Origin of the sequence: Acinetobacter marinus (assembly GCF_900096915.1) — a bacterium.
GTDB classification, from domain to species: domain Bacteria; phylum Pseudomonadota; class Gammaproteobacteria; order Pseudomonadales; family Moraxellaceae; genus Acinetobacter; species Acinetobacter marinus.
Genome location: NZ_FMYK01000003.1, coordinates 288,357 through 346,027, shown reverse-complemented (window position 1 = coordinate 346,027; position 57,671 = coordinate 288,357). Strand labels below are relative to the sequence as shown.

Here is a 57,671-nt window from a genome sequence, read left to right as displayed (position 1 = left end):
AGCTGTACACCCCAATAATCGTCCTGCCTCGGCACTATGTGGCGTCATAATAAAATGTGGAGGTAATGGCAAATGCAGAGGTAATGGAAAACATGGTGTGTTCCATTCTGCAAGCCACCACAACGCATCAGCATCCAAAACAATGTCTTTCAGTTTGGAGCGATTGTTCTGGGTAAAGAGTCCATCAAACATATTTTGAACATGCTGTTTCGCCCAATCATCACGTCCAAGCCCCATACCAAAACACACGGTATCGACTTGACTCAGCAATTGATGTAACTGATCTTTGGTCAACAAATCAATGTCTAATACCATGATATTGGGGCTTCGTGCCAAAATTGCCGCATGATGCTTACCATGACACAATACCGTCAACTTACCCGCACCCGTTGCCATTGCAGACTCAGCCGCCATAATCACTGCACCACCCATCGAAGCATGTCCGCCAACCACCAACACATGCCCAAAATCTCCCTTATGCGCAAAGGGACTCCGTTTGGGTAAATGCGGTGGTGCAAAGTCAATTTGTGCAACCGATTCCAATGCATGATCCCGTGGTATCAGATCGATACACTGCAACTCGCCCACATAGGCTTTGGCTTGACCGATCAACACGCCGAGCTTGAGACCGAGTAAACATAAGGTCCAATCTGCTCGTACAGCGATCGGCATCGCCTGCCCCGTATCGGGATGCAAGCCACTTGGAAGATCAACGCTGATTTTATAGCCTGATTGTGCATTAAACAGTGCTATCAAATCCTGATTGGACTGACTCAACATTCGAGTTAAACCAATGCCAAATAACGCATCAATATGTACCTGTGCCTGAACATGTTTGAGCTGTTCAATTTCATCTATCAACGGAATCTTTGCATCTAACGCCGTCTGCCGTGCTCGCACTGCATCGGGTGTAGAAGGCGCTTGCGGTGCGAAAATCATTATTCGTATTGCTGTGACATTCTTTTTATTTTCAAATAATTCAGATAAATACGTGGCGATGAGATAACCATCACCCGCATTATTGCCTCGACCACACCACAGCAAAATATTATGATGCTGATTACAATAATCCGTATTTAAGCGATTAAAAATCTTGACCGCCATCAACCACGCAGCCTGTTGCATCAAGCCATAAGACGAGTTGCCTTGTGCAAACCATCGCTGTTCCCATGCTTGAATCGTTTGGGCAGTATAAATCGGTTGGGCAAGACGAGGATTCATAGTAGATGTCATTTTTAAATCAATCGCATCCATTGTAAGCGTAAAAAATCATGATTGAAATGCACTGTCTTGGCACTGCTGAAAGCATGCAATGGGGTTATGAAACACTTCCTTTAGCCCAAAATATAGCTCAAAAAACAATCAATATTTTTGTGACGAACTTCAAGTTATTTTATATTAATCATTTTAATTCAATGGTTTATAATTTTTAGCAAGGTGGTTGAATTTTTACAAAAGAAGCGTATAGTGCGCACTATCTGTTTCAAAAGAATCCATTTGTATGAGTTTATTGCATCGTTTTGTATTGTCTAATCAACATCAAAATACGCAGCGCAACCATATCGCATGCATCGAAAATGACTATGCTGGCAAATCTTGCGAGCAACTTTTTCAAATCCTTGGCAATACCACTGATCAAGAATTAATTTCTGGCTTAAAGAAGTTGCTATTGTCACGTGGCTATACCCGCAGAGAGATTCAACAAGTGATTCAACCTGCGATCAACTGATCGACCACAGGCAAAAAAATGACGCTTGATGCGTCATTTTTTTATTCAAAATAATCTGTCGTTGGCGGTGCAATCCCCTGCAAACCTTGTTTTAAAATATCCGACCATTCCTTGCGAACACCTTGGAAATAGGCATCATTTTCGGTCACCCGTTTGCCTTTAGGTAAAGTCAAACTATTGGCAGGATAAACCATCACATCTAAAGGCATGCCGACAGAAACATTGGAACGAATGGTGGAATCAAATGAAATCAAGGAACAGCGCAATGCCTGATCGAGTGGTGTATAAAAGCTCAGTGCACGATCCATAATCGGCTTGCCATATTTGATTTCACCAATTTGGAAATACGGCGTATCCATGCCCGCACGAATAAAGTTCCCTTGCGGATAAATGTTATACAGCTCCATCTCCTGCCCAGCGATTTGCCCACCAAGCAAAATACTACAGCCATACATATTTTCTTGCTCAGGGCTTTCCGAGACATTTTTCATGACACGGCGCAAACTGGCACCGATCATCTCCGCCGCCTCAAACATACTGCCTACGGTATTCAAATTTGGTTCGATCTGTGCAGCAATCTGATGCTGTAATCGTGTCACCACCGACTGTGTCGTGGCGAGATTACCTGCGGTTTGCACCACCATAAAGCGTTCACCTTCAATACCAAAACGAAATAATTTGGTAAATGAAGAAATGTGATCAACCCCTGCATTGGTACGGGTATCGCTGATAAAAACCATGCCTTCTTTGAGAAGCAGTGCAACGCAATAGGTCATTTCCCATCAATTCCTAGATCAAAGTATCCTAAACCAGCATCATAATTCATTCTTGTGTTGAAACATGATAATTTTTCGCCTCATTGGTCACACTTTTTGCAATGAATGAGGTTTTTGATCATATTGATTCAACGCACCTCACTTCAGAAAACACGAGGTGAGGTGCAACAGATTTCAACTTAACATGCGAGTTCTTAGCATGCCAAGACTTAACAAACCAAGACTAACATGCAAGCACTTGGACAAAGGTTTCCATATGTTCTTCAGCGCCTTGCTCACGTACACCACGGATCGGCGCCACATCGGCATAATCCCGTCCAACAGCGAGCTGAACATGACATTGTGGGGTAAATAACTGATTACTGACATCATAGCTGTGCCAATGTCCGTCAATATACACTTCCGCCCATGCATGGCTGGCAAGATGTTGACCTTGTTCGACAAACAAATAACCTGACACATAGCGAGCAGGATAGCCTAGGTAACGTGCCATCGCCACGAAGACTTGAGCATGATCTTGACAGACGCCACGCCCCTGTTCAAAGGCTTCGGCTGCGGTGGTTTCTACCGAGGTCTGACCAGGCACATACGGAATCTGTTCCAACAAGGCCTCAGCCAAATCAATCAAATGCTCATTTTTGGTATCCACACTATGCATATGTGCAAACTGAATCATCTCAGGACTACACTGCGTCTGCTTGGTTTGTTGCAAATAAATCAGTGGATTAATGCGGTCATCTTTGGCGTATTTGGCATTAGGATCAATCTCAACCATTCCCTGCGCCATGATCATCAACTGTTGATATTCAAAGCGCTGTGAGCAGGTCAACCATTGATTACCAAAACCATCAAGCTGTTGAATTTTTTCACCCGGCGCACTAATGCCCCAATGTAGGATTTTTTGATTATCCGTATCTTGTGGCAACATCCGTAAATATTGCATGGCATTTTTCACAGGTGTTTCATAGCTATAGAGCGTTTGATGGTTAATTAACAGTTTCATTCGCACACCTCAAAATTCGCCGCAATATCATCATTGATCCCGTACAAACTGCTGACCGACTGATCTTCTAAAAAAGTCGCCCACGAACGCTCACAAGATCCCCAACCATTGGCATCGAGCATCGATAAAATGGTGGCGACTTTCTCAGTTTGTGCATCCGTGACCTTTTCCAAGCGACATTGCTGATCCAAAATTTCCATTTCATGCCCAAGGCTATAAAATAAAAATACTTGTTGCTGTTCGCCTTCTAAAATTTCGGCACAGCGTCCAATCACACTACAAATCGACTCAGCTTTTTCATCTTTCAGCTTGGTGATTTGATTGAGCTCTGAATAGGTATGTGGCAATAACACTGCACGTAACTGCTGAATATTATTTTGAATTTGATGAAATTGAGTGGCGACTGAAAACGCCTGCTGCGGATCCATATAGATCGCATTCAAGCTATTGGCATCCCATGCTGGCAAACAAAACGCATTGGCAAACTGCACCGCAGTCTGATCGTTTTCAAAAGGGAGTACCTGACAGGCAAACTGGATGCGAGACAAATAACGTCCCAGCCAATAAATACTTTGTGCCGCTGAACTGAGTAATAACATGTTATTTCTCCTTATTCTTTATAATGCAAATGATCGCTTCATCGAAATACATTAGAAATTTTTAAAAATTGACCGAATCATCAAAATATCTGTAAACCTTCGCTTCACGCATCGTAGCGATTTGAACGATACATGCCTTGTAACGCTCAAATACGCATTCGATGTGATATCGATCAGGTATCTACCACCCATGTATCTTTGATACCACCGCCTTGCGATGAATTGACCACCAAAGAGCCCTCTTGCAGTGCCACACGAGTCAAACCACCAGGGACGATACGCATTTCCTGTGGTGAACTAAGAACAAATGGACGTAAATCGATATGACGATCAACAAAGCCTTGCTCACTTAAAATCGGCGATACCGATAACTTTAAGGTCGGCTGTGCAATATAAAGATGTGGGCGGAACTTCAACTTTTGGCGGAATTCTTCGATTTGCTCCGCTTCGGCTTGTGGACCGATGAGCATGCCGTAACCACCCGAGCCTTGCGCTTCTTTGACCACCAATTTTTCCAGATTCGCCAAGACATAATCTAGCTCTTCTGGCTTACGACATTGGTAAGTCGGCACATTTTTTAGAATCGGTTGTTCGTTGAGATAGTAGCGAATCATGTCATCGACATAAGGATAAATCGATTTATCATCCGCAACCCCTGTACCTGGTGCATTGGCGATGACCACCGTGCGATTACGATAGGCAGACATCAGCCCCGCAACACCCAAAATACTGTCGGCACGAAATGCCAGTGGATCAAGGAAATCATCATCCAAACGACGATAAATCACATCGACTTGCATGCGCCCTTTGACCGATTTCAGATAAACCTTGCCATTTTCGACAAACAAATCCTGAGCGCTGACCAAAGGTATATCCATTTCACGTGCTAAAAACGCATGCTCATAAAACGCACTATTAAAATGTCCCGGTGTCAAAATCACGATCAGCGGATTGTCCACATCGGTGCTTTCCAGCAAGGTCTGTTTCAATAATTGTGGATAATGCTCTACACCTTGCAGTCGATATTGACTACAAATTTCAGGCATCAGTTTTTCACTGATTTTGCGACTTTCTAGCATGTATGACACACCTGATGGCGTACGCAAATTATCTTCTAGCACGAAGAAATCACCGACTTCATCTCGGATCAGATCGACACCGCTAATGTGCGAATAAATTTTGCCTTTGACATCAAAATTCAGCATCCACGGTTGATAGGCTTCATGTTGTAGCACTTGTTCCGCAGGGATAATGCCCTCTTTTAAAATTTCCTGTCCGTGGTAAATGTCATTGAGAAAGGCATTGAGCGCTTTGACACGCTGTTTACAGCCCTCCGAGACGATATCCCATTGTTTTTTTGCAATGATTCGTGGCACGAGATCGAGCGGAATAGTACGCTCTGTGCCTTCTGCATCGTTATAAACAGTAAAGGTAATACCTTGATAAACAAAATGTTGTTTGGCTTGATGGTTGAGAGATTCAATTTCTGCCAATGATTTATTGGCAAGCCATTGTTGGATTTGCGCAAACTCTTCACGAATGGTGCCATCACTATGGCGCATCTCATTGAAAAATTGGCAATTGTCGAGATCTGCTACTGTACTTTCTTTGTCAGCTTTGGGTGATGCTGTGTCCATTGATTGGTCAATCGTATCGAGCATATTCACCCCCCTTGTGGTTAATGATTGTTGCAAAATACTCAAAGCAATTTAAATGCCATGTTATTTTTAAGTCTTTTCAAAATAGCACAACTGGCGCACATTTTTGAGGATATAAGACGAATTGATTATATTTTTTACATGAAGTTTCAATGAGATAAATTGTTACATTGACGCTGCTGATTTTTTTATGCACAATCAATTTTGCTCGACAATTTTAGCCCTTAATTTTTGCAATGATATGAAGCAGTTATCAGCTACGCTTCATTGATTCACTCAAAAACAGCAGATTTAGAATAGTAGATTTAGTACATTATGGCGAAAAGCAGACTCGATCCCAAAGCCGAAACAAAAGCGGAAAAGGAAACAGGCAATAGCCTACATCGCCAATGGCAGATTTTGTCTCGTCTGCCCAATGGCAAATGGATTGGCACACGTGACTTACAAGAGCAATTACAACGTGAAGGCATCGACATTAGCCTGCGCACGATTCAACGTGATCTCAATCAAATTGCCGAGCGCTTCCCGATTGAAAATAATGGCGCAACACCGCAAGGCTGGCGCTGGAAATCCGATGCACCAATACAGAGCATTCCGCACATGAATAGCTCGCAAGCAGTGACCTTTATGATGGTTGAGGAGCATCTCAAACATTTATTACCACCAAGTCTCTTGGCTGAAATCAATCCGTGGTTTGATCTCGCTCGAAAAAGTCTGTCATCACACCAAAATAATGTACGGCAATGGATTAATCGTGTGCGCATCATTCCTGCGACACAGCCCCTCATTCCACCTGTGGTCGATCGCAAAGCGCAAACTGCCATTTATGAAGCACTACTACAAGATCGCCAGCTCGAATGTATCTATGTAAAGCGCAATGCGCAAAAAGAGGAAAAAACTTATGTACTGAATCCGCTGGCATTGGTACAACGTGGTGCGATTATTTATCTGGTGTGTACCCGTCAGGACAAATCTGAGGTACAAACCTTTGCCCTGCACCGTTTTAAATCGGCAACGGTTTTGGACAGTCGAGCATTGCATCCTGTTGGTTTTGATATCGACCAATATATCGATACAGGCACATTAGGCTTCCGTGTTGATCTTGAGCAAGCTACTGAAGACGTGCAATTGGTACTACATATGCATCAAAATGACGCAATGACCTTTATCGAATCCAAATTGTCTAAAGATCAGCAGATCACCGATCTTGAAGATGATATGAAACGTATTAGCGCAACCGTGCCATTTAATCTCCAATTGGTCTGGTGGCTACGAGGCTTTGGAAAAAAAATCACCCACATCGAACCAGCACAAGTCGCTGAATTAGTTTGGGAAAATTCACAATAAATTAAAAGCGTGATATGTAACATGCGGTGCAACCCGCAAGAAAACTTTAAATTGAATGATTTCAGCGAATGATGACTTTGCTTAAATAAAATACAAATCATCACTGACTATTAAAAAAATAGATGCTCCCCCTTGTATTTTTTCAAAAATGCTTCACTAATGGTGTATGACAAAATTATTTGTCACTCATTAGGAGTGCATATGACTGATATCGTTAAAGACCAAGTGATCGTTGAGGAACAAGAGATTCCTGCAACTTTACCCTTACTCGCATTGCGTGATGTTGTGGTTTATCCACACATGCAGATTGCGCTATTTGTTGGTCGTGAAAAATCAATTAATGCGGTTGAAATCGCTCGCAATAGTGACAATTTGGTGTTTGTAGTTGCGCAAAAAGACTCACTCACCGAAGACATCGACCACAGTAATCTGTATCAATACGGTACGGTGGCGCGTATCGTACAAGTGGTCAATCATGAAAATGATGACAATTGCATCAAAGTGTTGATCGAAGGCTTGCACCGCTCAAAATTGGCAACCATCATCGAAGGTGATGAGTATCTCCAAGCTGAACATACGATTAGCCCGATGCATAATCCGCTCAATGAAGAAACCCAAGCAACACGTTTGCAAGAGTTGAATGCACTATTTGCACAATATGCAGAAGCAAAATTGCGTAATGCCCGTGAATTGATCACTGCGGCTGAGAAAATCACTGATCTTGCGCAGCTGATGTTCTTCGTGGCGACTCGTGTCCCGCTGAGCATTGAAGTGAAACAAAAATTCTTGGAAATTGATGACTTTGAAGCACATCTACAAGAGTTGATGACGTATCTATTGCAACAGTCTGAAGAGCAAGAGATCGAACAAGGTCTACACGACAGCGTAAAACGTCAGATGGAAAAAAATCAACGTGAATACTTCCTCAATGAAAAGATGAAAGTCATTCAACGTGAGCTATCTGATATGAACGGTGGCGGCGAAGATGATGTTGCCGAGATCGAAAAACGTCTTGCCGAAGCCGACTTACCTGAGCATGTGCGTAAAAAAGCTGAAAGCGAATTCCGTAAACTCAAAGGCATGCAACCAGCATCTTCTGAATCTGCGGTGGTGCGCAACTATCTGGAAGTGATCCTTGATACACCGTGGAACACAGCCAGTAAAGTCAGCATCAACTTGAATAAAGCACAGCAAATTCTCGATGAAGATCATTATGGCTTGGATGATGTCAAAGACCGTATCGTGGAATATCTTGCAGTGCAGTCACGTGTGAAAAAATTACGTGGTCCGATCCTCTGCTTAGTCGGTCCTCCAGGTGTCGGTAAAACGTCGCTGGGTGAATCGATCGCCAAAGCGACTGGACGTGAGTTCATCCGTATGGCGCTCGGTGGTGTACGTGATGAAGCGGAAATCCGTGGTCATCGTCGTACCTATATTGGTGCGATGCCGGGTAAAATCGTGCAGTCTTTAAATAAAGTCGGCGTGAAGAATCCATTATTCTTACTCGATGAAATCGACAAGATGGCACAGGACTATCGTGGCGACCCTGCGTCTGCATTGCTTGAAGTACTCGATCCATCACAGAACAACAAATTTAATGACCATTATCTTGATTTGGACTTAGATTTGTCAGAAGTGATGTTCATCTGTACAGCCAATAGCATGAACATTCCTGAAGCACTACTCGACCGTATGGAAGTGATCCGCTTACCAGGTTATACCGAGGAAGAGAAAGTCAATATTGCTGATCGCTATCTTGTACCAAAAGCGATCAAAGACAATGGCTTGCGTGCAAAAGAGCTGTCTGTGCATGAAGAAGCGATTCGTGACATCGTGCGCCACTATACTCGTGAAGCAGGTGTGCGTAGTCTAGAACGTGAAGTCTCGAAGATCGCCCGTAAAGTCGTGAAGCAAGCGGTGGCGAACAAAACCAAAAACTTGCAGATCGACGTGACTCAAGAGAACTTGCCTGAGTACTTAGGCGTACATAAGTTCGACTACGGTATCGCAGAAACTGAAGCGCAAATCGGTCGTGTCAATGGATTAGCGTGGACATCAGTCGGTGGTGAGCTATTGACCATCGAAGTGGCTGCAGTGAAAGGTAAAGGCAAATTCATCACCACAGGTTCACTCGGTGATGTGATGAAAGAGTCGATCACTGCGGCAATGACTGTGGTACGTACTCGTGCTGATGAGCTGGGTATCGAGTCTTCTCGCTTTGAGGAAACCGATGTGCATGTGCATTTGCCTGAAGGTGCGACACCGAAAGATGGGCCTTCAGCAGGTCTAGCTTTAACAACAGCGTTGGTATCAGCATTTACTGGGATTCCAATCCGTGCTGACATTGCAATGACAGGTGAAACGTCACTACGTGGTCATGCCCTACGCATCGGTGGTCTGAAAGAGAAACTCCTTGCGGCACATCGTGGTGGCATCAAACAAGTCTTTATCCCTGAGGATAATGTCCGTGACTTAAAAGAAGTCCCTGACAATGTTAAAGCAGGTATAGACATCAAAGCGGTGAAAAGCATTGATGACATCTTGCCACTGGCATTGACTGAGAAGCCAAAGCCACTACCGAAAACACCGATCGTCAAAGCGGTGGATGAAGGTAAAGCCGCACGTCATTAAGCTGCTGATGTCAAAACAGATAAACCCTGCGCTACGGCGTGGGGTTTATTTTGTATTTATTACTATGAAAAATTTAAACTTACAGTCAATTCGCTTTGAGTGGAATGGAAATGTGGTTCGCCATGACTTAATTAATTGGCATATAGGTTTCGAGATAATCATTGATTTTATCACCCAGCTTATTTGCCACCTTTCTATCACGGTTCAGCGCATGTCCAGAATTTGGAAAAATGATTACATCGTGGATGATGCCTTGAGTTTTCAACGCCTCAATTAATGCTGCGCTTGCAGCAAAAGGCGCAACTTTATCTAAAGCACCATAAGCCACTAAAGTCGGCGGTGCTTGAGGTGTGAGCAGTGCCGAAGGCGTAATGGGCTTGAGTATATGTTGAAATTGTCCAGTACGCATCATCTGTGCAGAAACATGCTCTCCTGTCATGATTGATACAAAATTTGCACCCACAATTGCTGTCTCATCTGAAACATAATGATTATCCAGACCAAACCATTTACTCGGATCAAATGATGCTGGACCGACCATTGATATCACCATTTTTACTGGAATTGGTGCTTGCTCAGCATCCCGATAAGCATAAATCATTGCTAAAGTTCCACCTGCAGAACCACCCGCAACAGCCATTCCATCAAGGTTGAAACCTCTTTGCTCAGCCTCTAGAACGATCGCCGAAATGCCCTGTTTGATTTCTTCAGACATCTGTAGCACATTGACGTTATTATTTTCTTTGCGCAGTGAATAATTTATGGTTGCTGTCACATAGCCTTTGGAACTAAAGTATTTTGCAATATGCTCATCATCAGCCTTATCTCCTCCAGTAAAACCGCCTGCATGAATATAGACAACCAGTTTTGTCGCTTTGTGTTGATCTCTAGGCAAATAAAGATCAAATTTATTCAATGCTCCTCGTGAATATGGAATGTCTTTAACAATAGTGCCCATCGAGTCATCCCAATTGACTTGTTCGATACCTGCAAAACTTGGCGAAAGGAATGGTGTTAAAAAGATGCCAAGAGCGAATGAGAAGATAAATGTAAGGAGGTATATCATTCCCCATGTTTTTTTTATCATCAAAACAACCTACCGCCTAGTATGAAATCAAGGAATAAATTAAGGCTTAACCACCCTGAAAAAAATCCAAATACCACGAGAATACTGACTATCAGCACTCGCTTTTGCCATGTTTTCATATCAATCCTTTACGACACATCACAGTGAGTCAATCAATTGCCTTTTATACGAACATCTTGCCAATTCGTGTTCTGCTTTATTTCAGGTTGCCTTCCTGCAAAAACCTGTTTTGCTTGGTTGTCGCCATTTAACGTGTATAAAAACCAAGCTGTCATATAGCCATTGCTGATGTATAGCATTGCTCCATGATCTTGCCCTTTTCGTTGGGCTACAACGCTTAGCGTGCTCTTGCTGGTTTTAGCCTGATTTTCTATCATTGATGCGATGGGTGCAATTTTTTGGTCGAAAGCCCCATCTCCCGTAACGGCAAAGTAGGGTTGGCGGACTTTCCACGGCGAGAATTCAAACAAATTTGCTTCGCCTTCTCTTCTAGTTGAACTGGCAGTATAAAGTGAGCGCACCCTATTGCTATTAGGCTGATTGGTAGCGAGATTAATCGCACCTGCACCGCCTTGCGAGTGTCCTGCCACGCCTATCTTGTTGATATTGATTTTTTGAAATATCGGGCTTTTTTTATCTTGGTTTAGTTTCAGTGCAAAGTCCAAAGATGTTGAAGCCCCTTTTCCGCTCCACGAAGAGAGCTCTTCAGAGCCTATCACGATGAAGCCCCAGCTAGCCAAATGTTTAAACACGGGTAAATATTTGGAAGAAGGCGTACCACTACCATTAACCATCACAACTAACGGGAATTTTTCTCCTGATGGTGCATTTTGGGGGTAATAGACGGTAAATTCTTTGAGCTCATTGTCGTTAACTGGATATTTGACGGAATTCACCGCATATTTTCCAAATGCACTATACTGTTTTTCGAGCGGGGAGGATGTTTGCACACTGGTGATTTTTTCTTCTGTCAGCGTAAGGGCTTGTTCAAGCGCCGCACAGCCTGTCAGACCAAAAAGTAAGGCGCAAGATGTAATTAAGATTTTTTTCATTTAAATTTCCTTTGAATGTAAAACCTGACCATATACAGCAGACCATTCATGATTGTGCAATATGCGTCTGGACTCAAGTATTTAGACCATCACTATGAACTAGCCCACTCCTCAAAAACATTACCCATACTTTTTGAGGAGTCGTTAACCATCAAATCATTTCGATGTATCTAAAAGTTTTAATCCAGCAAAGATTTCTTCAATGGTTAAAAACCCATCCTGATCTGTGTCAAATGCTGTAAATTTCTTGGCAACATCGGGATTTGCCTTTTCAATTTCAGACTTAGATAATTTACCGTCGTGGTTTACATCTGCCGCTGAGAAGGATTTTTTGATTGCCTCAATCTGCAAAGTAATGATCCGTTGCATAAAACTTTCTTTATCAGATTGCGTAAGATTTTTTTGTGGCGCTTCGCCAACATATGCTGTTTCAGCTGATGACATAGTAGATACAAAAACAAGAGATACCAAAAGTGGTGTGATCAGTTGCTTTTTCATAATTGACTCCTTTGGCGTTGATGCCATTGAAATATTGAACAATAAAAAATACATAGATGAAGCCTCTCTCACTTTGACAGTACGCCTAAACAAGGGTTGTTCTATAAAAGTAAGATTTAGGATGAGAGAGGCGGCAATTTATTCGCTAGAGATTATTCGCTAGAGATAAAGTGGGGATAGATCAGACCACAGTGGATAGCTATCCAACCAAATCATCGCTAAATCAAAATCATTATCGAATGTAACGACGGTGATTTCGATCATCATGCCAGTAGCGTCTGCCGTTATTGTCTCGATAGACTCTGCGCTCCTTTCCATTCTCACGAATCACACCAATCGTTGCACCACTCGCCGCACCGATTGCAGCACCTTGTCCGATGTCGCCACCCGTTGCAGCAGAGATCAATGCCCCACCCGCAGCGCCAATGAGTGCACCACGTGCGGCGGACTTCCGTTCTGCTTGAGTGCTTACGCAACCTGCAAGCACACTCATTAAAACCACCATCAATACAACTATACGCTTCATAAATACTCCTAATCGCTTATTGATTAAGAGAAACTATATATCGTTTTTCGATAAATATCTAATGTTTTACATAAAACATACCCAAAAAATCAAGTTTGGTATATGATATGAATCCTGCATCGCCCGAAGCACAGCGCTTTTGACACTTTTTATATTTTTTGAATCACACGCATGAACACTCCACAAACCAACACAACCTCAAAAACAAGTTTAGGCAAATGGATCTCTTTGTTTGTCAGGGGATGGGCTATTTTCATTCTTTTTTCTAGCCCAATTCAGTTGATCATGAGCATCGGCTCTACGAATTGGCATACTGCTGATGGAACAGACATTCCTTATACAGAATTTCCTATAGCAACCTTATCGCTGATGGTGGGTTTGTGGTTAGTCAGGACATGTTTATTAGTCTGGTCGTTATGGTCAATGCACGATGTCTATTCATATGCAACACGTCATGGATTCTTTACCACCCCGATGTATCACCTTCTTCGCAAGGTTTCTATACGCTTATTGATTGTTGGATTAATTGATATTTTTTATTTTTCAGTGTGTTACTTATCCTTAGTAATTTTAGACGATAGAGTCGTTTTTGATCCGAATGTTTCAGTATTCCTCACCTTGTTAATGGCACCTGATAAATTACTATTGGCTGGGCTGGTTTTTGCGGGGGTAAAAATCGTGAAACGTGGAATCGAATTAGAAAACGAAGCGAAATTGACGGTGTAATATGCCTATTATTGTTAACTTGGATGTGATGCTTGCTCGCCGAAAAATGAGCTTAAGTGAGTTATCAGAAATCGTCGATATTAGTTTGCCAAACCTTTCAATTTTAAAGACGGGGAAAGCACGAGCGATTCGATTTTCAACGATGGAAGCGCTTTGTAGTGCACTCGATTGTCAACCTGGAGATTTACTGGAATATCAAGACGAATCTGATCCAGATTAGAAGTAAGATCAGATTAGAGTCAGTACATTTGATTGTATGAGCTCAAATCTGATCCTGTAGGTATCTTTGTAATATACTTAACGCCCTATGCCCCCAAACAAATATTCAAGATTAAAGCGCAAAACCTACTCACCCAATAACAGTTCTTATCCGCCTTTCCACCTGCTCGATATAAAAAGTATCTTCGGTAAAGCGATACATCAAAATTGCGCCCTCATAGTCCGCTACACTCTGCTTGGCAAGTCGTCGTGCTTCCGCCTCATCATACTTTTCCGCAAATAGCGGATACATCGCATTTTCCCAATCTTGAAAAAAACCACGAATCAACGGCTTAGCTTCAGGCAACGTGTGTAAAGACTCAATCGAAATAATCGCCATCAAACAACCCACTTCACCAATAGAAAAATATTGCACCGCTTTGCTGTGCATGGTGGCGAAGCGCTCTGCAACACTCAGGTTTTGATCATTGGCAATCGGATTTAAATAGCCAATCAACTGCTGATGAATCTCTTGCAAAATATCCATCAACAACTGTTCTTTATTATTGTAGTAATAATAAAATGCACCCTTCGTCAGTCCACAAGACTGTGCCAACATCTGCATACTGGTGCCTGCATAACCATGTTGTTTAAACAGCTTGGCACAGTGACTGATGATTTCGCTACGACTCAGTTTATTTGGACGCATGATTTTCCTATCCTAAGTGCTTTCAATTTAAGTTCAGTTCGGCATAAGATGAGTAAAAACTTTATGCTACGTGCGAACGTCAGTCGCATTGTTCGAGGTCAGAACAACATTAGCAAAATGACGTTTTTCAAGGTATTGGATAAATTTTGATATTTGACCGAGTTTGCGACTGACAAAATGGTTTTGCTTACTTTTCCCGAAAGAAAAGTAAGTCCAACCGAAGGTTAATCCCAACATATAAGCACACACCTTAAGAACTTGCCGAAAATATTTTATTTTCAATACCATAAAGTACTAATTTTATAGAACTCAGGTTAAGTATTCTTTTAACAAGATACTGTCGAATTACAAATACTGCTGAAACTGACCAATCACATGATCCCAAATCTGCTCAGCGCCTTGACGAAAATAGCCCATATGTCCAATCTGCTTTAAGCCAAATTGTTGCGGAGTAAGATCATTATTCGTGACCTGCGCATTTTTATAATGCACATGCAAGGCATCACGTGAGATCGGCATCGCCCATTCATCATCGGTCGAAGTCACAGCGATGATCGGCGTGGTGACTTTGGCATATTGCGCATGCAGATATTGCATATCAGGATCATCAAAGAAGTAGTTTGGATATTTGCACCACTGCTTCCATTGTTGATACACGCCTAAGGGCAAATCTGCGCCCATCTTCAGCTTGCTCCACGGCACATAGCCATAGCGTAGCGCCATCGCAGGAAAAACCACATTCCAAATGATCGACACTTTAAAGGCTTCAACTTTTGGCATATAGCCTTTCCAGCCGACACCACTGCCAAAAGTCATACACGCCGTGAGTTTCTGTGAATTATTCACCAAGCCAAGCGCCTGCCCACCATATGAATGCCCGATGAGAAACGTCTTGATGCCATCTTTTGCAGCGTCTTTGGCTACCTGATTAATCACACCTGACAAGTCCAATTGTCCCCAGTCGAGATAATCCATCTCAAAGCCTTTCAGCGACTTCGGTGCAGACTGCGCAATACCACGATAATCAAAAGTAAAGACTTGAAAACCTCTCTCTGCCATATACAGCGCAAAACGACGATAAAACGCCTGTGGTACACCTGTCGCATTGGCGATGATCATGTTGGCAATAATCTGCGATTTTGGACGATAGCGAACACCCGATAACGCATAATTATCTAAGGCATGGAAAGTTAACGATTGCTGATCAACCGCTTGTAGGGAGAATTGTGTTTGCGCATTCATCGTATTTCTCTTAGGTAAAGGAAATGGTTTTGACCAAAATTTCAAATCATTCAAATTGAAAATAAAAAAACTGAAAGCAACTATTTACTTCCCCTGAAACTTTGGTGGACGTTTTTGCATCATAGCCATTACCCCTTCCATCGCATCTTGCGAGGCAAACAAAGCAGGTAAATAGCTATTCATCCGATCAAAGGCATATTGCTGTCCATGCAATTGGGCTTCGGTCGCTGCGGCAATTAAGGCTTTGACCGCGAGTGGTGCAGCAGCGCTGATCTCTTGTGCCATCTCGATCGCACGTTCAAGTTGCGTTCCATCTTTGGCAATTTCAGAAATCAGATTGAGATCGAGTGCGGTTTGACTGTCGAACTTTTTCCCTGTGAGTAAATACGGCATGGCTTTTTGCCAACCTGCAGCCTGTACAAAGCGCACCGTCGCCCCGCCAAATGGCATGATGCCACGCTGTACTTACATTTGTGCAAATTCAGTCTGCTCACTGGCAATGACCACATCGGCATTCAGCATCAACTCAATCCCTGCGGTATAGCAATAACCATGCACCGCAACGACCATCGGCTTAGTACGTTGTTTACCTTTGATGCCCCACGGGTTAATGGTTTGATCATCAAACTGGAATACGCCATCTTTGAGTTTTGGCTGTAGCTCCATCAGGTCAAGCCCAGCAGTGAAATGCTTACCATGTGCAAAAATCACTACACAGCGCAAATTATCATCCGCTTCATAGGCGGTTAACTCATCGGCTAAGGCATGAATCAAATGGCTATCAAAGGCATTATATTTCTCTGCACGGTCAAGTCCGAGCAATAAAATATGATCATGGATAATTTCACGGCTGACTTTGCCTTGATGATTTTGTTCTGCACTCATTGTACTTTTCCAATATTTTAAATTGACAACTATATTTTTAAACGATCGTTTAACAACTGTCAAATGATTCTTATGATTTATTGTCGCTCGCAGATGTTACAAAACATTATACTTTAGTCAAAAAACTGCTAAATTTATAACCAATAGGAATGAATCAGTTTATTTTTTATTATAAATATGTAGTACAATCCGCCTCTTTGTATTTTTAAGGCTTCACCAGATGCAACCGAAAAAAATTGCCCTGTTGCTCCTCATTCAATCTGCAATGATCAGCAGCGCTTTCGCTAGCGAACAATCTGAGTCTAAAGGCTTTGTTGAAGATGCGGATGGCTCAATCCTATTCCGTACTGGTTATATCCACCGTGATAAAAAAGAAGGTCGAGACGATACCAGCTCTGCGGTCGAATCTGCGATTGTTAACCTTGAGTCAGGCTACACCAAAGGTATTGTTGGTTTTGGTGTCGGTGCAGTTGGTGATTTTTCTGTTGGATTGACTGAAAACAACAATTCGGGCAACAACATGGTGCCACGTAATGATCAAGGCGAACCGTATGATCATTGGGCGCGTGGTGGTGCAAGTGTCAAAGCACGTATTTCAAATACCGAAGTACGCTATGGTACACAAGTGCTTGACCTTCCTGTGCTTGCGAGCAACACCGCACGTATGGTGCCTGAATATTTCACAGGGACATTGGTCAACAGCCGTGAAATCAAAAACTTAGAATTGGTCGCAGGTAAATTCACCAAGAACCAATTCTCTGATCAAATTTCTACAGATGAAAATAAATTAGACAGTGCAATTGTTTGGGGTGCAAAGTACAAGCTGAACGACCAAACTAAATTTGCATATTATGGCGTGGATAATGAAGATCGTTTAGAACGTCATTATCTCAATGCGAACTATAGTCACCCTGTTGCAAACGGTACATGGACTTTTGATTTCAGTGGCTATCACACCAATTGGGATAAAGACGCAAATTCAAGTCTATATTCTTCTCTAGGTAGTGCTGATGATGACTATCAAAACTCGATCTGGGCAGTATCCGCTGCGTACAACACAGGTCCACACAATGTGATGGTGGCGTACCAGCAAAACTCTGGTAACACAGGTTATGACTACAATCTTGGTCGTGGTGTTGCTGATGGCGGTCAAACCGTTTACTTGCCAAACTCCTACTTGTCTGACTTCATCGGTAATGATGAAAAATCAGTACAATTGCAATATAACTATGATTTCTCAAACATCGGCTTAAAAGGTCTAAATTGGACGACAGCATTTGTCTATGGTTGGGACATCAAAGCGACTGATAATGCAGGCAATCTGACCAATGATGGTTCTGAAGAACGTGAATTCTTTAACCAAGTGAAATACACGGTACAATCTGGTTTTGCCAAAAATGCCAGCTTACGTGTTCGTCACTCATACTACCGTGCAGATGATTACTATGCAGCGGCGTATATTGGCGATACCAACGAATGGCGTTTATTCTTAGACATTCCAGTGAACTTGTTCTAAGTCCACGCACAATGGTCTGATCTAGACAAAAAAAACCGATGCATCTGCATCGGTTTTTTTATTTGAATGGGGTGAAAAACGAATACGATGAAAAACTAGAAATTAGTGATAACCGCCAATCACCGCGTAAGACACATTGGTCATCACAATATCAATAATAATCAACGCCAAAATCGCCAATAAAGGAGATAAATCAATCATCCCCATATTTGGCATAATCTTACGAAACGGCGCAAAAAGCGGTTCAGCTAACTCTTGAATTGCTTCAGTAAATGGACCACTTTTTTGCGTGAATAAAGTCACCCAACTCATGATGATCGCCGCAAAGATCAAATAACGACAAAACGTCACCACACCATCGGTCACCGCCATCAAGGTGCCAAGCAAAAGACTGTCTGCACCCGAGGCAAGGGTTTTATAATGCACTTCAAAAATAGTGATGCCTGCGCCCATATGACTGAGCACAGACACTTTGACCAAATACAAAATCACCAGCAAAATCATCGCTGCAAGATTAATCCGTCCCTTACCAGGTTTCGGTAAAGATCGGTTTAATACATCGACAAATTGCGTGGCTTTGACTGTCGATTGCACCACAGGATTAAAAAAGTTAATCCCAGCGAGTTGCATCAAAAAACGCAAAAACACCAGTAAAATCACTACATTGAGTAAGACGTTAAGCAATAGCGTCAAAGTTATTCTCTCAAAATATTAAAAAATCGATCTAATTTATTTGGTATTGAGCTTTTCTGCAAGCTCTACCGCCAATGACGCACTGCGTTTTTCCGCTGCAGCCAGTGCCGCTTGGATATGTTGACTGACTTGATATTGATCAAAGGTCTCTATCGCAGCTTGTGTGGTGCCATTCGGTGAAGTGACATTACGACGTAATTGCGCTGGCGTGTTGGCACTGGTAATCGCCATTTGCGCCGCACCGAGCGCCGTTTGCAAGGTCAATGCCGATGCGGTTTGCTCATCCAAACCGAGATTTTTCCCTGCTTGAATCATCGCTTCCATCAGATAAAAGAAATAGGCAGGACCAGAACCCGATACCGCTGTCACCGCATCAATTTTTTTCTCACTATCCACCCAAATGGTCAATCCCGTCGTAGCCATCACTTGCGCAGCCACATCACGATCTGCCTGACTAATATAATCGGGTGCATACAAGCCATGCGCACCACTTTGCACCAAAGCTGGGGTATTTGGCATAACACGAACGATGCGATCATAACCGCCAAGCAAAGATTTATACAGTTGAATCGGTGCACCAGCCACAATAGAAATCACCAGTTGATTCGTGAGTTTTTCTGCCAGTGGACTCAGCACCTGTGCCAATATTTGTGGCTTCACCGCAATCACCACCACATCCGCATCAGCAATCGCTTCGGCATTATTATCCGTGACATTAATGTCTTGTTGTTTCAGTAATTCTTGGATTTCAGGCACAGGATCAGACACGGTAATGCGTGTTGCAGGCAAGCCACGAGCGATCATGCCACTGATCAACGCCTGCGCCATATTACCACCACCAATAAATGTAATATTCTGATCCATTACTTCCTCACCTATTTTTTAAATTTAAAATCAATACTTAAATGATCGACTGCGACATGACCTGCGATGTTTTGCAGACACATTCATCCACACGCATCGGCAACCAGCCACCCGCTTCGACAAACGCACTGTCTGCCAACCAAAATCCTAAGGGGGTAAACACACCCAACGGCGTATTATGGTACATCAATATTTGAATTTGATTACGCAACCACGGGGCAATTTTGGCTTCTTGTAACATTTTCTTCAATAATCGATGTTCTTTTTGCCCAGACAGTCGAATTTTTTCACCGCCTTGACGTGGCATCAACTGCAACGATTGCGCCAATATATCCGCATGCAAACCGTATTCTTCAGTACCTACATCATCAATTTGAAAACACTGACCCGCCACGCTGATCACATCTTTTAATTTCAAATGAATTTCGCTGGCTGTGATCGGCTGTTGAATGGCTTGCCATTGTGCCTCTGAATATCGATAGAGCAGATATTCATAACGCATAAAATAAGTCGCAGACCAATGCAATCGGCTATTGGCATCTTGTCGTGCATCAATCACCTCTGTGTGCAAGCGCTCAACCATCGCCAAAGGCGGACGATAATGCGCCTCACCTTGCATCCAATGCGATAATAATTGTCGCTGACGTGGCAATGAAAGTCGATTTAAATACGTGATATTTAGACGCCCAAATGGATCAACGCACTGCCCCACATCCTGCACCAAGACCTCTTGTAAAATCTGATCAGCATCTTGCATCAACACTGCCGTTCTGGACAAACTGTCTTGCACATGAGGAATGCGCTGTGCAAGCATCGGTAAAAGCTGTTGCCTGTGCCACACCCGCTCAAAATCATCATCATGATTCATCGGGTCATCCACATAGTCAAAGGCATATTGCGAAGCCCATTGTTGAATCTGTGCTTTACTAAGATTTAAAAATGGTCGCCAGATAAAATAATTTTTAAAATCAGATGAATTTACGTCTTTAATGCGTCGTTTTTGCCATTCTCGCATCGCTGACAAACCACGCACGCCAGCACCTTGAAACAAACGCATCAGCAAGGTTTCAGCTTGATCCTGCTGGTGATGTCCAAGAATTAATATATCGTCAGCACTTAAAACTCTTTCAAAGGCATGATAACGTGCCTTGCGTGCCTCTGCTTCGACATTGCCTGCTTGCACATTAACTTGAATCATCGTGCAAGGAATTGCAAGTTGCTGGCAATATTTGGCGACCAACGCTGACCATTTTGCACTCTCACTTTGCAGTTGGTGATCAATGTGAATCACACGCAAACGCACAGGAATTAGCCCCGCAAACAGAAAAAGCAGCAACATGGAATCCATGCCGCCGCTACATGCGAGATAAACTAGACTAGTCTTGGGAAGTTGCTCGATTTTTTGGATTATGCGTTGACGAGATTGTTGCTGCCAAACTTCATCAATCGCTGGTAACGTGCTTCGCATCGTTCATCCGCATCCATGGCTAATAAGCGGTCAAGTTGAATTTTCAATTGTTCTTGCAGGGCGTGCATCACTTTAATTGGATTTAAGTGCGCACCTTCGCCTTCATCAATCACGGTTTCGACAATACCAATCTTTTGCAAACGATCTGCCGTCAGTGCTAAGGCTTGACTGGCTTGCTCGGCTTTCTCTGCAGTTTTCCACAGAATCGAGGCACAACCCTCAGGTGAAATCACTGAATAAATACTGTGAGACAACATCATCACATGATCGGCAACACCAATCGCCAGCGCACCGCCAGAACCACCTTCACCCAAAATTGTGGCAATCACAGGCACTTTCAAAGCAGATAACTGTGCAATATTCTTGGCAATCGCTTCGGCTTGACCACGCTCCTCAGCACCAACACCTGGGTATGCGCCCATGGTATCAATAAAGGTGAACACAGGTAGATTAAAACGCTCAGCCATCTCAAACAGACGCTGTGATTTGCGATAGCCTTCAGGATTACACATCCCAAAGTTATGCTGAATACGTTCACGGGTACTGCGACCACGGTGCTGTCCAACCACAATCACAGGTTGACCATAAAAACGTGCAAGCCCACCCACTAAGGCACCATCATCACCAAACACACGGTCACCGTGCAAAGTATCAAAGTCGGTAAAGATCTCGCTGGCATAGTCCAAAAATTGTGGACGTTCTGCATGGCGTGCGATTTTGACGGTTTGCCACGTTGGGGAGATTTTTGCCTTTGTATTCATGCTACGTCCTACTCTATCATTCAACGCTGTCATTTTGCGCAGTCAACCAATGCACCAGCCGAACAATGTCCGTTTCAGCTCGTCTATTCGCCTTAGTCGAGTGCTGAGTCTATTTCAAGATCAACTTGCCAGTGTTTAAACTGCACTTGCTCATCTTGCAATTCTGCAATCAATAAAGGCCATTGTTTCACATCACCAGAAATGGTCAATTGCCAAGTATGCTCATTTTTCACCGTTAAATGAAAGGCTGGCAAATCGGCATCACTGCGACTATGGTTGAGCAAAACTGCCAAGCGCAGTAGCAAACACAAGTACACCAGATGCATCGAACCGACCTTTTTCACATCATGTAAGGCATCTTGGCGCAATTTACGGCGATGATGCGCAACCAAATGCGACAAATGATTTTGATCAATTTGTGAAAAACCAGGAATATCAGAATGCTGTAACAAATACGCACCATGACGATGATAGCCACCATGACTTATCGCCAAGCCAATCTCATGCAAATAGGCTGCACGGCGCAGGAGATCACCATCTTCGACAGACAGGTCAAGTATTTTTGCAGACTGGTCAAAGAGCTGTTGTGCGGTTTCGACCACACGTTCGGCTTGCTTTTGATCAGCACCGTAGCGCCCCATCATCGCTTGCACACTACGATCCCGAATGTCTTCATGGCGAAAACGTCCGAGCAAGTCATACATCACGCCTTCACGTAATGCACCGTCAGAAAATGCCAATTTTTCTAGTTTAAAGACATCAAACACTGCATACAAAATCGCCAAGCCCGCTGGCAAAACCTGACGTCGATCATCTCTTAAACCATCAAAATCGATTTTAGACACATGATCAAATTTTAATAACTTCTCTTTGAGCTTATGCAAACCTTCGATGGTGACGTTATCTTGCTCATCGCTCAGATTCATATTCACCATGACTTGGCGACAGGCTTTGATGGTGCCACTCGAGCCCACTACAGTGTCCCAACCCGTTTGCATATAAGTATTGGCGATCGCACTGAGCTCTTTACGTGCTGCCACAACGGCTTTGTCAAAGGCTTTTTGCGTAATATCACCATCTGGGAAATAGGCTTTGGTATATGCCACACAGCCCATTTGTAAGGATTCCGTATTCAGCGGTTCAAATTTTTCACCAATGATAAACTCGGTCGATCCACCGCCAATATCGATCACCAAACGACGCCCACCATTTGCCATGGTATGCGACACACCGAGATAAATCAGTCTGGCTTCTTCACGACCTGCGATGATCTCGATTGGTTTCGGCAGTATTTCTGCTGCCTTTTGCATAAATTCGTCGCCGTTCTCAGCCTGACGCAGTGCATTGGTGGCAACGATCCGCATACGATTGCGAGGCACTGCGCTCAAGCGTCCAACGAAACGAGATAAACACGCCAAGCCACGCTGCTGCGCCGCTTCACTTAAATAATTATTCTCATCTAGTCCTGCTGCAAGTTGCACTTTCTCTGACATTGATGCAACTTTTTTCACTTCACCATGATCAACACGTGCAATCGCCAAGTGAAAACTATTTGACCCCATATCAATTGCAGCAAGCAATTCATCATCAATCAAAAAATCTGACATTCTCAAAAAAGATCCCGATATCTCACCCCATAGCCTAATCGACTGCGCAATTTTTGGGAAGAATAAATGCTGAAAAATTCAGCGCAATCGCTTGAAATTTGACGCATTGCGCAACGATATAACGACTTTGCCCAGCAACATTGTCTTTTACGATGCTCAGCATTCAAACTATCTATGAGCGAATCCATGCAAAAACTTGAAAAAAAGTAGAATGACGCCATAATTCATCTATGCCAAGTACACAGCGATCAAAACTTCGCTGTACTTGATTTCAACACCTATGAAAAACTGGAGCCATCCATGTCAGACAAAATTATTAATACATCTGATGAGCAATTCAAATCAGATGTTTTAGACAGTGACACCCCTGTACTTGTAGATTTCTGGGCGGCTTGGTGTGCACCATGTAAAGCGATCGCACCAATGCTTGAAGACTTGGCTGGCGAATATGATGGCAAATTGAAAATTGCAAAAGTTGATGTCACCACAGCAGAAGACACTGCAGTGAAATACAACATCCGTAATATTCCTGCACTATTGATCTTCAAAAATGGTGAAGTGGTTGCACAACAAGTTGGTGCTGCACCAAAATCAAAATTGGTTGAATTCATCAACAGCAACATCTAAGCTAAAATCGCTGTACACATGCCGTACAAGTGATGCAAACAAGGACACTTCGGTGTTCTTGTTGCTTTATCAGCTGTTACGCTGGTTGTTATCTATATTGAAACATTTCCATAATGATTCAATTAGACTTGGCTCATCTAGATATCTCTGGGTAAAAATACCTGACTAGCACACCAGATAAGCATACTGAGAAAAGTCTTGATTCCATGTGATTTCTCATTGACAAAGCATATAGACTCTCTTATAGTCTCCTATCAATTAAACACCGACTTTTCGTCAGGTTTTAATGAACAATAAGATCGCCGCTCGGCTTATCAAATCAGCTTTATAGCCTCAATAATTATTTTGAATGCTTCAATGCACGTATCAGCTATTCTGACGATACCGCATCGATGCAAAGCGACGTGCGAACTTATCATCCCCGCTTTTATTTTTTATCTTAGCCAAAAGCACTGAATATCCTCGTATGAATTTAACTGAACTCAAGAAAAAACCGATCGGCGAATTGATCAAAATTGCTGAATTTATGGGCCTTGAAGGTATGGCTCGTAACCGTAAGCAAGATATTATCTTCGCCATATTGAAACGCCATGCCATGAATGGTGAAGAAATTTTTGGTGATGGTGTTTTAGAGATTTTGTCGGATGGCTTTGGCTTTTTACGCTCAGCAGCAGGCTCTTATCTTGCCGGTCCTGATGACATCTATGTTAGCCCATCACAAATTCGACGCTTCAACTTACGCACAGGCGACACTATTACAGGCACGATTCGCCCGCCAAAAGAAAGCGAACGCTATTTTGCCCTATTAAAAGTCAATCAAATCAACTTTGACACCCCAGAAAATTCTCGTAATAAAATTCTTTTTGAAAACTTAACCCCACTTTTCCCAACCGAACAATTGGTGATGGAACTGGGTAATGGTACAACGGAAGATTTAACTGCACGTGTGGTTGATTTAATTGCCCCAATCGGTAAAGGTCAGCGTTCGATCATCGTCGCACCGCCCAAAGCAGGTAAAACCATTCTCCTACAAAACATCGCTCAGTCGATCGTACGTAATAACCCAGAATGCTTCCTCATCGTTCTCCTGATCGATGAACGCCCTGAGGAAGTGACGGAAATGGAGCGTACAGTACGTGGTGAAGTGGTCGCATCGACTTTTGATGAATCCCCTGCTCGCCATGTGCAAGTCGCTGAAATGGTTATCGAAAAAGCCAAACGACTGGTTGAACACAAAAAAGATGTGGTGATCTTGCTCGATTCGATCACACGTCTGGCTCGTGCTTACAACACGGTGATTCCATCATCTGGTAAAGTCTTGACGGGTGGTGTCGATGCGCATGCTTTAGAGCGTCCAAAACGTTTCTTCGGTGCCGCACGGAATATCGAGGAAGGTGGTTCACTGACCATTATCTCAACTGCATTGATCGAAACAGGCAGTAAGATGGATGATGTGATCTACGAAGAATTCAAAGGTACAGGTAACCAAGAAGTTACGCTGGATCGTCGTATCGCTGAAAAGCGTGTCTTCCCTGCGATGAACATCAAAAAATCAGGTACACGTCGTGAAGAGCGCCTGATGGATGAAGATAAATTGCGTAAGGTTTGGATTCTGCGTAAATTGCTTCACCCAATGGATGAACTTGCAGCGATGGAATTCTTACTTGACCGTATGAAAGAAGCCAAAACCAATGATGATTTCTTCGATCAGATGAAACGTAAACAATAATTTTTGCAAAAATCGCAAAAAGATTACACTCTAAAAGCGCCAAATTTTCATTAAATTTGGCGCTTTTTTATACAATTTACTTTTGGTTGACAAACATTACACTTTTTTACACTCAAAAATTTAATTTTTTAACTTTTTCCACCCTTTCATCAAAACAAAATATAATCAAATATTTTCATATACTTATAAAGAAGCAGAACCAAAAAATATCAGTTACAATTGCAAAATCTTCTTAATTTCGCATTCTCAATTTGTTTTTTTCATCATTGTAGTCACTTTAATCAGTAGAAAATAAATTTGCGTGGTGATAGCATAATATCCAAGCTGAATGACTTGTTAACCAGATATCCAATGCGAGGGATCGTTAGCAAATTATTCTTAACTTAAATCACATTTTTTATAGAGAGTGATGCCATGTTATTCAAAAATATCGCTATTGCAACTGCTATTGCTGCTTCTTTAACTTTCGTTGGCTGTGCTAAAAAAGCTGAAGAATCTGCTGCTGACGCTAACGCTGCTGCTGCTGACGCAACTGCTGCTGCTACTGAAGCTGAAGCTGCTGCTGACGCTGCTGCTGCTACAACTGAAGGTACTGACGCTGCTGCCGACCAAGCTGCTGACGCTGCTGCTACTGCATCTGACGCTGCGACTGACGCTGCTGCTGCTGCGACTGACGCTGCTGAAACTGCAACTGACGCTGCTGCTGCACCTGCTGCTGACGCTCCAGCTGAAGAAGCTGCTCACTAATCAGTTTACTGATCATGTGAAAAAAGGAGAGCCATTGGCTCTCTTTTTTTATGCCTCAACATTTTCTCATTTCAATTTTGTTTAATCATCTGTACCATGCTTTTTTATACGTCATTTTGGTGCATTTCCTTCCAAACTTACAATTTGTTTTAATTTTAATAATAAGTTGGTGCATTTTTTGCTTTATTTTAGCTCATATTTTGTGATGGTTTGATCTAATCACTCACTTTCCGTAATCTTTAACTACTTTGGTGCAATTCCAATGTGTTGTGTGATGCATTATTTATTTTTGCACCAATGTTGAGCAATTTATGCAAAATCTCAATTTATTCTTTTTACTCATGGGCGCAGTATTGGTTTTGGCCATGCATGCAGGATTTGCCTTTTTAGAACTAGGAACGGTTCGACATAAAAATCAGGTCAATGCACTCAGCAAAATCTTAACTGATTTTGCCATTTCCTCGATTGCCTATTTATTCGTGGGCTACTACATTGCTTATGGTCTACACTTTTTCCATACCGCAACTGCGTTGACAGAAAATCATGGTTTCAATTTGATGCGGTGTTTTTTCCTATTGACGTTTGCGGCTGCGATTCCTGCGATTGTCTCAGGTGGTATCGCAGAGCGAGCGAAGATGCGTCCGCAAGCGATTGCAACCTTGTTATTAGTGGCTTTGGTCTATCCTTTTTTTGAAGGCATTGTTTGGAATGGCAATCTCGGGCTACAAACATGGTTGGAGCATACTTTTGGTGCTGCATTTCATGACTTCGCAGGGTCGATCGTCGTGCATGCGATGGGCGGTTGGATAGCATTTGCTGCTGTTATTTTGCTTGGCGCACGTTCTGGACGTTATAAAAAGGATGGGCGTGTCGCTGCACATCCGCCGTCATCCATTCCCTTTTTGGCGTTAGGTTCTTGGATCTTGATTGTCGGTTGGTTTGGTTTCAATGTCATGAGCGCTCAACGTGTTGAAGCCATCTCTGGCTTAGTGGCAATCAATTCTTTGATGGCAATGGTTGGCGGTACGTTAAGCGCAAACTTTGTCGGTCGGAATGACCCTGGATTTTTGCATAATGGACCACTGGCAGGCTTGGTGGCGATCTGTGCTGGCTCGGATATTGTGCATCCGATTGGTGCATTAATCATCGGCGTCGTTGCAGGGGCGATATTTGTCAAACTATTCACTTATACCCAAAACAAACTCAAAGTCGATGACGTACTTGGGGTTTGGCCTTTACATGGCGTTTGCGGATTGTTTGGTGGTTTGGCTGTGGGGATTTTAGGTCAACAGTATTTTGGTGGCTTAGGTGGTGTGAGTATGATGTCGCAAATTATTGGCTCTACCCTAGCCGTGGTGTTTGCACTTGCTGGTGGTTTTGCTGTCTATGGTCTACTCAAAGTCACGATGGGACTTAGACTATCAGAAGAAGATGAATTTCAAGGTGCAGACTTGTCGATTCATAAAATTTCCGCCAACTCCGAAGATGCGATGTTTTGATATTCAGTAAGCGGATTATCCATTTTTAACCGCTTGATTTAACTTTGGGCAGTTAATTTTTCGGCGCTTGTTTTTTACAGTTAACTTGTTTAAGATGAGCGCCGATTGATCTTTTGATAATTACGCAACTGGATGTTGTAATAGTATCTTGTTGTCAGAAAAAGTAATTATTTTTGATGAAAAATCAGGGCCTATAGCTCAGTTGGTTAGAGCAGCGGACTCATAATTAGAGAATCTATACCCTATTTTCGCAATACCACACAATATTCCGCAATAAATACAACAACTAACACTATATTTTAACTGCGTTTTCCCTCAATTTCGCAATACGCTACGATACGCAAAAACACACCACAGCATATCTACTGCCTACTCAGCGCCTACTTTGAATATTTAGAGCAAATTAATGCTATTTTACTAGAGCGTGAGAGACTCGAACTCTCCAAGCTATCATTTATTTTCAGACAACAGAATCAATCGGTGGCGGGTGTATCGGTCACAGCCCTACATCATCCTCGCTATCTTCTTCTTGCAAACTTTTGACCGCTTTAATCTCACTAGAAAAACCCACAGTTTTATCAATATTGTGATCAACTTGATCAATAATCCATGTGCCGTCAATGCCATCCCGAAAAAGTGAAGCAGTTAATGGAAGCTCAGCCGACAAATATGGATCACCCACTTTCGTAATTTCTAACGTATTCTCACCACGTGCAGAGCGGTCAAACTCCGCCTGCGCACCAGCACGTGCGCTTTCTTCATCTTGATATTGATGGCGCAGTTTTCGCACAGGCTCACCACTACCGATGATGACCTCATGTTTTTTGGCTTTCTTTTTCTCGTACCAGTGTGCAATCACAGACTTGACGCTATTTGATGCACTACTCACCATGCGCCAGCGTGTGCATTGATAGCGATTGATTTCGATCGGTGTAAAATCAGATTCGCCACGTTTAATGAACAGCAGTTTTCCGCCTGCGGGCTTGCATACCGCATCATATCGCTTCGATAGTCTGAGTAAAAATGAAATGTCAGATTCATCAGACTGATCGAAATGTGGCAGTACCACCGCTTTTAGTGTGTCGCTAATCTGCGCAGTCAAACCATGCTCTAAAGCCACCGCACTCACCACATTTTCGATAGTTTTGCCCGCTTGCCAAGAACGAGTTTTTTGTGATGAGATCGAGAGCATCCCTTTTTTGCTATCGACTTGTATTGACGCACGGGCACGTATCAACATGCGATCTGGTGGCCCTTCGACTTCGACTTCATCCACTACAAATAAGCCCATATCCACCACTTCACCATCGTACCCCATGCCGATGCGTAACTCCGCCCCTTTTTCGGGCATTGCGATCGGATTGGCAGGGTCATCAGATAGCGAAATCTCGCACAGATCAGCCTCAAAGCCAACTTTGTCTGTGATCTTGATGTATTCGTACTTGCTTGCAATGATAGAAGTAATATCCGTATCATTCGCAGTCACAGTAAAACACGGTTGAATACCCATTTTCTATTCCGCACCTAATCCCAAAGTTTTACACGCTTGCTCGTCGATTTTGCTGTCGTCGTTTGCTCAGGTAGCGTGATTAGCAAGCCCGCTGGCAATATTGCGCCGTGATCGGCAAGAAAGCGATTCGCTTCCAGCACTTTTTCAACGACACGATTATCAGTATGCCCGTAATATTGATATGCAATGTAGCTCACTGTGTCGCCGTCTTTTGTTCGATACTCTGCCATTAAAAATCCGCCATTAAATATTCACCGCATTGATTAAGCTGTTGACCAAACTCAGTTGCCCGATGTCGTCCGAATATTTACGCATATTGACTGTGAATTCTTGGCGACGTGGTACGCCGAACGCAGCAAAATACGATTGCCCCTCATCGATTTGATTAATGACCCATAAGCCCAAAATCCGCCCTGTCCCAGATACCAAGATTTGCGGTTGTCCAAGTGATGCCAGCGCACGCAATTGATCAATCTGCCCTGTTCCGCCCTTAAATTCAGGAAACACCACACCCGTCAGCGTTTGCGTATCTTGCCCAGGTCCGAGGTATTGCAGATTATCCCAACCGCCGAAAACAGCTTGCTCGCCCCATTGATACGAGGTGCTTCGGTTTAATTCTTGGTATGCAGCAGTGTAGATGCCGAACTTAAACGTACCGAGGCGCATCATTGTTAAAAAACTACCGTAGATTTGACCGTCCATTACTGACTATACCCCGAATCTAACATGGAGCTACGTTGTGACACGCCGTTTGCTCGATTTAATTTTTGCATCACCATGTCTGCGATCTGATTTGGATTTTGGTTCGGCTGTGTATTGATCGTGAATGAATTGCTGATCTGATTTGGCGCAATCACACGACTAGACGGCGCACCACGCACAGGAGGCGCTTTACGTGCAGGCGCTTTACTTTGACTTGGTGCCGATGCACTGGCTTTGCTATCACCGCCGAGCAAGCCCTTTATGCCACGGTACGCCAGCCCAACAGGGCTATATGATGCAACCGTTTTGGCAAGTTCAATCGCCTTGCCTGCATTATTAATAATCCAAGTGAACAGATTCACCACCGCACGAAGTGGCGTCAGTACCGCATTGATCGCAGCACCGACCACTTTACCAAAGCTCTCGCCCGCAGATTTTGCAGTATTGATGCTCTCTGCGGAGGCGTTGACAGGTGTTAGCAAATCTTTAAACCACTGCACCACACCACCGACCACATTACCAAGCCATTCCCACGCTTTAGACAAGATCGGCGTAGACTGGATCAGACCGCCGATGGCACTGGTGAAAGGTTTAATCGCCTCAGAAATGCCTTTCCACAGCCCAATAAAAAATGCTTTGATATAATCCCAATATTTATAAATCGCCAAGCCTGCCGCTACTGCCACCGCAGCCACAACGCCAAACGGCGTGCGTAGCAAAGCAAAGCCAACTTGTTTAATCACAGTGATGACACCACCGAGTATTGCTTTTGTCCCGCCCATCGACACACCAAAACGTGCCAATGCACCCGCACCTGCAATCAAGCGTGAATTAAACACCGCCATGCCGATGCGCACACCAAGCACACCGACACGCAATCCTGTTAGCGCAGCGATGACTGTCACGATGGATGCGACCACTTTCGGATTTGCTTCAACAAAATCGGCAAATCGAGAGATAATCGGCGTAACGACATTATTGATCTTACCAAGCACAGGTTCGATTGCCGTGCCTAAGCCCACCCAAAGCCGTTGCATTGCTGCGGTGCGAGCTTCACTTTGCGACTGACTTGTTTCAGACATTTTGATGAAATCACGATCAACCACACCCGCCGAATTCAATGCTGCTTCTTTGATGCGCTTGTACTCATCCATGTTTTGCATCATCGGGCGCAAAAAGTTCTGCACTTGCATATCACCGAACAGCTCAGTTAATAATTTTTGATCGCCACCCTTGGTCATCTTGTAGACTTGCTCTACTGCGGTCTCAAATGCGTTGCCACCATTTTTTTGCGCTTTGGTGATTTCGCCATATAGGTCCACGCCATATTTTTTTGCTTTTTTCAGGGTTTCAGGAGCGAGGATTTTACCCATGAAGTTTTTCATGTTGTTGGCGGCTTCGGATTCATCACTTGCGCCTTTTTTTGCAATTTGAAGTGCTGCGCCCATCGTTGCAGCGGCTTCAACCCCCTGCAACTTTAATGCATTGAATGACGCACCTAGCACGGGTAAATTTTCAGCCATCGCCTTGAATTCAAAGTTACCCTCTTTACCCGCTTGCGTCAGCGCATCCATCGCCCGCAGCATATTGTCTGGCGCAACATTCAGTGCATCATTTAACGTATTCGCTGCTTTTGACACTTCCTCGATCGAGGCACCTGTGGCTGTGGCAGTCTTGCCGATAGGCTCTAATACTTTAGTTGCAGTTGCTAAATCCATGCCCGCAGCAATTAGAACATTTTGCGCTTTGAGCACTTCTGCGGGAGCTTTGCCCAGCACTTTAGAGATATTCATCACTTCTGAGCGCAAGTTGCCGATTTGCGCTTTCGACATATCTGCTGTATTGCCAATCATCTGAAGTTGATAGTTAAAATCAGACGACACATCCACAGCTTTTTTTAGCGGAGCAAGTACCGCTATCGCTGTGCCAACGGTTGCGCCGATTTTTCCTGTGAGATTAGATAAATGTTCTTCATTTTTGAGTCGCTTTTGCTCAACGATGCTTAACTTTTCTTGCGCACGTGTGAGCTTACCTAGCTCAGCAGTGACCGCACTATACTTCGCACGCAGATTATCGACATTTTTACCCATCCCGCCAAACGTCTGGATCGCCTTGCCCAGTTCAGCTTGGTTTTTCTTGACCCGCCGAATCTCGCTACCAATCTGCCCAAGTTGGCTTTTGGTCGTGCCAATGGTCGAGCGCAATGAGCCAGCCACCGCACCGCCAATCGTGATAATCGCATTTAAATTTTTATTTGCCATCGCTCATCAAAACAAAACCCCGCATAGTGCGAGGTTAGGTGTTTTAGGTCGTGTGATCATTCTGCACGATTTCACATACAAGTGACTTAATGATTTTCATCTCTCGGCAAGCCATCACTCCACCACACCAGCTCAGAGATTTTTAGTGCTGTCAGCTCGCTCAAAGCCCACGATGTGAAAGATGCCAGTGCAATCAACATTGCTCGAATGTCAGTTGCACTTATTCGATAAAAAGTTTGTAGGCGCTCTGTACTCGCTTGTAGTCCCGCAGTGTCAATCCTTTGATGGCTTCAGGTGGCACACCACACAAGTTTGCAAACATCATGATTTCTTGTTCAGCATCCGATTTGCCTTTCGCCTGCATTTCACTAGCGAGCAAATCCTGCACTGTCGGCTCACGCATGGTTAGCGTTGCCGAGGTCGCACCTAAAATCTGATAGTCTTTACTGAGTGTGATTTGATAGTCATGTCCTTGCTCAGCCACAAAGTCGAGATCAGCAAGCGTTACTTTAGTATCCGTCATTTTTTACATTCCTAGTGCAGAACGCACGTCTGCCAATACATCTGTACCATTGATGATGCGCACCATATTGATCACATCGATTTCATGCACAGTGCTGCCGCCGATGGTCTGCTTGTAATAGTCGAGTGACAGATCGTACTTATCTTTAGCCGCTTCGCCCGCTTTTGCTGCGCCCTGATTGATTTTCACAATCTTGCCACGCATGTTATGCACTACTTGCGTGATCGTGCCGTCGTATGATTCCATCGACTCATAGACAGTAAATGCTACACTTGCACTTTGACGAATACCAAAAAGCGACAACACATCACGACTATGCGAATGCAACGTAAAGTCAGCAACCAACTTTTCCATGCCCATCGTGATGTCAATCGGCGCATCCATGCCACCCGCTCGATACTCTTCAGTTTGCAAGCTCAGCTCAGGTAAATTGAATTCATCTGTGCTGCCTGCGTAGCCCTTACCATCGACAATCAAATTAAAATTCTTGCGAATATCTTGTGCAGTCGCCATTTATCAATTCTCCCTACGAAAAGATTTCTTTAATGTAGTCGTCGACCAAGTGAGATCGGAACGTAATATGCTCCGCTGGATAGACGGGCGTAAAGTCAAAATCAAAGAAGATTTTACCTTGTGCGATCTGACTTGCTGAATTTAATTCAGGATCAGCCCAACATTCACCGCCCAAAATTGCGCCGATGTTTTTCAGATAGCGTAAATATTCATTCACACCTTCGATCACATCATTGACGTATGTTTTTGTGATCCCTCGATCCACCGCCCACAGGTGCGCCGCCACAAGCGATTCTTCAATCATGTCAGCAGTACGCACGACACACAGAAACGCCCATTTTGAATCATCAGATAGTGTGCGGTTGCCCCACAGACGATAGCCGTCTTGACGGATGATTGTCGCTACATTTTTTTCGTTGAGAAGATTTGCACGACAGTTCGCATCACCCATCACGAAATCGATCGCACGTGCTGTCCCAACAATGCCATTGATGGTTTGATTTGATGGCGACCACCACCAGCCACGATCATTGTCCGACTTTGCAAGCAATCCAGCAACATGCGCACTCGACCATGCTTGTACGATGTTTGCATCACTGTCAGTTTTTAGTGATTTTGGATCAACCAAATAAACACGCTTCGAGCCAAAATCGCCCGCATACGCATAAGCATCCGCATCGTTTGTATTTGGACCATCGGCAATAATGACCGCTTTTAGTCGTTCCGCAATACCGATTAGCTCAGCGACCACAGGGTTAGCAATCGCTGGTGTATCCCCATCTGCTGCGGTACGAGTATGTGTGAATCCTGGTGCGATCAAAATTTTTGGCACAAAACCAACAATATTTTCCGCAGCTAAGAATGCATGCACGCCTTCATAAGCGCCATCTGTCGCATTCACCCCACCAAGCACATTGGCAAGCGTGGCTTGATCGTCCGCCCCTTCTTCAACTCGCACGACGACAACCACAGCGCCGATCTGATCAAAGATCGAGTCCATTGCATCAGGTAATGTACCTGTTTCGCCAAGTTTTGCGGCGAGTGTGCGAGAGCCTGCAACGAGTACAGGCGTATTAAGTGGAAATGCTGTCGCATCGGCTTCGGGCGCTGTGCCCACAATGCCGATGGTTGAGCTGCGAACAGTGCTGATTGGGCGTGTGCCATTATCAACTGTGACGGTCTGAATGCCGTGTAAAAAAGTATCGCTCATGAATCTGCAATCTCATTAAGATTTCGTCCATTTTTGCGATTATTTACGCTGTTATCATTCTGCAATTTTTCATATTGCTGATGCACGAAAGCCTGTTTTAGCGTTGGATTTTCTAAAACAGGCTTGCATATTGTGCGGTTGATTTGTATTTGCGCTGGTTGTGTATGGCGAGTAGAGAACATTGGAAATGTTTGCAAGATCAATGCTTAGATGTTTTCATTTAAGTATTTCAATCTCACTAAATAATTCTTTTTTAGTTAGTTCACATGCTTTAAATACCAAATCATTTCTATGATCTGAGCTCAAATATTCATCTTTACATTTAATTGTAAATTGATTTTTATAGCGACTATAAACAATATATCCTGTTCCGCTATAATTTTCACTGGTTCGTTTCAATGAGTAGTTTTCATCATCATAAACTAAAAAATAGTCCTTATTATCTATTTTTAAAAAAATCAGTCCAACATCATCATTCACGGACAAAGGAACTGAAAAAATATTTCCTTTGAGTAAGTCGGGTGAAATACATTCTATCTTTCGACTGATACGATTAAATGTTAAAACTTGATCTTTATAATTAGTAAGCAGTTTTTTATTAAAATTAAAAATTGATGCTCTGTTCTTGAAAGGGTTAGTTGATAAAATTTTATTGAAAAACTCATTGTAGTGTTCATCACTCAAATTGTTACGCGCATAATTCATAACATATGGTAGAGTCTTGTTTAACCGTAAATATTTTACTTTTTTGTCTTTTAGATCCAGTTTTTTATAAATATTAAAGAACATTCCTGGGTGCCGAGAAAAAGCAATTTTCATTGCTGAACTGTCGTAATCCAGTAAATATTTATTTTTTGCTATTTTAGTTTGCTTAATTAAAAAATTCTTATCCTTTTTTTTAAAGTAGAAATCAATCAAAGATAAATAAAAATCTGTCCCCTTCAAAAAATTTTGAACACTATGTCCACCATTTCTGCATAAAATAGTTTGAATCTTAATATTATTTTTGACCATTAAGTTAATATGATCTTGATCCAACTTACAAAAATCATCATAAAAAACATATATATTGTCAACTATATCATCATTTCTAAGATGCATATTTGTATTTAGGCTTTCATTAAAATACATATTATATCTTTTATCATCTATAACTTTTGGATCAATTGAATATTGTGGTGCAAACGCATACACAATAGATGCATTCAACAATTTTGAATACTTGATCGCTGCATATGCTCCCATGCTACTTGCATATAATATCTTATGGTCAAATTTTACGATGAATTGGGCTATTTCTCGGATTGCTAAAAGCATGCTCTGCTCAGGAAACCAATTTGCAGCAGTTGGTAATATCGCAATGCAATTTAAATCAAGTTTTTCACACAAATTTTGCATTGGAAACTTTTCACTTTTAGCTTGTTGAGCTAAATTACCAAATGTGATCAATACGTAGTCAGATGCCCCCGCATGTGAAATTACTTTAATGTGATCATCTTCAAAAATTACTGTTTTTCGCTCAAGTACTAAATTCATAACTCACTCATCTTTTTACATAAACCTCCAATATTATCCACAGTTAATCGATAGTTTTAAAATATATTTCATTTTTTTTTACTAATCTCCCTCATCTAAAACAAACACTTGATCTTCTTCATCTACATAAGTTGGAGCGACTGTACGAGTTCCGCCTGTGATCTCATAAGCAATACCCGCTTCACGCAAAGCTGCGACTTGTTTTTCGATTTCTTCTTCTGACAAGCCAAGTCCGCATACTTGATAAATTTCTGACATGATTAAACTCCCTCCAGTGTTAAAAGTGGTGCTATTACGGCTGTGCGCCCGTTGTGAATGTAAAATGAACCATTCACATAAGTAAGCGTCACTTTTCCTGAGCTTGTGTCGCCTTTTGCTGGCACCGTAGCTGAGATATTTAATAAATTGGATGGTGTAAAGACTGCATCATCTTTATATGCTGTCGCAGAACCCGATCGGATAGTAATGTTTTCTGCACAATACGATCTTGAAGTTGGCGCTGTTACATCTTTGATCGTCACTGAAATTCCGCTACTAACCTCCGCTAGATTATGTACAACTGCAATATCACCAGCAGGGATATAACCTTGAAAACTTTTTGTTTCCATCGGCTGTAGCATCGCTAACCCAAGCGTAGTATTCCGAAATGCTGTACCTCCATAAAAATATTTGCGAATAATTTTTGAATTATCCCCCATCAAATTCCTAATATTATGACCACCTAGGTCAATAAATCGATTTGGTGTGATGTCCATGGTCTTTTGTGTGCGTACCATTGCAAAATAATCTCCGCCTGGCTTGATACGCGCCCCGAGATTAAAGTTCTTTATTGTCAAGAAAGGATGCAAATTGTCATCGTTTCCATAGATATAAAGCCCTCCTGAACAAATATCGGCATTTAAGTTAAAAACTTCAATCGGGTAATCTAAGACAACATCTGCTGTATCTATTGAAACAAGTGCGCCACAATATGAATCACTATCGCTCGCACTATGTTGTACATATGTAGTATCAATATCTGTATTATATGCTTCAGCCCAGCCAGATTTGTAATGTACACCGTCAATCGTATTACCACCACCGCCGAAATATTTAATAACTTCAGAAATCACACCGTAGCCGTATGTGTCAAAACATTGTTCATGCTGCCCGCGAATATTCAATGGATACATACAGTTAATACCGATATTTCCACGATATACTGTGCCTAGTGATCCACCATGCGATCCGACTGTACCGCAATAATTTGCGCCGTCGGGATAAAATGACCCACCGTCATTTGAGCGTCCACCGCCAACAAGAATGTTGTTTTCAACAATATTCCCTTCGCAGTAGATGTTTACACCGTGTACGTCATTTACTCGGCGACTCTGGTATGCAATGTTCCCACTAACTAGAAACTCTGATGATGAAGCGATTTGCGTCATTGATGAAGCTCCGTAGTTGTTCATACGGAAGCCCACATTTTTACTGATTGAACCCCGTAAACAGTTTTCTACTGCAAAGCCCGACCCCGCATAATCACTCACTTTATTTCGATCAAGTGTGACATCTTTTGCATATTGAATGAGTAATGCTGATGTATTCTTTTTTGAAGATGTATCAAGTGTTTTACAATGAAAATGCCAATTTGTGACTTCAGCAACAGCAGGTGAAATGTTGTATGCTTCAACCGAATAAGTCACTGTATATGTATCACCGACAGCTAATGTCGGAAAACCTGAACGCCACGTGCTGTTAATTGTTACTGCTTTTGTTGCTTCATCAAACTTGTAAATGTACTGTGTAATACCATTAATCTCGATACGCAAATTTAAAAATGGTTTTGTGAATGTAAAGCTTGAATCAAGTTTAAAATTCCAAGCGTCTGTAACTTCTGTAACAACACCAGTACAGACTGTTTTATCAGGTACGTCAATAGAAAGTGGTTTTCTCAATCGCACTTGGGTACTACTGATGATTTCAAGCACTTCATTCATCTGACCCTCACAGTACCAACCTCGATTTTCTGTAGACTGATAGAGCCGTGTTGAGGTTAAACGAATCAAATTTCCCGCTTGATAGACAGAGCTATCTTGCACGTTTAAGATGCTTGAGCCGATGTTTGTTTGCGCTGTTTCAAACGGACCTGTACGCGTTCCACCCAAGACCATGTGCCGACTATCTGACGTAAATGTATCAACATCATAGATAAGATTAACGTGCTCATCTGAAGATGCTTCAAACTTATATACGCCCCCAGCTAAAGTATGCTGTATAGAGCTTGTTACATAAGTCGCCCCACTTTTGCCCCGAATTTTTAATTTATTCGTTGCAGCAAAGTCGATCATTGCTAGAAATTGAGCTGTTGCATTCACGTTTTGCTGAATACCGAACATTTCTGGTGTGACGTAATCTCGAAGTTTTGCAACCCAGCCGTCAATGATCGTGCCACCGTTATTGATGCCATCAAAATCGGCATCATAGATATAGCGCACTGTTTCACTATCGATCTGTTCTGAATAGTGTTTCACGTCAACGATTCGACCGTTTTCTTTATCCAAATCTGCGAGATCGCTAACGTAGTTCACTTTCGTGACTGTATTTGCATAGATTTCTGACTTAGTTGTATTCACAAGCTGAATCGTCGCAAGCACGATATCAGGATCAATCACTAGCTCAAAGTTGGCAACATTATCAATCTGCAACACCATGCGGAACGTCATAATGCGTGCCGTGCCGTCACTTGGATTCGGCTTAAAAGTCGGCGGATAGTTTGAGTATGCAACCAGTACATCACCCGCATATAAACCCAACTCACGAATATTAAAGCCACCGATCGCTGATGCAATAATCGCCTCGGCACGTAGCCAGTTGGCATTTTTTGGATCGGGCGCTAGGCTATTCAGCGATGTGCGATGTACTTCATTGACTAATGAAGTGACATCAGCCTCGGGTGTCGGCAGACTACCACCGCCGTCACCAAAAGCCATGCTTGTAATGCCGAGCTTGGTACCGTTTTGGATGGCTTCTGTGAGCAACGCCAAGCCTTGAGTTGTGAATACTGAAAAATAAATCTGCTCTGCCATGCTTATGCTCTCGGATATACAGTCGTGTCGTCATGCCCATAAACGGCAAAAACGGGATAAATGAATGGAATTGGGTCGTCAGGCTTGGGATAGATCGTGACGTCTTCGCCGTCGTACATCGCCACAGCGACATTGGTATCGCCACGCACTGAGACGATGTTGATTTCGATGCCTGTGAGGCTACGTGTGAGGGGCTTGGCGTCTTGGATCAGATCGATGAGCGTGTTGTATGCGCTGTCGGTCAGTGCATTGCCCTCTGTATCAATCGTGATTTGAAACGTACCAGGTGTATTTGCTGGGTTTTCTTGCCACCACTCTGTGACGCTGAGCGAGTAGCCAAAGGCTTTGGTGATGGCTTTCAGCGCTGCCACCGTGCCTTTTTTTTGGTGAATATTGAACGAGGCTTTGATCTGCGCTTTTTTCTGCGCATCTGACCAGTCCCGATTCCAGCGGTCTACGCTGTTTTGCCACGCCAGCACCGATAAAAATTGATTCGGTGCATCGTCAATCGTGCTCAGCGTTTTATGCTGAACATCAAGATCAGTGCCTTTAGCGTTGGCAGTAGCGACTTTGCGCTCAAGCTCTGTGCTGTTCGGTGGCAGTAGGCTACTCATCAGATCGCCCCTGCGGTCACAGTCACACTGCTACAGCTTGCGACTTGGGTGTTGGTGATAATAATGTCGGCAGTCGGGGATTCGATACTGACTCGAGTCACACCTGATACGTGCAATAGTTCGTAAAGTTTCGATAGGTAAATCGACCGTCCGATGCGCTGGCTTTCTTCGATATATGCAGTGACCTTGGCAGTCGCTTCGCTGATCAGCGGGTCAGATTCGGGCAGATTTGTTGTGTAAACTGTGGCATTGATGACAAAGTCAATCGGCTCAACGCTTTGCACTGTGATGCGGTCTGCGACTGGTCGGCGGGTTTCATCTGATAAATATGCGTAGACAATGTCGAGTAAGTCTTGGCTAGCAAGTCCAGTCACTGTGTCATTTTGTAGAATAATGATCAGTGCTTCTGCAGGTGCAGGACTGAGCGCTTTGGCATCGCCGACACGCCCATCGCTAGACAGCGCATGGAATTCGTAGGCAGATGTCGGACCTGCAACAGAGAGCGAGTCGAAAACTAAACTCGCTCGATAGCGCAGTGCATCGTCTGATTCATAGACTGCATCGCTGTCTTCATCGGCGGGACTGATCAGCAATCGGGTGATGCCATAGTTTGCGACCACGGCGTCTAAATCTGTGCTGGTTGCGAATGCGAGTAATGTGCTGAGCGCAGCTTGGTTGATGCGGTTGCGTAGGATCATTTCCCGATAACAACTTTCTTCGAGTAGCTTCGTCAGCGGTTCGGATTCACGAGCCAAAGTGGCTTCTAAAGATGGGCGTTTTTCATCGTCCCACAATGCCAAAAATGCCGATTTTCGCTCAGCAAAAAGCACCTCGAAGTCCAAAACTTCGATCATCTTTGGCTGTGCAAGTGTTGAAAAGTTTACGCTCATAGATGCTCGTCATGATGTGATTTCTATCCCGTCGATTCTGACTACTTGACCATCGAGCTTATATTTTGCTGTGATAGACAGCGTAATTTTGCCGAGCGCCGAACTTTGTAAATCAACACCCGACAACTCGATGCGATCCTCATGCTTTGCCAACGCTTCCGCTGTCGCTGCATAAATATCGACAATGTTTTCACGATTAATTGGCGCATCGATCAGCTCAGGTAGTCGAGAGCCATAATCATGCCGTGCCACACGTGATCCAATGGGGGTTGTCAGTATGTCTATGATGCTTTGCTTAAGATGCTCTAGGCATTCTGTAGTTTTTCCTGTGTCTCGGCTCATGCCGAAATGATCTGTCATCACACCACCCCGCCAGTATTGTCACCGCCTGCATCTACGCCACTATGTGTATGTGAAGCGCCTATGTTTTTGCCTTGGTGTGTCACTGCGCCACCTGTGAAATTAGCACTACCCGAGATGGTAGAATTACCTGTCACACCCAGCGAGCCACCAACATTTGTGTTTATCGACACATTGAGATTTTTTTGAATGGTTACATCACCTGTAATGGTGGTCTGAGGTGTGTCTATCGTCACTTGCGACGCTGCCACCACTTGCGCTTGATCACACAGCACATGCACCGTGCTCGATGACGCCGATGCATCCACAGTCAATGTATGACTACTTTTGTCATAGCGAACGATCGTGCCATCGCTAAACTGCATTTTTGGATGCGCATCTTGTGCAACATCGGCGAATTGATCTTGTGCAATCGCAGCGATAATCACACCTTGAGACAGATCACCGCTGACCGAGAGTACAATCACTTGCTCACCCACGCTCGGCGCATGCCAGTAACGATCATCACCCATGCGCTGTTTTGACCACAGCAGATTTGGCACAACCTCACCATCAAAGTCCACAGTTGCCACAGCCTCTGCATGATCGACTGCGCTAATGCGACCGATGCGAATTAAGTTGGCAAGCATTCGATCAATATTTGCTTGGGCGTAATTATGCTGTACACGGCTCATGGTAGCCCTCGCACGTCGTCAATCTCTTGATAGTGACTTTCGTTGCCCGTGCCGATTTGAGGCGACCAGCTATATGCAGCCGTTGGTGTGACCCCATCATTCGCCCACACGCTTTCGCCAATATTTACAGGGACAGAAATATCAATGCGCCACACTTCATAGCGATCTAGCTCAGGATAGAACGCATCCTCTACGATATCCTCAAGCACCGCATGCCCTGTTTTTAGGCCATGAAAATGACGGTTTTTAAAAATAAAATGTGCAATCTTGGCAGCCAGTGCACGCACGCGCACTTTTGCACTATTATTGATGCTATCTTTATCGTGCATCGCATCGACCACGACCCGCAGTTCAAAGCGAGCAATTACAGGCAGTTGTTCACCGCCTGCATTACCGTCAAGATCAGGCGCAAGCTCGGTCAGCTCCATCAGTAGCGCTGGCAATTCATTGATTTTTAGTGCGTGTCGCTCATCTTCTTCACGATAGAATGCGACTAGCTTTAGCTCAGTAGCGAACGCCGTTTGTAGCGCATTCGCCATGGCTAAGTGCAACTCGCCCAAATCTACACCAGATAACGCATCTGCCATTTCAGCTCATGCTCCAAAGTTTTTAGAAATTGATCTTCAAAGGCAGTGCCATGCGTCATACTTTCCAAATACGCGTCTGCCTTAGCTTTGATTTCTAGCATTTGTACTTCGATCGGCAATCTTGCTTTGCCTTGACGCTTATACACTTGCCCTTTTGCGATGAATGCGCCGTCACGCTTATGTACACCCGCAGTCACACCACGGCGAGTTTTACGTGCATTCAGATGGATTAATGCAATGTCATTCAGTCCGTACCACAGTTTGATCGCAAAGCCTGCGCTGGTACGCTCAATCGATGTTTTACGCATCCGCCGACGCACGATTTTTTGTGCAATAGCAAGCTCACCGCTCAAGCCTTTGACTGTTCGAGTCTGTAGCCACTTTGCCATACGACCAAGGGTTCGATTCAATGCCTTTTCAACATGCTTATCAGTCGGATCAAGGGTATTGATCACGTCTTGTAATCCCAGCATGCTGATCTGCATCTCAATCATCTTTCGGCTCCAGCTTTAATACCGCCAATCCCGTGCCATCATGCTGTGGATAAGTCATAATGAAATACGCACGCCCATCCACATACAGCTCATCGCCACGCTTAACGCCTTGTACATCCACGCTCTTACACAAAAAACGTGGCTGTGCACTATCGACTTCGTACTCACCAAGATCGGCATTCAGATATTGCTCATCAAAAATGCCTGTGATGGGTTTTGATTCAGGCGTAGCGCTTGCGTCCGCACTTTTCTGAGACTCAAAAACGACTGTGGCGGTTAGCGCAAAGCCACCCGCCACATCATGCTGTAGGAACACATCAAGATTTTCCCAGCTCGGCATTAGTCGTCCTCAGCATTCGCCTTGGCGCTAATTGCGTCGATCAAATCCGCTTTATTCAGCGCATCTGGGTTTTCGATCTCATATTCCAATGCCACTTCGACCAACTGCGCTTTGGTCATTTTGCTTAAGTCGATCTCGTCCGATTCATCAGACGCATCCTCAAGCAATGTGCCACGCCCTCGATTGAGCAAATCTTTTGCCAAATCTTGCGCCACGTCGACCTGTTGCCCTGCTTTGCAGATCACACCCTCGATCACCACTGCCGAAGTCAGCTTGATCGTCACTTTGACTGGTTTTGCCATAATTCAATGCCTTTAAAATTCAATGTCACTCAGAAAGTAATGCACCGCACCAGCATTAAGCTGATGCGCCATAGCAGATTGATGCTGCATTACGCAAGACAAAATCAACGTCTTGGAATGCGACAATGCGCAGACCGCCTGAAGCAGACAGCGAATATGGATCAACTGTAATATCCAGTCCGCCCCACAAGGCAATGATCAAATCCGCAAAGTTACCAAAGAACACATCACCCGTTGCGATTTGGTTAGTCACTTCGGTGCGATAGCCATTGACCGTATTACCCGCTTCCCAGATCACGCTTTCTGTGCCTGTGCCGAATTTCGGTGCGGTTTTCAGATGACCACGCATCATGGCATTGAACACATACGCCATTGAGCCTAGATCCGCATTGTCAGCAGCGATTTCCGATTCCATATTGACGATTTCAGCATAGGTTGGATTTGCCGCCGTAAATGTGGTCGCATTAATGCCAGAGATATTTTTTAATCCCAGCGGTTGATTGGTTGTGCCTGTGCCGTAGTAGCCCGCTTGGTCGATTTTGAGTGCAAGCACTTTATTCAAGTCATTGAATACGAGTCGCTCAGCATCAGGCGTACCCTGTTGCAACAGTTTGCGAGTGATTTCCACCCGTCCGCCCACGGTTTTTGGCGACAGTTTGAGTTGTGAAGTGGTCGGATCAGACGCAGTAGCATCCTCACCTTCACCAAGCCAGTACGCCGTTGCACCGCCAGTTTGCTTCGGAATATCAACATCGCCCACCAAGCCAGACATATGCTGACCAAGTTGCATGATGGTTGAGCGATTACGCAACATCTCGACAAACATATCTGCACGATGATCCGTACCAACCAAGTTGCCACCTGATGTCGGCGTGCCCACTTCAAAAGCACGGCTTAATACATCGGCAGGTACTAAGATGCCTTGTGCTGAACGTCCGTATTGACGCTGTGCTTCTGCACTACATTCCAGTTCAAATGCAGCCGCTTCACGATCCGCATTGCTGGCATTCGGAAGCAATGCACGCACCGCACGCATTAGACTAAAGCGATTGATTTCACTGTCACTCAAGCCGATATTGCTATCCCGTTTTTGCTCGGTCAGTGGCTTGCCTTGGCGCTCGTTCATTTGATCAAGAATAGCGGTCTGTAATTCTTCAGGTGACTTGCGCTCAGTGATGTACTGATTCGCCAAAGCACCCGCACCATATTTTTCGCCGAGTTCAATCAGACTGCGCACACGTTGATGCTCAGCATCAGAGCCACGCTGTGCGGTATCATCCGCCGCACGTAAAATTTCGATTGCACCGTAACGCTCGCCCTTGTCGTTGACCATTTGGCGAACATAATTGCCTTTATCGTCAGTAAAATAATCCCAGTTCATAGAATCTGCTCTCTGCTGTGTATGTTCGACCACACCTTCAACCACTTGTGTTGGTGTGTTGGTCTGTATGCGTTCATTTTGTCCTTCAGGTGCAGGCACATCATTCTGCAATTTTTCATGCTGAGCCGACTGTATGACCGAACGACCCACACCCACGCTAATATCGGCAGGCACGGACACGGTCGAGATTTCGTAAGGTTCCCAATCCGTGATCAGGTACACATCATCATGCTCACGTTGCTCTTTGAGCACAGCGCCATGCACCAGATAGCCGACACTGATATTGGTGCGAATCAAGTCGTGAATATCTTGTAAGATTTCCTCACCACGTGCCGACTTGGATAGACGCACCAATGCACGCCCTTTACGCTGAGAGTTATCCAGCCACGCTTTCTCGACCACACCGCACTGCAAATCCGTCTTGTGATTTTCAAGGAACGCCGCCCGACTATTTAGCCGTTCAAAACGAATCGCGCCCGCATCATGGGATAGCACTTCGATGCCGAACCAACGCTCGACTTCTGCCTCACTTGAAAACGACAATTCCACAGTGCGTTTTTCCAAGTCCACCTTGAAATCGTCAACATAAAATGAACGTGCCAAAGTGCGTCCGTTTAGACTTTCTGCATTTCGGATTTCAGGCAACGCATTGGCATTTTCGGATGCGCCATTCAATGGGATTGGTTGTTCAGCATCACGCTTAAACATCATGCCCATCAGTGTTGCTGACAAATTTGATTTTTTCTGGTGCATTATCTACATCCCCTCTTTTGGTCGCCCTTGCGTCCCCGTTTGCTTTTTACCCATGCTGTTCAGCACCATTTCTTGCGCAAATTCCTCAGAAATGCCCTGTTTGACATACTCATCAATCATATTTTTGACATCACGTGCCGCTTCCGCCCAGACCATTTGTGGGTCTTTGCCTTGCTCACGGATGATGGCACTTGGTGACGTCAGCATATTGTTTTTCGACTTCTCCGCTGCCGCCACTTCCGATGACGGATCAATCCACGCCCAGCGCCGCGGTTGCCATGTCACTTGTGATAGTCGCTCAATATCCAGTGCCACGAACGGCTTGGCACTGGTCTTTTTGATCATGCCTTTGAGCAAGGCGTACTCTAGCCAATGCTGAAACACAGGCTCGATCAAGCTATCAATCAACCACTGCTGCAACTCTTTCCAGTGCTCACGTTCATCGAGCGTGCCTTGGCGAATACTTGAGAAATTCACATTTTCAAGGTCAGAGGCAAGGTTGTTATAGAGCACGCCCATGCCTGCCGACATTGAGCGCAACATCGCTTTATGAAATGGCAAAAACTCGCCCGTAGGATAGTTTGGCGACCAATCTTTAAATTCAGCGCCTTCAGGCAATACAGGCACTTCGCCCGCTTCACTCTCGATCTGAATTTCGTCTTCTTCCTCGTCATACGTTGGACCAAAACCATCACGCCACTGAATAAAGCCCATTTTGTTGGCAGATACCCGAGCATTGACGATGGCAGAGTCCTCAAATTCGCTCAGTTGGTGCATGCGATAGAGGCTGGTTGCCGTCCACGGCAGACCCCGCTTTTGCCCGACCATATCTTCTAAGAAGCCGTGAATTACCTCACTGGCATCGACTCGCACAAAATCACTTGATCCATAACGATAATTGACCTGATCGCCTGTCATTGCCGAAAAATAATAAGCAATCGGCTTGCCGTATTGATTGAACTCAATACCTTGTCGAATAAATCCACCTGAAGAAGTTTTGCTATTGTGAAGATCAATCGGGCAGCGCTGCGCATCAATCATCTGTAGCGCAAAGCCCCACGCACCCGCATCCTTACCACGGATGATGCGTACAAAAAACTCACCATCTTTGACCGCAGATACGACACAGGCACGCTGTATCGCACGCCACGTACTTTTCATGCGAATATCACAATGCTTTTTCGACCACGCCGACCACGCCGATTCCACCGCCTCACACGCTTTATTGTCGAGCTTGCCTGTATTATTTCGGATTTGCGCTTGGAGCAATACACCTTGTGGTCCCACCACATTTTGATGCACCATGCGCACGTAGTTTTTGGCATAGTCATTATTGGCGCATTGCTCACGACTACGAGCGACCAAAGTGCGCTGATAATTTTCCACAACCACATCCGCAGGAATTGGTGTACTTGGCCATTTGCTATTGGTGCGACTCTGCTTGCCTGCTTTAAACATGCGACTCATGTTGCGCCACACTCGGCGAGCTTTGGACGTACTTTGGCTTAATCCACCCGCATCATTGTTTTGTGGGGTAATTTCGGGTGGTTGTAAGTTGCGTATATTCATGTCAGGTGCGAGCCAATTCCACATTATTGATTACCCGGTATTGCATGGTCGGTTGGTGTATTCATTGCATCAATCACTGCAAACGGTATCGAATGCACTGCCCAAATAACGATTTGCCTTTTGCTTTGGCGATTTCACGTGCCACTTCAGCACGATATTGATCACGTAATTTTTTCAAGGTTTCGATCGGTGTGCGATATAGCTCTCGGTTATTGATACGATAGCGCTCTTGATCCATCGTCGCCCGACTTTCAAGCACTGCTTCGATCGCATCGAGTGTGCGCTGGGCGTGACTGCGAAAGTCCTGCCCTGCGGTCAGATTCAGCACATCCGCCATGATCTGAACCACACCCGACTCGATCTCATCCATTTCAAGATCAGCATCCGCACCACGTTTGACCCGCAGGCTATAACCGTAATGCCCTGCTTTCCACGTCGTAGACACAGCAGAGGACACATCGAATACGTGCAAATTATTATCAGCTTGGCTCAGCACATCGATTGCATCTGCACCACGCAGATACAACACCGCTTGCCAGCCTTGCGACGCTGGATATGCAGTTAATGCCAATTGAAATGAAGTGCGAATGCCTGCCGACCAAGTTTGCGGGACATATTTATCAGCCGATGCCATAGCTACCTTGTGAAATAGTTGGGATTTACCCTATCTCGTCAGCTTAGCGATGTGGGAAAAGTGGTGCATTCTGCAATTTTTCACCGCAGACCATCTTCAAGCGGCTAACGCTTATTGCCAAAGACTTTTTTACGTGGAATTAACACCGCATCCGTAGTTTTTTGCTTTACCGCTTTACGTTTGATGACGGTTTTTTTAGTCGTTTTGGTTGTCTGAATTGGTTTGGCTGTTTCTGTATTTTGTGGCTTGATTGTTGTTTTTGGCGATGCCATCTCTTGCTCATCATCCGCCTGCGCCAGTCGCCGTTGCTTAATCAGTTTTAGATTCGGTTGCATGATTTTCAGCGCAGCAAGTGCATAAACACGACAGTCCAATGCCTCATTTCGTGCCTTGTCTGGCTTATGCCATTCACGAATCGGCTGACCTTTGAGATAGCGAATCACCAATTTTTCGGCGGTAAGCTGTTTATACCACTCGTCCTCCCGCTCAAGCGGAAAGTGACAATAGCCTGCACCAACCTTTTCCAAATCGAGACGACGCATCACCGTCAGCTTTGCCTCATCCACACCGATGATAAACAAGTCTACTTTACGCTTGTCTTTGCCCGACTGCTTGCGCTGTGGGCTAGTCACAATCGGCATTCCCCAGCCACCACGCCCTTTGATTGCGAATAACTTTCGATTACGACGGCTTTTTACATACTCATACGCACGCTGGGTATAGCCTGCCGTGCCCCCCGTATCTAAACACGATGCGGAAATCGATAACAATGCACCCGACTCATGCAGATACGTCTCATCGAGCACGTTGTCCAGATTCTCCCAGACTTCCTCTCCCAACGGATCGCCCCACAACACCTGATAATCAATCGACCAACTTTCTTCACCCTCACCCCAAGCCACGATTTCCAGCTCGAGTCGATCCATCTGCATATCAATACCGCAAGTCAGATACACCGCATCCATCGGCACGGTAGCTTTGTACTGCTCCGCACGTGCTTGCAACACATCAGGATCAGCCTTATCCCCGTTTTCCTCATAGGTTTCGCCGAGGGAGACATTGACGAATACCTGTAAATCATCTAGCGCCAATTTATCTAAATAAGACTGCACAATATCCCGCATCTTGCGAAAAGTAGATAACATCTCTGGTGCATGAAAGCTGGCATGCCCTCGAAATGGCTTTTCAGCTCGCCAGCCATGCCCATTTTTCTCAGCATTACGAATCGCTGCAATGCGCTCACCATCCGACCATATTTTCTGACAACATTCACAGCGATAGCCCGCCGTTTCAGTCAAATGCTGAACATTGGCATCTTGATCGGCATCATGCACACCCGTTGATTTTCGACCTGTCCATGTGACATTTTCCCAGCGCAAATACTGCGCTTCACCGCACGATGGACACGGCACATAATAACGGCGCTTATCGCCTTGGTTAAACGCATTCTCAACACGACTCACCCCTGCAATGGTCGGCGTGCTAGATTCAGTACGCAAGGCTTGATCACCAAAAGTTGCCGAACGCTGAGATAACAACTCAACTGGATCACCCTCCGCCGTTGCCTCCATGCCGTCGATCTCATCGGCATGGGTAATTGGCGCAGAACGAGAACGCAAAGTTTTCGGCGAGCCTGCCCACGAGAACATCAGCCAGCCACCGACATAAGAAATCATGCGACTATTGTTCACCCCATCCCGACCACGAGGCTTTGCCATCTTTTGCGAGATCGAGCGATTGGCGTCAATCATTGGACGCAGTTTGGTTTCCAAAAAAGTCTGCACATCGCCTTGGGTTGGCTGCACGAAAATCTGTGACTTAGGTTCATGCGCAATGAAATAGCCTGTCGCACATTGCTGAATTGTCGTTTTACCAAGCTGAGCGCCCGTCATGTAGGTGATACGGCGAATCCCATACTCTTTGATCGCATCAATCATGCCTCGCTGATAGGGCGCATTATCAAAATTAATCGGACCAGGAATTGCATTCCCCACAGGGATTTTAATATTTTGTTCTGCCCATTCACTAGGCTTGAGGTCAGGCGGTGGGACGAGATACTGCATCGAGCGCTTTACCGCATCGAGCACCGAACCATAATTGGCAAAGATTTCACTACTACTCATCTTCTAGCTCATCCTCAAGATCAGACTCCGCCGAAGTTTCTAGCGCAAGTACCAATTCAGCACGCAACTTATCTTTGAAAACTCGCTCATCCGTTTCACCGAGCAATTGCAACACCGCACGCTGCGCCACATTCAAAATATTGGTTCTGATCGCACCATATGCCATCGCCTGCGCTCGCTCGAAATCGGCAATCAAAGCTACTTCGCCACGCTTTTGCGCCAGCTCCAACTCAGCTAACTCAGTTTCTGCTTTTTGTTTTCGTATTTTTAGTAATTCAATGTCATCAGGAATATCGCCTGTTGCCTCAGCAACCGCCTCATCCTTTAGCCAGTTTGACACATGCGCAGTATTGAACTGCCATTCTTGTCCTTTACCATGCCCCCTTGCTACAACTGGACAACCACGGCGCACCCACGAATCGATTGTCGTCAGAGCCACCCCGAACACCTCGGAAAGCCCCGTCCTATTTACAATTCGACCGTTTTTTGCATCCGCCATACTCTCATGTATTCCGACTCAGTTTTAGCTTGGATATAGTAGTTTGATGCGTTTCTGAAATTCACGCAGATATGAAATATTGCGAGGCGTTTCCCCCCGCATGGGGTGGGGTCTGGGAAGAACCTAGAGAAATGTTTTTACAAACAACGACTTGGAATGGCATTACAACAATCTCCATGCACTATCAGGACAAGAACAGCGCTTTCTCTTGCGCACGTCGGTTGACTAGACCCTTGATCTTCTTGCCGTTGTCGTACACCCATCGGTCAAACTGTAGAGCCGTCGCAACATAGTTTGATTTGTTGAGCTTAGCAAGTAGCGTACTATTCTTGAATGCTGTCTCACCCACGTTGTAGGTGAACGATGCAAGTGCATCGAATTGGTTCTGTGTGAGCGATACTGTGACGTACTTGTCTAAGCAAGCATCTACCCATTGGCAGTCATTGCGTAGCCATTGCTCTGCCTGTTCAATTGTACACGTGTCGCCTTTAGCTACACGCTTGCCGTTCGGGTACTTGATCGTACCAAAGCCAATTGTCCAGACGCCACCTGTGTCTAAGTAGGCGGTTGATCGAAATCCCTCAAACTCTTTGATAATTTCATAGCCATTGGTTGAAATGTCGAGCTGGCCTGTTTTGGATTGAACACACTCATATCCAATCATCGCTGAAAATACATCTAAGCCGTTGAGCGCAATAACAGAATCACCCGCTTGTACTTGGGCTTGTGTGAGCTTACCGCCCGACATAGCACGAAGCCACGAGTATGCGCCTGCGATTTGCACTGATTGATCTGCACTCATGCTTTACCACCTGTCACAATTGATTTCCAAATGAGAATAAATGTGTCGATCGCCTTACCACCTAAGTGTCCAGCAACACCAGCCATTGCGCCGATCAAAACTAGAGGCATTTCCCAGTACAAACACAACAAAATCGTGATAATGCCCGTAAACGCAGACACGATCATTTCACCCGCTAAGCGAGCAAAAACAGCCTTTAACGGTTTCTTTTCTTGGGATTCGTTGAGATTTTGAATAAATTTCACAAGACCTCCGAGCATTGCTACTGCAATGATCCAGCCATATGTGATGAAAATCGTAAATATCTCTTTAAATGCGTCTTTGTCCACTGAACTGCCACGGCTAGATGAATATGCTTTGATTATCTAAAAGCAACACCACACTCTCATTCTGCAATTTTTCTTGTTTCGCACGTTTAGGCATAAAAAAACCCGCACTTGGCGGGTTGATTATTCTTAAGTCTTATTGCAAATAACAGTCATTAAGCACTGGCGCACCGATTACTTCACTTCCACCAACACATAATAAGCTGACAGTTTGACCTTTTGACAAAGTGGCAGCTTTATTTAGCTCTTCGTCAGCCAAATTTGCACTTGGCAATAAAAAGTTATATTCATCACCTGCACGCAAATTAATAACTGGCTTGTCCATAAAGTCCGCCTCGATTGAATCAACAACACCATGAACTAATAATTGCTTATCTTTGAATTGTTGATTGGCAGCAATTTCGTTTTGCTGATAAGCCTCATATAACTGTTGGGCTGTTACTTCAATAGTTTGCTGTTGCGGTTGTTCCGTAACTTCATCTGGCGCAACATTCGAGGATTCATTAGCAGTGCCAACCATTGCAGCATCTGCCGCCATTTCTGCTTCTTGCTCAGCCAACGACTGTTGACCTGCTTGATTTTGATTACTATCTGTCTCTTGTGTTAGTCCAAACAGGAAAGTCAAAACAAGAAAAATACCTAAAAATATAAAAAAAGCCTTCCATCTCGATTGCAATTTAAAAATGCTTGGTTTAATCACAGCGACAACTAAACAAATTAATGACAAAATCCCCAATAACGCCAAAACACCATCCATACAATATCCCCATCTGAAAAATATATTTTCGATGAGGATATTATAAAATTTATCTATGTACAATGTTAGTTGCTATTTCTACGGAAATAATCTACACGTTGTTGAAAGTTCAAATCAAACGGCAGTTTGCCCAAAATATCGATTGTGAGTCGTCTTGACTCGTCAGCACCAAGCACCAAACTTGCGGTAAATGCCCCATCTGTAAAATGGTCATTAATCTGCCCTGCCATTTTGGGATTGATGAGATAGAGCGAATCGCTGTAGCACGCCCACCACGCCGACACCCATTTCATGTGATGTGCAAGGGCTTTGATGTTCATGGCACTTGGCTGGATCGCTTTTGGTTTATTGCGGTACCAGCCATCACCAAGCCAGCCCAATGCTTCATCAAATTTGTTTAACGGCAACTCTTGATAGCGTGGAATGTTAAACGTGTTGTAAAACTCATGATAAACCGATTGATACGTCCGTTTATCTCGTTGCGCTTTGCGAAGCACTGCGTCTTTGATTGCTTGTTGTTGTTCGATCGTGATTTTAGGTTCTTCAATAACTGGGTTGCCGACTTCTTTGTCAAGAATATCTAAAACCCATCGGCGAAAATCTTTAGCCACAGCAGTACGTGCAAACATGGCGATAAGATGACAGCCACGTAGTGAAAAAACCCGTAACCTCAAATTGGGGTTCAAGGGACTATCAATAACTTGGGTCATTGTTTCTGTAAATTCGTCAGCATTTCTGTTATGAATTTGAGCGACTTTATCGGAGCGTGAATACCCTAAAGCTATTGCTAATTCGCTACCAGTAAGCCAAATTTGATTATTTATAAAGATTGGGGTCAAAGCGGTGTTTTGGAAACATAATGCGTTCATGTCGAACTCCTTCAATTTTAACCCTACGACCAAATAGGGTGGATTGTTACATCGGGTTGGTCGACTGAATGAAGGACTCAGCACACCTTACGGTGTCCCAATGCAACAACCCATAACAGGAGTTGCAAGCATAAAAATACCGCCAATATGGGCGGTTTATGCCCCTTCAAGATAGCCGACCAAAGCTAACGCCCGATTTTGCGAGCGCACGTTTAATTTACTGCTGTTCGGTGTCATTGTCAAATATCTATCCCGCTGTGACATAACTAATTGTTCTCGTGGTTAAGTTAAATATCTCAGCCAACTGCGATTGTTTGTAACCTTGGCGATACATCGCACGTATCCCCACATTACGTGCCCTAATGACTAAATCATCCACATAGAATCGTAACAACTCCCCTGCAAAATAATTCACCAGCTTTTGCGCAAGCGGATAGCCGAGTACCCGCACCAAGTGGTGATTTAGATCGATATTGGTATTCTTAGGAATGAGTAACATAATCTGACCACGCCCACAGCGCCCTTTGACTTGATAGCGCTTACATTGACTCACAAGGTAAAGCGCAGGCTGTCGCCCAATCACTTCCGCCACCGCTTGTAAATCTCCGCTTAAATCGCACGTCTGCTCCATCACATTCCCCAGTATTTTGCGACTATATGCTTTAAATCTTGGTGCGCCGACGATGCACAAGCATTGCAGCATCTCGACCGTGTTCGTTAGTCCGACCCATCCAACCTGTGATGCGTGCGAACGAATTGGCGTTGTATTTTGTGGCATTGGCTTTTGGGTGAATCATCGTGTATTGCAAGTCATTCTCTTTGCACCATTGCTCCCAGATACTTGCATCACGCTTGACCGACCCTGCACCTTGCGCTTTTTCCTTGCCACCTGTGAACCACGTGCGCAGGCGTGCGTCCTCAATGAATAAGCGCACGTTATCCTTGCCATGTTCCCAGATCAGCGCATTGACTTGAGTCATCGCTTTGGTGATAGACATAGAAGTGACCTCATTTAACTGACCACCCTTGCCATCGCCGTGATCTATCGCCACCGCAAAACCAGTGTTCACACCTGTATCAATGCCAATTAAAATCATCATGCGCACGCTTTCCCATAAATTCGTTTTTGGATGGCTTTTGGCAATGTGGTCAAGTGCCATTTCTCACAAAATAAACACTTGTACGCACGGAGCTTTCGACCGTTTTTTCGGTTTTTCGCTCCCCATCGTTGGTGATGTTTGTTTGATGTTTCGATCACTTTAATATCGAACATTGCGTGCGCTTTGCTGTCATAGCCGATTTTGTTGCAGACACTCATCATCACCCCTGTATTACTTTGAAAGCCAAGCCAACGATCAAGGCAGAGCATGAAAAGCCGAAGCCAAAACAGATACCACGCCAAAACCACTCACGGATCCAAAAACCGTCTAATTTTCCTTTGAACCACGCCGATGCAAACTTAAATAGCGCAAATAACGCAGAACCAACAACGATGCAAAATATGAAGTCTTTGGGTGTCATTGATTTGCCTCATTTATGCAGAAATGACAAAGCTCTTTTTTAAGTCCGTGACCACATTTGGCATATTTAAGAGTTTTAGATTCAGCCTCACCATGTTTGCGATGCGCCATCTCTGCCAAATTTCGCATAACAGCACCTACTCCAGCCAAACCTTGCTCTGGCTTGACTAAGTTGCTGTCTAACCACATCAAAAACATCGCACAGCAAACCGCATGTGCTAAATGAGATTCACCTGTTTCCTTGTCCTCTTCCTCACCTTGCCACCATGCGTCAATATGCCTGTGCATCGCATCGTAATAGCGTCGGCGAGCATCAGGGACAGTCTGCCAATTGTTCTCTGCATACTTACTTGCACCAAACTCCAAAACTCGGATAACAGCGTTTAACGTGCCAACTGGAATGAGCGAGAATCTTGGCTTTGATTGATCGTGTTTCATTGTCATGCTTCACCCCGCAAAGCCTTTTCTAAGCCCTCAATAAAACCGTCCATCGTTGCGACGATTATTGCTTTGTCTGTATTCTTATTAAATCGCTTAATAAACTGAGAAAATATGCGCACTTCTTGCTTGATCGCATCAATCCACTTTTGCTGTTCTTGCCACACTTCCCACATGTCTTGAGCATGAAAGTCAACATACTGATCGCCACGCTTTTCCAGTTGCGCACCGATATTCACAAACTTTTCTGCAAAGTGAACTACATACCATTTCTCAAACGCTCCTCTAGCTTCGGTCATTGCTTCACCGCCAAATAATGCTAAGATGTGCATCTTTCAATGCTTTAATCTTCTCGGCATCATTTTTTGTATCGTCAGTCAATACCCAATGAAAATCCGCAAGTATTTTTGACATATCAGACTTGGTGTTTTTGCGCTCAACTCGCTTCATAAAATCACCTTTGTCTGTAAATGTCGTTTCTATTGTGAATATGCTCATTTCACTATCACTCTTGTATCTAAAAAATTCTTGTTCACTGGTCCAACATACGCAGACCATCCCCAACCGCTTTGCCAAAAGTACCAAGTACCGTCATCCGCACGTTTCCAATACGTGCCGTCAGGTTCTTGATGCGTTGCGCCCTTTGGTCTAGTCATCTATGCGAAATCCTGTTGCTTGCTCGTGTTCAGTCGCTTTGCGCAGCTCATGCGCTGGCACTACGAAAATATGCTTCTTGCCCCAGAGCGCCGATGCTGAGTAAATCCGTGCTTCGCCTGTGGTGGTATAGTCTTTGATCTTGCAAACGTCATTCATGCTCGGGTGGCAAACGATGTCACAGTCGATCTTGAATGCTGATTCAGTCATGTGTTGATCCAGTGATGATTTAAGTCGCTTGCGTTTCGGCGCTTCTGTTCGCCACAGTTTTCGCAATCCAAGGCTTGTGATTTTGCGTTCAACACGAATCCGAGTGGTGCCAAGTGTTTCTGCGATACGTTTTGCGCCGTATCCGTCAAGATACATTTGCTTGAGTATTTTGACTTCTTGTGTGTACCAGTCAGCCATTCGATACCCTCACGTTGCTGTCTACGCCGTTGGTTTTGACGCTGTTTAATTTTTCGGTTCATTTCGTAGTTCTCGCATCAGTCCAGTTGCATTCGATCACTGACAGTCCACCATCTTGAAATCGTGACCACAGGCGGTCGCCGAGGTCGCTCTTGATCTCATTCAGGCTCATGTTTGAAATCAACATCGTCGGTTTCAAAGCGTCATAGCGTGCGTACAACACTTTGTGCACGCATTCGAGGATGTACGGACTTTTTGCGCTGCGGTCATGCAAGCCGTATTCATCAATGATCAACACATCGAGATCTGTGTAACGTAGGATTGCAGACTTTTCAGTGTCGTCCTTTCGGCTGTATGCGCTTGAGATATCATTCGCTAGATGCTCACTGGTGACGTAGCGCACGAACATCCCACTGTCGAGTAAGTTATGCGCTGTGGCGCACGCTAGATGCGTTTTGCCTGTACCAGTGCTTCCGACCATCACCAAGTTTTGTTTGCCACCGTCACGCAGATGCTTGATGTAAGCTGTGGCGCTCGCTTTTGCAGTCGCACGCCCTTGCGTATCCGCGATGTAGTTTTTCAATCCGCTTTGTGCATGACGTGCAGGGATTTGCGCACCGTGGAAATGTTTTTCACGAATCGACGCATGAGCATTTTTTCTATGAGATGCCTGTGCTTTTTCGAGTTCGCAATGGGTGCAGATCACTCGACCAGTACCAAACGAGATCACTTTTTGCGAGTTGTGCACTTGGCAAAATTCATCTGCGGGCTGTGCGAACGCTTGCGGTTTAATTTGCGCTAAAGTTTTCATCAGATGTAATCCTCCGCTTCTGCTTCGGTCACGATTGGTAGCTCAGCTCGGTTGTAATTCACAGGCTCTTGTGGCTGTTGCCATGCCGTGTTCACGTTGCGGTGGTCAGGCGTTGGCTTTGATCGTGATTCGTAAAAATCTCGATTTTTGTAGGTCGCATTCTTGACCCAGCTCACAAACTTTCCGAACAGCGCACGCTCTTTCAAAACACCGCTTTTCAGTCGATCGGCGTAGTAACTCAAGAACTCAGGTTTGATCGAATCGAACATTTCCTGCGTCATCGCACGTTCACCAGATTGCTGTAACCAAGAATTCACGGTGTGTAAATCTGGATTCCAAAGGTTCAGGATTTCATCGAGTGAATTT

The 57,671-nt window shown here is 44.3% G+C and carries 61 protein-coding genes and 3 pseudogenes (1 of these 64 only partly in view); 10 read left to right on the top strand and 54 right to left on the bottom strand.

What is annotated here, in order from left to right:
- A protein-coding gene (locus BLQ60_RS07650; RefSeq protein WP_244515989.1) for an NAD(P)H-hydrate dehydratase crosses the window boundary here: on the bottom strand, positions 1–1,233 show its 5' portion. The gene continues 336 nt to the left of window position 1, outside the view; the window shows 1,233 of its 1,569 coding nt (coding positions 1–1,233); the start codon lies at positions 1,231–1,233; its stop codon lies off the left edge, out of view.
- Between the two features lie 268 nt (positions 1,234–1,501).
- Between BLQ60_RS07650 and BLQ60_RS07645 the strand changes: the two genes are divergently transcribed.
- Positions 1,502–1,729 (top strand): hypothetical protein, encoded by a 228-nt coding sequence (locus BLQ60_RS07645; RefSeq protein WP_092618317.1) that lies wholly within the window; start codon positions 1,502–1,504, stop codon positions 1,727–1,729.
- Positions 1,730–1,770: 41 nt separating this feature from the next.
- On the opposite strand, the gene BLQ60_RS07640 is transcribed toward BLQ60_RS07645, so the two are convergent.
- The 4 genes from BLQ60_RS07640 to BLQ60_RS07625 all read right to left on the bottom strand — a co-directional run bounded on the left by BLQ60_RS07640 (position 1,771) and on the right by BLQ60_RS07625 (position 5,768).
- Entirely contained in the window at positions 1,771–2,505 is a 735-nt protein-coding gene (locus tag BLQ60_RS07640; protein WP_092618314.1) for a proteasome-type protease, read from the bottom strand.
- A gap of 223 nt (positions 2,506–2,728) precedes the next feature.
- Complete coding sequence (locus BLQ60_RS07635; protein WP_092618311.1) at positions 2,729–3,508, bottom strand: transglutaminase family protein; 780 nt, start codon at positions 3,506–3,508, stop codon at positions 2,729–2,731.
- Entirely contained in the window at positions 3,505–4,107 is a 603-nt protein-coding gene (locus BLQ60_RS07630; RefSeq protein WP_092618308.1) for an alpha-E domain-containing protein, read from the bottom strand. The genes BLQ60_RS07635 and BLQ60_RS07630 overlap by 4 nt, the downstream gene beginning before the upstream one ends.
- 173 nt (positions 4,108–4,280) lie before the next feature.
- A complete protein-coding gene (locus tag BLQ60_RS07625; protein WP_092618305.1) occupies positions 4,281–5,768 on the bottom strand; it encodes a circularly permuted type 2 ATP-grasp protein in 1,488 nt (495 codons plus the stop codon).
- Between the two features lie 312 nt (positions 5,769–6,080).
- Here BLQ60_RS07625 and BLQ60_RS07620 point away from each other — a divergent pair, with 312 nt between their 5' ends.
- Positions 6,081–7,112, top strand: coding sequence for a helix-turn-helix transcriptional regulator (locus tag BLQ60_RS07620; RefSeq protein ID WP_092618302.1), 1,032 nt, complete (start codon positions 6,081–6,083; stop codon positions 7,110–7,112).
- A gap of 201 nt (positions 7,113–7,313) precedes the next feature.
- On the top strand, positions 7,314–9,743 hold the full coding sequence (lon, locus tag BLQ60_RS07615) for an endopeptidase La (RefSeq protein ID WP_092618299.1): 2,430 nt from the start codon (positions 7,314–7,316) through the stop codon (positions 9,741–9,743).
- Positions 9,744–9,870: 127 nt separating this feature from the next.
- Here lon and BLQ60_RS07610 read toward each other — a convergent pair whose 3' ends face one another.
- The 4 genes from BLQ60_RS07610 to BLQ60_RS07595 form a co-directional block, all read right to left on the bottom strand.
- The gene (locus tag BLQ60_RS07610; protein WP_092618296.1) at positions 9,871–10,830 is read right to left on the bottom strand and encodes an alpha/beta hydrolase; all 960 of its coding nucleotides are present in this window, start codon (positions 10,828–10,830) and stop codon (positions 9,871–9,873) included.
- Positions 10,831–10,982: 152 nt separating this feature from the next.
- Positions 10,983–11,882, bottom strand: coding sequence for a poly(ethylene terephthalate) hydrolase family protein (locus BLQ60_RS07605; protein WP_092618293.1), 900 nt, complete (start codon positions 11,880–11,882; stop codon positions 10,983–10,985).
- Between the two features lie 156 nt (positions 11,883–12,038).
- Positions 12,039–12,380 carry an EF-hand domain-containing protein gene (locus BLQ60_RS07600; RefSeq protein WP_171259077.1) on the bottom strand — a complete coding sequence of 114 codons (342 nt, stop codon included), beginning with the start codon at positions 12,378–12,380 and terminating at the stop codon, positions 12,039–12,041.
- A gap of 232 nt (positions 12,381–12,612) precedes the next feature.
- Positions 12,613–12,906 (bottom strand): glycine zipper family protein, encoded by a 294-nt coding sequence (locus tag BLQ60_RS07595; protein ID WP_092618287.1) that lies wholly within the window; start codon positions 12,904–12,906, stop codon positions 12,613–12,615.
- A gap of 171 nt (positions 12,907–13,077) precedes the next feature.
- Between BLQ60_RS07595 and BLQ60_RS07590 the strand changes: the two genes are divergently transcribed.
- Both BLQ60_RS07590 and BLQ60_RS07585 read left to right on the top strand, forming a co-directional pair.
- Positions 13,078–13,632 (top strand): hypothetical protein, encoded by a 555-nt coding sequence (locus BLQ60_RS07590; protein WP_092618284.1) that lies wholly within the window; start codon positions 13,078–13,080, stop codon positions 13,630–13,632.
- A 1-nt stretch (position 13,633) separates the two neighbouring features.
- Entirely contained in the window at positions 13,634–13,852 is a 219-nt protein-coding gene (locus BLQ60_RS07585; protein WP_092618281.1) for a helix-turn-helix domain-containing protein, read from the top strand.
- A gap of 129 nt (positions 13,853–13,981) precedes the next feature.
- Here BLQ60_RS07585 and BLQ60_RS07580 read toward each other — a convergent pair whose 3' ends face one another.
- The 3 genes and pseudogenes from BLQ60_RS07580 to BLQ60_RS07570 form a co-directional block, all read right to left on the bottom strand.
- A complete protein-coding gene (locus BLQ60_RS07580; RefSeq protein WP_092618278.1) occupies positions 13,982–14,539 on the bottom strand; it encodes a TetR/AcrR family transcriptional regulator in 558 nt (185 codons plus the stop codon).
- Between the two features lie 345 nt (positions 14,540–14,884).
- A complete protein-coding gene (locus BLQ60_RS07575) occupies positions 14,885–15,781 on the bottom strand; it encodes an alpha/beta hydrolase family protein (RefSeq protein WP_092618275.1) in 897 nt (298 codons plus the stop codon).
- Positions 15,782–15,865: 84 nt separating this feature from the next.
- Positions 15,866–16,666, bottom strand: a pseudogene (locus BLQ60_RS07570) (crotonase/enoyl-CoA hydratase family protein).
- A 220-nt stretch (positions 16,667–16,886) separates the two neighbouring features.
- On the opposite strand from BLQ60_RS07570, the gene BLQ60_RS07565 reads away from it, so the two are divergent.
- Positions 16,887–18,182, top strand: coding sequence for an OprD family outer membrane porin (locus BLQ60_RS07565; RefSeq protein WP_092618272.1), 1,296 nt, complete (start codon positions 16,887–16,889; stop codon positions 18,180–18,182).
- 102 nt (positions 18,183–18,284) lie between these two features.
- Here the strand turns inward: BLQ60_RS07565 and BLQ60_RS07560 are convergent, their stop codons facing one another.
- The 6 genes from BLQ60_RS07560 to BLQ60_RS14190 all read right to left on the bottom strand — a co-directional run bounded on the left by BLQ60_RS07560 (position 18,285) and on the right by BLQ60_RS14190 (position 23,738).
- On the bottom strand, positions 18,285–18,812 hold the full coding sequence (locus BLQ60_RS07560; RefSeq protein WP_092618722.1) for a YggT family protein: 528 nt from the start codon (positions 18,810–18,812) through the stop codon (positions 18,285–18,287).
- A gap of 99 nt (positions 18,813–18,911) precedes the next feature.
- Complete coding sequence (gene proC / locus BLQ60_RS07555; RefSeq protein WP_092618269.1) at positions 18,912–19,739, bottom strand: pyrroline-5-carboxylate reductase; 828 nt, start codon at positions 19,737–19,739, stop codon at positions 18,912–18,914.
- 37 nt (positions 19,740–19,776) lie between these two features.
- On the bottom strand, positions 19,777–21,207 hold the full coding sequence (gene tilS / locus BLQ60_RS07550) for a tRNA lysidine(34) synthetase TilS (protein ID WP_092618266.1): 1,431 nt from the start codon (positions 21,205–21,207) through the stop codon (positions 19,777–19,779).
- Positions 21,147–21,968 (bottom strand): acetyl-CoA carboxylase carboxyltransferase subunit alpha, encoded by an 822-nt coding sequence (locus tag BLQ60_RS07545; protein WP_244515987.1) that lies wholly within the window; start codon positions 21,966–21,968, stop codon positions 21,147–21,149. The genes tilS and BLQ60_RS07545 overlap by 61 nt, the downstream gene beginning before the upstream one ends.
- A gap of 92 nt (positions 21,969–22,060) precedes the next feature.
- On the bottom strand, positions 22,061–23,575 hold the full coding sequence (ppx, locus tag BLQ60_RS07540; RefSeq protein WP_092618260.1) for an exopolyphosphatase: 1,515 nt from the start codon (positions 23,573–23,575) through the stop codon (positions 22,061–22,063).
- A gap of 34 nt (positions 23,576–23,609) precedes the next feature.
- Positions 23,610–23,738 carry a hypothetical protein gene (locus BLQ60_RS14190; RefSeq protein ID WP_280137875.1) on the bottom strand — a complete coding sequence of 43 codons (129 nt, stop codon included), beginning with the start codon at positions 23,736–23,738 and terminating at the stop codon, positions 23,610–23,612.
- 137 nt (positions 23,739–23,875) lie between these two features.
- Between BLQ60_RS14190 and trxA the strand changes: the two genes are divergently transcribed.
- The 4 genes and pseudogenes from trxA (at position 23,876) to BLQ60_RS07520 (ending at position 28,177) form a co-directional block, all read left to right on the top strand.
- Positions 23,876–24,202 carry a thioredoxin gene (trxA, locus tag BLQ60_RS07535; protein ID WP_092618257.1) on the top strand — a complete coding sequence of 109 codons (327 nt, stop codon included), beginning with the start codon at positions 23,876–23,878 and terminating at the stop codon, positions 24,200–24,202.
- Positions 24,203–24,668: 466 nt separating this feature from the next.
- On the top strand, positions 24,669–25,931 hold the full coding sequence (gene rho, locus BLQ60_RS07530) for a transcription termination factor Rho (protein ID WP_092618254.1): 1,263 nt from the start codon (positions 24,669–24,671) through the stop codon (positions 25,929–25,931).
- Positions 25,932–26,345: 414 nt separating this feature from the next.
- Positions 26,346–26,600: pseudogene (locus BLQ60_RS07525) on the top strand (hypothetical protein); the annotation flags it as partial.
- Positions 26,601–26,989: 389 nt separating this feature from the next.
- A complete protein-coding gene (locus BLQ60_RS07520; RefSeq protein ID WP_092618248.1) occupies positions 26,990–28,177 on the top strand; it encodes an ammonium transporter in 1,188 nt (395 codons plus the stop codon).
- Positions 28,178–28,673: 496 nt separating this feature from the next.
- On the opposite strand, the gene BLQ60_RS07515 is transcribed toward BLQ60_RS07520, so the two are convergent.
- The 36 genes and pseudogenes from BLQ60_RS07515 to BLQ60_RS14045 form a co-directional block, all read right to left on the bottom strand.
- Positions 28,674–29,687 (bottom strand): contractile injection system protein, VgrG/Pvc8 family, encoded by a 1,014-nt coding sequence (locus tag BLQ60_RS07515; protein WP_092618245.1) that lies wholly within the window; start codon positions 29,685–29,687, stop codon positions 28,674–28,676.
- Between the two features lie 14 nt (positions 29,688–29,701).
- On the bottom strand, positions 29,702–29,917 hold the full coding sequence (locus BLQ60_RS07510) for a tail protein X (RefSeq protein ID WP_092618242.1): 216 nt from the start codon (positions 29,915–29,917) through the stop codon (positions 29,702–29,704).
- Between the two features lie 13 nt (positions 29,918–29,930).
- A complete protein-coding gene (locus BLQ60_RS07505) occupies positions 29,931–30,389 on the bottom strand; it encodes a phage tail protein (RefSeq protein WP_092618239.1) in 459 nt (152 codons plus the stop codon).
- The gene (locus tag BLQ60_RS07500; RefSeq protein WP_092618236.1) at positions 30,389–32,650 is read right to left on the bottom strand and encodes a phage tail tape measure protein; all 2,262 of its coding nucleotides are present in this window, start codon (positions 32,648–32,650) and stop codon (positions 30,389–30,391) included. Before BLQ60_RS07500 ends, BLQ60_RS07505 begins: the two co-directional genes overlap by 1 nt.
- Before the next feature lie 220 nt (positions 32,651–32,870).
- Positions 32,871–33,173, bottom strand: coding sequence for a phage tail assembly protein (locus BLQ60_RS07495; protein ID WP_092618233.1), 303 nt, complete (start codon positions 33,171–33,173; stop codon positions 32,871–32,873).
- A gap of 3 nt (positions 33,174–33,176) precedes the next feature.
- Positions 33,177–33,686: a phage major tail tube protein gene (locus BLQ60_RS07490; RefSeq protein WP_092618220.1), complete on the bottom strand. Its 510-nt coding sequence runs from the start codon at positions 33,684–33,686 to the stop codon at positions 33,177–33,179.
- A gap of 13 nt (positions 33,687–33,699) precedes the next feature.
- Positions 33,700–34,896, bottom strand: a complete 1,197-nt coding sequence (locus BLQ60_RS07485) for a phage tail sheath C-terminal domain-containing protein (RefSeq protein ID WP_092618218.1) — start codon at positions 34,894–34,896, stop codon at positions 33,700–33,702.
- Between the two features lie 216 nt (positions 34,897–35,112).
- Positions 35,113–36,432, bottom strand: coding sequence for a hypothetical protein (locus BLQ60_RS07475; protein ID WP_092618216.1), 1,320 nt, complete (start codon positions 36,430–36,432; stop codon positions 35,113–35,115).
- Positions 36,433–36,513: 81 nt separating this feature from the next.
- Positions 36,514–36,690 (bottom strand): hypothetical protein, encoded by a 177-nt coding sequence (locus tag BLQ60_RS14055; RefSeq protein WP_171259075.1) that lies wholly within the window; start codon positions 36,688–36,690, stop codon positions 36,514–36,516.
- 2 nt (positions 36,691–36,692) lie between these two features.
- Entirely contained in the window at positions 36,693–39,500 is a 2,808-nt protein-coding gene (locus tag BLQ60_RS14135; protein ID WP_244515986.1) for a phage tail protein, read from the bottom strand.
- Positions 39,501–39,502: 2 nt separating this feature from the next.
- Complete coding sequence (locus BLQ60_RS07465; protein ID WP_092618215.1) at positions 39,503–40,114, bottom strand: phage tail protein I; 612 nt, start codon at positions 40,112–40,114, stop codon at positions 39,503–39,505.
- Complete coding sequence (locus BLQ60_RS07460) at positions 40,114–41,004, bottom strand: baseplate assembly protein (RefSeq protein ID WP_092618214.1); 891 nt, start codon at positions 41,002–41,004, stop codon at positions 40,114–40,116. Before BLQ60_RS07460 ends, BLQ60_RS07465 begins: the two co-directional genes overlap by 1 nt.
- Before the next feature lie 9 nt (positions 41,005–41,013).
- Complete coding sequence (locus tag BLQ60_RS07455) at positions 41,014–41,364, bottom strand: GPW/gp25 family protein (RefSeq protein ID WP_092618213.1); 351 nt, start codon at positions 41,362–41,364, stop codon at positions 41,014–41,016.
- Positions 41,364–42,038, bottom strand: coding sequence for a phage baseplate assembly protein V (locus tag BLQ60_RS07450; protein WP_092618212.1), 675 nt, complete (start codon positions 42,036–42,038; stop codon positions 41,364–41,366). Before BLQ60_RS07450 ends, BLQ60_RS07455 begins: the two co-directional genes overlap by 1 nt.
- The gene (locus tag BLQ60_RS07445; protein ID WP_092618211.1) at positions 42,035–42,625 is read right to left on the bottom strand and encodes a hypothetical protein; all 591 of its coding nucleotides are present in this window, start codon (positions 42,623–42,625) and stop codon (positions 42,035–42,037) included. The genes BLQ60_RS07450 and BLQ60_RS07445 overlap by 4 nt, the downstream gene beginning before the upstream one ends.
- A complete protein-coding gene (locus BLQ60_RS07440) occupies positions 42,601–43,119 on the bottom strand; it encodes a phage tail protein (protein WP_092618210.1) in 519 nt (172 codons plus the stop codon). Before BLQ60_RS07440 ends, BLQ60_RS07445 begins: the two co-directional genes overlap by 25 nt.
- Positions 43,112–43,459, bottom strand: a complete 348-nt coding sequence (locus BLQ60_RS07435; protein ID WP_092618208.1) for a head-tail joining protein — start codon at positions 43,457–43,459, stop codon at positions 43,112–43,114. The genes BLQ60_RS07440 and BLQ60_RS07435 overlap by 8 nt, the downstream gene beginning before the upstream one ends.
- Complete coding sequence (locus BLQ60_RS07430) at positions 43,459–43,761, bottom strand: Rho termination factor N-terminal domain-containing protein (RefSeq protein ID WP_092618205.1); 303 nt, start codon at positions 43,759–43,761, stop codon at positions 43,459–43,461. Before BLQ60_RS07430 ends, BLQ60_RS07435 begins: the two co-directional genes overlap by 1 nt.
- 55 nt (positions 43,762–43,816) lie before the next feature.
- Positions 43,817–45,895, bottom strand: a complete 2,079-nt coding sequence (locus tag BLQ60_RS07425) for a phage major capsid protein (RefSeq protein WP_092618201.1) — start codon at positions 45,893–45,895, stop codon at positions 43,817–43,819.
- Positions 45,896–45,898: 3 nt separating this feature from the next.
- On the bottom strand, positions 45,899–47,464 hold the full coding sequence (locus BLQ60_RS07420) for a phage portal protein (protein WP_171259074.1): 1,566 nt from the start codon (positions 47,462–47,464) through the stop codon (positions 45,899–45,901).
- Between the two features lie 73 nt (positions 47,465–47,537).
- Positions 47,538–48,098 carry a hypothetical protein gene (locus tag BLQ60_RS07415; protein WP_092618197.1) on the bottom strand — a complete coding sequence of 187 codons (561 nt, stop codon included), beginning with the start codon at positions 48,096–48,098 and terminating at the stop codon, positions 47,538–47,540.
- 104 nt (positions 48,099–48,202) lie between these two features.
- Positions 48,203–50,221 (bottom strand): phage terminase large subunit family protein, encoded by a 2,019-nt coding sequence (locus BLQ60_RS07410; protein WP_092618195.1) that lies wholly within the window; start codon positions 50,219–50,221, stop codon positions 48,203–48,205.
- Entirely contained in the window at positions 50,214–50,720 is a 507-nt protein-coding gene (locus tag BLQ60_RS07405) for a terminase small subunit (protein WP_092618193.1), read from the bottom strand. Before BLQ60_RS07405 ends, BLQ60_RS07410 begins: the two co-directional genes overlap by 8 nt.
- Before the next feature lie 184 nt (positions 50,721–50,904).
- On the bottom strand, positions 50,905–51,522 hold the full coding sequence (locus BLQ60_RS07400; RefSeq protein WP_092618190.1) for a lysozyme: 618 nt from the start codon (positions 51,520–51,522) through the stop codon (positions 50,905–50,907).
- Entirely contained in the window at positions 51,519–51,851 is a 333-nt protein-coding gene (locus tag BLQ60_RS07395) for a phage holin family protein (protein WP_092618188.1), read from the bottom strand. Before BLQ60_RS07395 ends, BLQ60_RS07400 begins: the two co-directional genes overlap by 4 nt.
- Positions 51,852–51,984: 133 nt before the next feature.
- A complete protein-coding gene (locus BLQ60_RS07390; protein WP_092618186.1) occupies positions 51,985–52,605 on the bottom strand; it encodes an OB-fold protein in 621 nt (206 codons plus the stop codon).
- Between the two features lie 65 nt (positions 52,606–52,670).
- A complete protein-coding gene (locus BLQ60_RS07385; protein ID WP_171259084.1) occupies positions 52,671–53,234 on the bottom strand; it encodes an ORF6C domain-containing protein in 564 nt (187 codons plus the stop codon).
- 6 nt (positions 53,235–53,240) lie between these two features.
- A pseudogene (locus BLQ60_RS14265) lies at positions 53,241–53,474 on the bottom strand (BRO-N domain-containing protein); the annotation flags it as partial.
- A 247-nt stretch (positions 53,475–53,721) separates the two neighbouring features.
- Entirely contained in the window at positions 53,722–54,105 is a 384-nt protein-coding gene (locus tag BLQ60_RS07380) for a hypothetical protein (RefSeq protein ID WP_092618182.1), read from the bottom strand.
- A gap of 31 nt (positions 54,106–54,136) precedes the next feature.
- Positions 54,137–54,574, bottom strand: a complete 438-nt coding sequence (locus tag BLQ60_RS07375; RefSeq protein ID WP_092618179.1) for a hypothetical protein — start codon at positions 54,572–54,574, stop codon at positions 54,137–54,139.
- Between the two features lie 417 nt (positions 54,575–54,991).
- Positions 54,992–55,438 (bottom strand): dATP/dGTP diphosphohydrolase domain-containing protein, encoded by a 447-nt coding sequence (locus BLQ60_RS14100; RefSeq protein WP_213030469.1) that lies wholly within the window; start codon positions 55,436–55,438, stop codon positions 54,992–54,994.
- A complete protein-coding gene (locus BLQ60_RS07355) occupies positions 55,435–55,764 on the bottom strand; it encodes a hypothetical protein (RefSeq protein WP_143005199.1) in 330 nt (109 codons plus the stop codon). The genes BLQ60_RS14100 and BLQ60_RS07355 overlap by 4 nt, the downstream gene beginning before the upstream one ends.
- Before the next feature lie 162 nt (positions 55,765–55,926).
- Complete coding sequence (locus BLQ60_RS14050; protein WP_171259072.1) at positions 55,927–56,088, bottom strand: hypothetical protein; 162 nt, start codon at positions 56,086–56,088, stop codon at positions 55,927–55,929.
- A complete protein-coding gene (locus BLQ60_RS07345) occupies positions 56,081–56,494 on the bottom strand; it encodes a hypothetical protein (protein ID WP_092618171.1) in 414 nt (137 codons plus the stop codon). The genes BLQ60_RS14050 and BLQ60_RS07345 overlap by 8 nt, the downstream gene beginning before the upstream one ends.
- A gap of 58 nt (positions 56,495–56,552) precedes the next feature.
- On the bottom strand, positions 56,553–57,305 hold the full coding sequence (locus tag BLQ60_RS07340) for an ATP-binding protein (protein ID WP_092618169.1): 753 nt from the start codon (positions 57,303–57,305) through the stop codon (positions 56,553–56,555).
- Positions 57,305–57,622 carry a hypothetical protein gene (locus BLQ60_RS14045; RefSeq protein ID WP_171259061.1) on the bottom strand — a complete coding sequence of 106 codons (318 nt, stop codon included), beginning with the start codon at positions 57,620–57,622 and terminating at the stop codon, positions 57,305–57,307. Before BLQ60_RS14045 ends, BLQ60_RS07340 begins: the two co-directional genes overlap by 1 nt.
- Between the last annotated feature and the right edge of the window lie 49 nt (positions 57,623–57,671).

Excerpts from the sequence above, each read along its gene's own strand:
- BLQ60_RS07645 (WP_092618317.1), top strand. The coding sequence starts at position 1,502 with ATGAGTTTATTGCATCGTTTTGTATTGTCTAATCAACATCAAAATACG.
- BLQ60_RS07640 (WP_092618314.1), bottom strand. The coding sequence starts at position 2,505 with ATGACCTATTGCGTTGCACTGCTTCTCAAAGAAGGCATGGTTTTTATC.
- BLQ60_RS07635 (WP_092618311.1), bottom strand. The coding sequence starts at position 3,508 with ATGAAACTGTTAATTAACCATCAAACGCTCTATAGCTATGAAACACCT.
- BLQ60_RS07630 (WP_092618308.1), bottom strand. The coding sequence starts at position 4,107 with ATGTTATTACTCAGTTCAGCGGCACAAAGTATTTATTGGCTGGGACGT.
- BLQ60_RS07625 (WP_092618305.1), bottom strand. The coding sequence starts at position 5,768 with ATGCTCGATACGATTGACCAATCAATGGACACAGCATCACCCAAAGCT.
- BLQ60_RS07620 (WP_092618302.1), top strand. The coding sequence starts at position 6,081 with ATGGCGAAAAGCAGACTCGATCCCAAAGCCGAAACAAAAGCGGAAAAG.
- lon (WP_092618299.1), top strand. The coding sequence starts at position 7,314 with ATGACTGATATCGTTAAAGACCAAGTGATCGTTGAGGAACAAGAGATT.
- BLQ60_RS07610 (WP_092618296.1), bottom strand. The coding sequence starts at position 10,830 with ATGATAAAAAAAACATGGGGAATGATATACCTCCTTACATTTATCTTC.
- BLQ60_RS07605 (WP_092618293.1), bottom strand. The coding sequence starts at position 11,882 with ATGAAAAAAATCTTAATTACATCTTGCGCCTTACTTTTTGGTCTGACA.
- BLQ60_RS07600 (WP_171259077.1), bottom strand. The coding sequence starts at position 12,380 with ATGAAAAAGCAACTGATCACACCACTTTTGGTATCTCTTGTTTTTGTA.
- BLQ60_RS07595 (WP_092618287.1), bottom strand. The coding sequence starts at position 12,906 with ATGAAGCGTATAGTTGTATTGATGGTGGTTTTAATGAGTGTGCTTGCA.
- BLQ60_RS07590 (WP_092618284.1), top strand. The coding sequence starts at position 13,078 with ATGAACACTCCACAAACCAACACAACCTCAAAAACAAGTTTAGGCAAA.
- BLQ60_RS07585 (WP_092618281.1), top strand. The coding sequence starts at position 13,634 with ATGCCTATTATTGTTAACTTGGATGTGATGCTTGCTCGCCGAAAAATG.
- BLQ60_RS07580 (WP_092618278.1), bottom strand. The coding sequence starts at position 14,539 with ATGCGTCCAAATAAACTGAGTCGTAGCGAAATCATCAGTCACTGTGCC.
- BLQ60_RS07575 (WP_092618275.1), bottom strand. The coding sequence starts at position 15,781 with ATGAATGCGCAAACACAATTCTCCCTACAAGCGGTTGATCAGCAATCG.
- BLQ60_RS07565 (WP_092618272.1), top strand. The coding sequence starts at position 16,887 with ATGCAACCGAAAAAAATTGCCCTGTTGCTCCTCATTCAATCTGCAATG.
- BLQ60_RS07560 (WP_092618722.1), bottom strand. The coding sequence starts at position 18,812 with ATGCAACTCGCTGGGATTAACTTTTTTAATCCTGTGGTGCAATCGACA.
- proC (WP_092618269.1), bottom strand. The coding sequence starts at position 19,739 with ATGGATCAGAATATTACATTTATTGGTGGTGGTAATATGGCGCAGGCG.
- tilS (WP_092618266.1), bottom strand. The coding sequence starts at position 21,207 with ATGCGAAGCACGTTACCAGCGATTGATGAAGTTTGGCAGCAACAATCT.
- BLQ60_RS07545 (WP_244515987.1), bottom strand. The coding sequence starts at position 21,968 with ATGAATACAAAGGCAAAAATCTCCCCAACGTGGCAAACCGTCAAAATC.
- ppx (WP_092618260.1), bottom strand. The coding sequence starts at position 23,575 with ATGTCAGATTTTTTGATTGATGATGAATTGCTTGCTGCAATTGATATG.
- BLQ60_RS14190 (WP_280137875.1), bottom strand. The coding sequence starts at position 23,738 with ATGCTGAGCATCGTAAAAGACAATGTTGCTGGGCAAAGTCGTTATATC.
- trxA (WP_092618257.1), top strand. The coding sequence starts at position 23,876 with ATGTCAGACAAAATTATTAATACATCTGATGAGCAATTCAAATCAGAT.
- rho (WP_092618254.1), top strand. The coding sequence starts at position 24,669 with ATGAATTTAACTGAACTCAAGAAAAAACCGATCGGCGAATTGATCAAA.
- BLQ60_RS07520 (WP_092618248.1), top strand. The coding sequence starts at position 26,990 with ATGCAAAATCTCAATTTATTCTTTTTACTCATGGGCGCAGTATTGGTT.
- BLQ60_RS07515 (WP_092618245.1), bottom strand. The coding sequence starts at position 29,687 with ATGGGTATTCAACCGTGTTTTACTGTGACTGCGAATGATACGGATATT.
- BLQ60_RS07510 (WP_092618242.1), bottom strand. The coding sequence starts at position 29,917 with ATGGCAGAGTATCGAACAAAAGACGGCGACACAGTGAGCTACATTGCA.
- BLQ60_RS07505 (WP_092618239.1), bottom strand. The coding sequence starts at position 30,389 with ATGGACGGTCAAATCTACGGTAGTTTTTTAACAATGATGCGCCTCGGT.
- BLQ60_RS07500 (WP_092618236.1), bottom strand. The coding sequence starts at position 32,650 with ATGGCAAATAAAAATTTAAATGCGATTATCACGATTGGCGGTGCGGTG.
- BLQ60_RS07495 (WP_092618233.1), bottom strand. The coding sequence starts at position 33,173 with ATGACGGATACTAAAGTAACGCTTGCTGATCTCGACTTTGTGGCTGAG.
- BLQ60_RS07490 (WP_092618220.1), bottom strand. The coding sequence starts at position 33,686 with ATGGCGACTGCACAAGATATTCGCAAGAATTTTAATTTGATTGTCGAT.
- BLQ60_RS07485 (WP_092618218.1), bottom strand. The coding sequence starts at position 34,896 with ATGAGCGATACTTTTTTACACGGCATTCAGACCGTCACAGTTGATAAT.
- BLQ60_RS07475 (WP_092618216.1), bottom strand. The coding sequence starts at position 36,432 with ATGAATTTAGTACTTGAGCGAAAAACAGTAATTTTTGAAGATGATCAC.
- BLQ60_RS14055 (WP_171259075.1), bottom strand. The coding sequence starts at position 36,690 with ATGTCAGAAATTTATCAAGTATGCGGACTTGGCTTGTCAGAAGAAGAA.
- BLQ60_RS14135 (WP_244515986.1), bottom strand. The coding sequence starts at position 39,500 with ATGGCAGAGCAGATTTATTTTTCAGTATTCACAACTCAAGGCTTGGCG.
- BLQ60_RS07465 (WP_092618215.1), bottom strand. The coding sequence starts at position 40,114 with ATGAGTAGCCTACTGCCACCGAACAGCACAGAGCTTGAGCGCAAAGTC.
- BLQ60_RS07460 (WP_092618214.1), bottom strand. The coding sequence starts at position 41,004 with ATGAGCGTAAACTTTTCAACACTTGCACAGCCAAAGATGATCGAAGTT.
- BLQ60_RS07455 (WP_092618213.1), bottom strand. The coding sequence starts at position 41,364 with ATGACAGATCATTTCGGCATGAGCCGAGACACAGGAAAAACTACAGAA.
- BLQ60_RS07450 (WP_092618212.1), bottom strand. The coding sequence starts at position 42,038 with ATGAGCCGTGTACAGCATAATTACGCCCAAGCAAATATTGATCGAATG.
- BLQ60_RS07445 (WP_092618211.1), bottom strand. The coding sequence starts at position 42,625 with ATGGCAGATGCGTTATCTGGTGTAGATTTGGGCGAGTTGCACTTAGCC.
- BLQ60_RS07440 (WP_092618210.1), bottom strand. The coding sequence starts at position 43,119 with ATGATTGAGATGCAGATCAGCATGCTGGGATTACAAGACGTGATCAAT.
- BLQ60_RS07435 (WP_092618208.1), bottom strand. The coding sequence starts at position 43,459 with ATGCCGAGCTGGGAAAATCTTGATGTGTTCCTACAGCATGATGTGGCG.
- BLQ60_RS07430 (WP_092618205.1), bottom strand. The coding sequence starts at position 43,761 with ATGGCAAAACCAGTCAAAGTGACGATCAAGCTGACTTCGGCAGTGGTG.
- BLQ60_RS07425 (WP_092618201.1), bottom strand. The coding sequence starts at position 45,895 with ATGCACCAGAAAAAATCAAATTTGTCAGCAACACTGATGGGCATGATG.
- BLQ60_RS07420 (WP_171259074.1), bottom strand. The coding sequence starts at position 47,464 with ATGAATATACGCAACTTACAACCACCCGAAATTACCCCACAAAACAAT.
- BLQ60_RS07415 (WP_092618197.1), bottom strand. The coding sequence starts at position 48,098 with ATGGCATCGGCTGATAAATATGTCCCGCAAACTTGGTCGGCAGGCATT.
- BLQ60_RS07410 (WP_092618195.1), bottom strand. The coding sequence starts at position 50,221 with ATGAGTAGTAGTGAAATCTTTGCCAATTATGGTTCGGTGCTCGATGCG.
- BLQ60_RS07405 (WP_092618193.1), bottom strand. The coding sequence starts at position 50,720 with ATGGCGGATGCAAAAAACGGTCGAATTGTAAATAGGACGGGGCTTTCC.
- BLQ60_RS07400 (WP_092618190.1), bottom strand. The coding sequence starts at position 51,522 with ATGAGTGCAGATCAATCAGTGCAAATCGCAGGCGCATACTCGTGGCTT.
- BLQ60_RS07390 (WP_092618186.1), bottom strand. The coding sequence starts at position 52,605 with ATGGATGGTGTTTTGGCGTTATTGGGGATTTTGTCATTAATTTGTTTA.
- BLQ60_RS07385 (WP_171259084.1), bottom strand. The coding sequence starts at position 53,234 with ATGTTTGCACGTACTGCTGTGGCTAAAGATTTTCGCCGATGGGTTTTA.
- BLQ60_RS07380 (WP_092618182.1), bottom strand. The coding sequence starts at position 54,105 with ATGGAGCAGACGTGCGATTTAAGCGGAGATTTACAAGCGGTGGCGGAA.
- BLQ60_RS07375 (WP_092618179.1), bottom strand. The coding sequence starts at position 54,574 with ATGATGATTTTAATTGGCATTGATACAGGTGTGAACACTGGTTTTGCG.
- BLQ60_RS14100 (WP_213030469.1), bottom strand. The coding sequence starts at position 55,438 with ATGACAATGAAACACGATCAATCAAAGCCAAGATTCTCGCTCATTCCA.
- BLQ60_RS07355 (WP_143005199.1), bottom strand. The coding sequence starts at position 55,764 with ATGCACATCTTAGCATTATTTGGCGGTGAAGCAATGACCGAAGCTAGA.
- BLQ60_RS14050 (WP_171259072.1), bottom strand. The coding sequence starts at position 56,088 with ATGACTAGACCAAAGGGCGCAACGCATCAAGAACCTGACGGCACGTAT.
- BLQ60_RS07345 (WP_092618171.1), bottom strand. The coding sequence starts at position 56,494 with ATGGCTGACTGGTACACACAAGAAGTCAAAATACTCAAGCAAATGTAT.
- BLQ60_RS07340 (WP_092618169.1), bottom strand. The coding sequence starts at position 57,305 with ATGAAAACTTTAGCGCAAATTAAACCGCAAGCGTTCGCACAGCCCGCA.